Consider the following 52,239-nt stretch of genomic DNA (forward strand, 5'->3'; position numbering starts at 1 on the left):
GCGCAGAGCGCGCGGGAAGGACGGGGAAAGGGAAGGCGTGCGACGGTGACAGCGGGCATACGGCCCATTATCCCGGCGCGAAAAGATGCAGCCGCGCGTGGTACAGCAACAGGATCGTCTTCGCGTCCGCGATGCGGCCGTCGGCCACCATGGCCAGCGCCTCGTCGATGCCGAACTCGAGCACCTCGATGTCCTCGCCTTCCTCGGCCAGCCCGCCGCCCGCGCCCACGCGCATCGAGGGCTCGTACTCGGCGACGAAGAAGTGCAGCTTCTCGGTCACCGAGCCCGGGCTCATGAAGCATTCGAAGACCTTGTGCACCGCGCCCAGCCGGTAGCCGAGCTCCTCCTCGACCTCTGCGCGGATGCGTTCCTCGGGCGCCGCGTTGTCGAGCAGGCCGGCGGCGGCCTCGATCAGCAGGTCGTCCCAGCCGTTGACGAAGGCCGGGTAGCGGAACTGCCGCGTCAGCAGCACCGTGCGCCGCGCGCGGTTGTAGGCCAGCAGGGTGGCGCCGTTGCCGCGGTCGTAGGTCTCGCGGTGCATGCGCTGCCAGCTGCCGTCGCTGCGGCGCCAGTCGAAGGCCGTGGTCTTCAGCGTGTACCAGTTGTCGGACAGAAGGGTGACTTCGTGCACCCGGACGCGGTCTTGCAGGGTCATGGCGGCGAGCATAGGTGCGAATTCGTGCAATAACAAGAAAAATCGTGCAATCGCGTGAAGCCGCCGCTACCATCGGTCCATGCTCACCCGGCAGCGCAAGCAACACATCCTCTCGGTCCTGGCGCGCGACGGCCAGGTGGTCGCCAAGCCGCTCAGCGAGGCGCTGGGCCTGTCGGAAGACACGATCCGGCGCGACCTGCGCGAGCTCGCGGCCGAGGGCCGGCTGCAGCGGGTGCACGGCGGCGCGCTGCCGCTGGCGCCGGCCGAGGCCGACCTCGCGGGCCGCCAGCGCATCGCGCCCGGGGAGAAGGTGGCGATCGGCCGCGCCGCGGCGCGCATGGTGCGGCCGGGCCAGGTGGTGTTCGTCGATGGCGGCACCACCGCCGTGCAGCTCGCGCGCCACCTGCCACTGGACCTGCGCGCCACAGTCGTCACCCACAGCCCGCTGGTGGCGGCCGAACTGGCCGGCCATGACCGGCTCGAGCTGCTCTTGATCGGCGGGCGGCTGTTCCGGCATTCGATGGTGGCGGTGGGCGCGGCCGCCATGGACGCCATCTCGCGCGTGCATGCCGACCTCTTCTTCCTGGGCGTCACCGGCGTGCATGCCGAGGCCGGCCTGACCACCGGCGACAGCGAGGAGGCCGAGATCAAGCGCGCGTTGATGGCCGCGGCCGCCGAGACCGTGGTGCTGGCCTCGTCCGAGAAGCTGGGCGCGGCCTCGGCCTGGGTCGTGAACCCGGTGCGCGCGGCCGCGCGGCTGCTGGTGTCGCCCGAGGCGCCCGAGAAGGCGCTGGCGCCGCTGCGCCGGGCCGGGCTGGCGATCGTGCGCAGCGATGCCGCGGTCGGCTGACCCCGCCACGGGCCGCGATTCGCCCCTGCCGGGCGGGGTCCGCGGGGCCCCTCGATAATCCCGGGGATGCCCGCCGCGCCCCCGATGTCTCCCCCTGCCCGTCTCTCCCCCCGCACCGTCGGCATCGGCGCGGCCGTGATCACCGTGCTGGTGTGGACCGCCTTCATCGTCATCGCGCGCGCCTCGGCCGGCCGCTCGCTGTCCCCGTTCGACATCGCCTTCGCGCGCATCTGCGGCGCCAGCCTGGTGCTGGTGCCCTGGGGCGCATGGCTGGTGCTGCGCGCCCGCGCGGGCGGCGCGCAGGCGGCCGCCTCCTTCTTCGGCCTGTCGCCGCTGTCGCTGCGCGTCACGGCCATGGCCGGCGTGTTCGGCGGCGTCGCCTATGCCGTGTGCGCCTACTGCGGCTTCTTCTTCGCGCCGGCCAGCCATGCCTCGGTGCTGCTGCCCGGCAGCCTGCCGCTGTGGACCACGCTGCTGGCCGCGCTGGTGCTGCGCGACCGCATCACGCCGGCGCGCGCGCTCGGGCTGGCGCTGATCGTCGCGGGCGACCTGCTGGTGGGCGGGCGCAGCCTGCTGCATGCCTTCGAGGGTGGCGAGGTCTGGAAGGGCGACCTGCTGTTCATGAGCGCGGCCTTCTGCTGGGCCTGCTACAGCATCGTGGTGCGCCGCCACGGCCTCGACGCCGTGCGCGCCACCATCGCCATCACCGTGTTCGCGCTGCTGAGCTACGTGCCGGTCTACAGCCTGCTGGTGGCCGGCGGCTGGGTCGCGAGCCGCATCGGCAGCGCGCCCTGGGGCGAGCTGGCGTTCCAGATGCTGTTCCAGGGCATCGGCTCGGTCGTGGTGTCGGGCATCACCTTCACGAAGATGGTCCAGCACTTCGGCCCGGTGCGCACCACCATGATCACGGCGCTGGTGCCCGGCCTGTCGGCGCTGGGCGCGGTGCTGTGGCTCGACGAGCCGCTCTACTGGAACCTGGTCGCCGGCCTGCTGCTGGTGACCGCCGGCATCCTGTTCGGCGTGCAGAAGCCGGCGCCCGCGCGCGCCGCCGGCCTGGTGCCGGCCGTGGCCGCCGTGGCGGGAGGGCGTCGCGATGCCTGATGTGTTGGCCTTCGACACCAGCACCGAGCAGCTGTCGATCGCGGTGTGCCGCGGCGAGCGCGTGTGGACGCACGAGGGCGCGGGCGGCGCCCAGTCCTCGGCCACGCTGATCCCGCTGATCCAGCAGCTGCTGGCCGAGGCCGGCCTCGCGCTGGCGCAGCTCGATGCCATCGCCTTCGGCCGCGGCCCGGGTTCGTTCACCGGGCTGCGCACCGCCTGCGCGGTGGCGCAGGGCCTGGCGCTGGGCTCGGGCGTGCCGCTGCTGCCGGTCGACACCCTGCTGGCCGTGGCCGAGGAGGCGCGCCATGCCTTCGGCGCGCAGCGCACGGTGGCGCTGCTCGATGCGCGCATGGAGGAGATCTACGCCGCGCGCTACGACTTCGAGGCCCATGGCCCGCTCGGCGAGCCCGCCGCCGGCGCCGAGGGTCCGCTGCTGATGGCGCCCGAATCGCTCGCGGTGCCCGCCGGCTGGGCGCTGGCCGGCAATGCCTTCGCCGCCTACGGCGAACGCCTGCCGGCCGCGGCCGCGCGCCACGCGGTGCTGCCCACGGCCGCCGCCCTGCTGCGCCTGGCCCCCGCGCTGTTGGCGGCAGGCCGCACCGTGCCCGCCGCGCAGGCCTGGCCGCTCTACGTTCGCGATAAAGTGGCGCAAACCACAGAGGAGCGTGCCGCCATCAAGGCGGCCGCCGCCCACCACAACACACCGCCCGCGACCGCATGAGCGCCCTCCCGCAACCCGTGGAAGCCCGCCTCGAGCCGCTCACCATCGAGCGGCTCGACGCCGTCTGCGCCGTCGAGCAGACCGCCTACAGCCATCCCTGGACGCGCGCCAACTTCACCGACTCGATCGCCGTCGGCTACCACTGCCAGTGCCTGCTGGCGCCGGTCGCCGGCACCGGCATCGAGGCGGCGCGCTTCTCTCCGGTCACCAGCCTCGGCGAGATGCTGATCGGCTACTTCGTGGCCATGAAGGGCGTCGACGAGGTGCACCTGCTCAACATCACCGTGGCGCCGGCCTTCCAGCGCCAGGGCTGGGCACCGCTGATGCTCGAGGCGCTGACCGGCTGGTCGCGCGCCCAGGGCGCCCAGTGGCTGTGGCTCGAGGTGCGCCAGAGCAACCGGCGCGCGCTCGACATCTACCTGCGCCAGGGCTATCGCACGGTCGGCGTGCGCAAGGGCTACTACCCGGGCGCCGAGGGCGGCCGCGAGGATGCGATCGTCATGAGCATGCGCCTCAACGAAACCGGCAGTGCCTGGGGAGCCTTGCGATGAACGCCGCCGTGCAGACCCTGCGGCTCGATGCGCGCCAGCGCGCGATGCTCGACGAGATGGGCGTGAAGGTCTGGTGGCCGGTGCCCGAGGCGGTCGAGGTCCCGGTGGCCGTGGCGCCCGCGCCGGTGGTGGAGGACGAGGCCGAACCGGTCGACATGCCGCCGCCGGACGCCGGCCACGACACCCGTGACGACGCCGCGCCCGAACCCGAACCGGTCGCGCCGCGCGCCCCGGCCGCCGCGCGGGCGCCCGTGGCCGCGCCGCCGCCGCGCCCGGCGCCGGTTCCCGCCGGCCACGGCGCGGCCGTGCTGGTCGAGGCCCCGCGCCGCCTCTATGCCGACGCCGCCGAGGGCGTTGCGCCGCAGGGCGGCTGGCTGGTGCTGGCCGACATGCCGCCCGAGGTCGACGGCCGCCACGGCGAGCCTTTCGCGGGCGATGCCGGCCGGCTGCTCGACAACATGCTGCGCGCGCTCAAGCTGCACGAGGGCGGCGTGCCGGTGCACCTGATGCGCCTGCACCGCGGCGTGGCCTCGGGCCAGCCCGGCGGCCCGCGCCCGCTCGACGAAGCCTTCGCCGAACACGCCGCGGCGCTCGCGCCCCGACTGGTGCTGGCCATGGGCCCGCTGGCCGCGCAGGGCCTGATGCAGAGCGGCGAGCCGCTGGGCAAGCTGCGCGGGCGGGTCGGCCAGGCGGCGCAGCTGGCGGGCGTGCCAGTGGTCGCCACCTACCACCCGGCCTACCTGCTGCGCAATCCGGTCGACAAGGGCCGCGCCTGGGCCGACCTGTGCCTGGCGGCCGCGCAGCAGCAGCCCGAGGCGGGCTGAACCTGGGCGAGGCCGGGCCGGGGCCGTCGGGGGCCCCCTTTAAAATCGCCCCCATGACTTTCCTCGACAAGCTTGCCGCCGCGCAGCAAACAAACGGTTCGTTGCTCTGCGTGGGGCTCGATCCGGAGCCGGCGAAGTTCCCGGGGCAGTTCAAGGGCGACGCGCGCCGCATCTACGACTTCTGCGCCCGCATCGTCGACGCCACGGCCGACCTCGCCATCGCCTTCAAGCCGCAGATCGCCTACTTCGCGGCCCACCGCGCCGAGGACCAGCTCGAGCAGCTCATGGAGCACATGCGCCGCAACGCGCCCCAGGTGCCCACCATCCTCGACGCCAAGCGCGGCGACATCGGCTCCACCGCCGAGCAGTACGCCATCGAGGCCTTCGAGCGCTACGGCGCCGACGCGGTCACGCTCTCGCCCTTCATGGGCTTCGACTCGGTCGAGCCCTACCTGCGCCACCACGGCAAGGGTGCCTTCCTGCTGTGCCGTACCAGCAACCCCGGCGGTTCCGACCTGCAGGGCCAGCGGCTGGCGAGCGTCGAGGGCGAGCCCTTCCTCTACGAGCACGTGGCGCGGCTGGCGCAGGGCCCGTGGAACCTCAACGGCCAGCTCGGCCTCGTGGTCGGCGCCACCTACCCGGCCGAGATCGAGCGCGTGCGCGCGCTGGCACCGACGGTGCCGCTGCTGATCCCGGGCGTCGGCGCCCAGGGCGGCGACGCGGTCGCCACCGTGCGCGCCGGCTGGCGCGCCGACGCGCCGATCGTCGTGAACTCCTCGCGCGCGATCATCTATGCCTCGTCGGGCGACGATTTCGCCGAGGCCGCGCGCGCCGCGGCGCGGACCACGCGCGACACGCTCGAAGCCGCCAAGGCCTGACCCGGGCGGCCCGGGCTCAGGCCCGCCGCAGCCGCGTGAACAGCTCGAACTCCCAGTTGCGCATCCCCAGCAGCAGCGTGTAGCCCTCGCGGTCCTTGGGCGACAGCTTCTGGTCGGTCTGGTGCTGCTGCGCGAAGTCCTGCGCCACGCGCTGCAGCCGCTCGAGGAAGGCCGGCGCCAGCGAACGGCTGATCGAGCCGTGCACCAGCAGCAGGCCCTCGGCCGGGCCGTCGAAGCCGCCGCGGTAGTAGTCGAGCACCACGTTCTCGCGGAAGAACTCCATCACCGGCCCGTGCGGGCGCCAGCGGAAGGTCTTGGCGAGCTTCAGGCGATACCGGTTCAGCGGCCGCAGCTCGATGATCCCGATCCGGTCGAGCTGGGCCAGGAAGCCGATGCACTCGGCCTCGCTGATCCGGTAGGCCGTCACGATCTGCTCCAGCGTCCACTGGCTCAGCACGCTGATCGCCACCAGCAGCAGCTTCTTGTCCTTGACCACGGCCTTCTCCTGCTCGTGCGTCAGTTCCTTGAGCAGCGGCTGGGCGTCGGCCACGCGCCGCGCCAGCTCGGCGAAATCGATCTTCAGCGCGCGGCAGATGGCGTCCACGCGCGACAGCGGCATGTCGCTCTTGGCCAGCATCCGCTTGACGCTGGACTCGGCCATGTCGAGCGAACGCGCCAGGTCGGCGTAGGTCATGCGGGCGCTCTTGAGTTCGTTCTTGAGGGCTTGGACGAGATCGACGGTGGTGCTCATGAAGGTGGCAGGGTTCCGGTTGGGTATCGGTTGGAGATACCGATGGGTGTGAAATAGTGCCTCGTATCGATTCTCGATGCCTGGGGAGAGGCTGGCAACTAAATTCCGCCCGCCAACCGATCGGCCATCCCGCCATCACCCAACTTCGAGAACAGACATGCTCCTCCACTCCCTGACACGCCGCGAACGTGGCCTGGCCTTCTTCCTGGGCCTGCTGCTCCTGATCGGCATCGTCGGCCCGGTGCTGCCGGCCGCCGAGGTCGCGATCGCCCTGGTCTTCGCCGACACCCGTGCCTGGCACGGCCTGCCCAACGCCATGGACGTGCTGAGCAACCTGCCCTTCCTGCTCATGGGCTGCTGGGGCCTGTACTGGCTCAACCGCATCGACCGCGCGCACCACGAGGCGCTGTCCGGCTTCCCGCTCGCGCCGCCGGCCAGCGATCCGCCCGACAACACGCTCGATTGCGCCTGGCTGTTCTTCGCCGGCCTGATCGCCACCGCCGCCGGCTCGGCCTTCTACCACCTGGCACCCGACGCGCCGCGGCTGGCCGCCGACCGCGCCGGCATGGCGGTCGCCTTCGCCGGCCTGATCGGGATGGCGGTCTGCGAGCGCGTGAGCCAGCGCGCCGGCTGGCCGGCCGCCTGGTTCGTGCTCACCACCGGCCTGCTGTCGGCCGAGATCGCGCAGGAGACCGGCAACGTGCTGCCCTGGGCGCTGGTGCAGTTCGGCGGCATGGCGCTGGTGCTCACGCTGGCGCTGTCGCGGCCGATCTCAGGCGCCGTCGGCCTGCGCCTGGGCTGGGTGATCGCGGCCTACGTGCTGGCCAAGGTTTTCGAGCTCGCCGACCAGCCGATCTACGAGGCCACGCAGGGCGTGATCTCGGGCCACACGCTCAAGCACCTGTGCGCCGCCCTGGCCGCGCTGCCGGTGCTCACCGCGCTCCAGCGGCTCGACCGCGGCTGGCGCGCCGCGGCCCTGCGGCACAATCCCGGCGCGGCCGCCCTGACGGCCTGACGACAGCCCCCGGCCCCGCGAGCGTTCCCCGCCGGGGGCCGCGCGGAGCCGCCAAGAGGAGAAGCTTCCGAATGACAACGCCCGCCGCTGCCGCGCCCTCGTCCCCCGCCGACTCGCACGAAGCGAACGCGCACGCCAACCAGTTCGCGCTGCTCGGCCAGCGGCGTTTCGCGCCCTTCTTCTGGACCCAGTTCGCGGGCGCGGCGAACGACAACCTGTTCAAGTTCGCCTTCACCGTGATGGTGACCTACCAGCTGCAGCTGAGCTGGATGCAGCCCTCGATGGCGGGGCTGGTGATCGGCGCGCTGTTCATCCTGCCCTTCCTGCTGTTCTCGGCCACCGCGGGCCAGCTCACCGACAAGTTCGACAAGACGAAGATGATCCGCTTCGTCAAGAACCTCGAGATCGCGATCATGCTGATCGCGGCCTGGGGCTTCGTGCGCGCCGACGCGGTGATCCTGCTGGGCTGCGTGTTCCTCATGGGCCTGCACTCCACCCTGTTCGGCCCGGTCAAGTTCGCCTACCTGCCGCAGGTCCTCGACGCGCGCGAGCTCACGGGCGGCAACGGCATGGTCGAGATGGGCACCTTCGTCGCGATCCTGCTGGGCCAGGTGGCCGGCGGCCTGCTGGTGGCGGTGCCGCAGATCGGCCACCTGAGCGTGGCGATCGCCTGCGTGGCGGTGGCCCTGATCGGGCGCGCCGTGGCGCAGGCGATCCCGCCGGCGCCGGCCACCGACCCGGGCCTGGTCGTCAACTGGAACCCGGTCAGCGAGACCTGGCGCAACCTCAAGCTGGCGCACGAGAACATCGTGGTGTTCCGCTCGCTGCTGGGCATCTCGTGGATGTGGTTCTTCGGCGCCGTGTTCCTGAGCCAGTTCCCGAGCTTCGCCAAGGAGGTGCTGCACGGCAACGAGCAGGTCGCCTCGCTGCTGCTGGTGGTGTTCTCGATCGGCATCGGCGTCGGCTCGCTGCTGTGCGAGACGCTGAGCCGGCGCCAGGTCGAGATCGGGCTGGTGCCGCTGGGCGCCATCGGCATGAGCGTGTTCGCGATCGACCTGTACTTCGCCGCGCGCGGCCTGCCCGCGGTGCCCGAGATGGGGCTCGGCGCCTTCCTGCGCCAGAGCGCGCACTGGCGCGTGATGGCCGATCTGGCGCTGCTGTCGCTGTTCGCGGGCCTCTACAGCGTGCCGATGTACGCGCTGATCCAGCTGCGCAGCCAGCCCACGCACCGCGCGCGCATCATCGCGGCCAACAACATCCTCAACGCCCTCTTCATGATCGGCAGCTCGGTCATCGCCGGCGCGCTGCTGGGCGCGGGCTTCACCATCCCGCAGATCTTCCTGTTCACCGGCATCGCCAACGCGGTGGTGGCCTTCTACATCTTCATGCTGGTGCCCGAGTACCTGCTGCGCTTCGTGGCCTGGGTGCTGTCGCGCTTCGTCTACCGCTTCGACATCAAGGGCGACGAGCACATCCCCGTCGAGGGCCCGGCCGTGCTGGTGTGCAACCACGTGAGCTTCATCGACGCGGTGCTGCTGATGGCCGCGAGCCCGCGGCCGATCCGCTTCATCATGGACCACCGCATCTTCAAGGTGCCGGTGCTCGGCTGGCTGTTCAAGCTCGCCAAGGCGATCCCGATCGCGCCGCAGAAGGAGGACCCGGCGGCCTACGAGGCGGCCTTCGCCAAGGCGCTCGGCGTGCTGCGCGAGGGCGACCTGCTGGCGATCTTCCCCGAGGGCGCGATCACGCGCGACGGCGCGCTGCAGCCCTTCAAGGGCGGCGTGATGAAGATCGTGGACAGCGCGCGCGCCGAGGGCCTGGAGCCGCCCGTGATCCCGATGGCGCTGACCAACCTCTGGGGCTCGTTCTTCAGCCGCATCGAGCTGCGCGGCGGCGAACCGGTGGCGATGGTCAAGCCCTTCCGCCGCGGCTTCTTCAGCCGCGTGGGCCTCAACGTCGGCGCCCCGGTGGCGCCGGCCGAGGTGCGGCCCGAGCTGCTGCAGCAGCGCGTGGGCGGGCTGCTCAATCCCTGAGGCTGGGCTGCACGCACGGACCAGGCCGCCTTCGGGCGGCTTTTTCTTTGAGGGCGGGATCCCCCGAAAAGTATCCGTCAGAGATACCGCCGGAGCCGAAACGCTGAACCGGTCGAATCATTCGAGTCCCGCGGCGCGGGGGCGGACCATCATCCGCCCACCTTCACTACGCCGCGAGGCACTCATGCAAACTCATATAGCCAACACCATCACCAACGCCCCGGTCCAGCGCGACACGCGGGCCTGGCAGTTCCAGGTCTGGGCGTCCTTCGGGATCGCCGTCTTCCTTTGCGCGACCGGCCTGAGCTGGCTGCCGGGCGAGGCACTGGACCGGGCCTTCATGGTGATGGGCTATGTGTTCTGCCTGAGCACCGCCTTCGTGCTGTCGAAGTTCGTGCGCGACAACCAGCATGCCGCCGGCCGCGACCTGCCGATGTGGAAGCTGGTCGTCTGGGGCAGCTTCTTCGTCGCGATGCTGCTGACCGGCTGGGGCCTGCTGCGCATGGAGGTCAACGACACCTACAAGGCCTTCCTGGGCGTGAGCTGGCTGTTCCTGATCAGCTCGGCCTTCACGCTGGCCAAGACCCTGCGCGACCGCCACGAGGCCGACCTCGCCGAAGCCCGCCTGCAAGGCCGCCACGCCGCCCGCGTCGAAGCCGCCCAGACCCCGGCCGCCGCCGAATGACCGCCCGCACCCCCCACGCAAGGAGCCCGATCATGAACACCGCTTTCGCCCGCAAGTCCCTGGCCACCGTCCTCGTGGCCGCCTGCACCGCCTTCGCCGCGCTCGCGGCGCCCGTGGCCCGCGCCCAGAGCGATGCCTCCATCGCGCTGTCGATGCTGCCCGTGGCCTCGGTGCTGGTCGGCGCCTCCGCGGTCGGTGCCGCCGGCGCCTCGGCCGCCAAGGCCAGCGAAGTGCCGGCCGCGCTCTCGGTCGGCGGCTCGATCCTGACCGTGGTCGCCGTCGAGGCCTCGGCCGACGGCACGGTCTACGTGCTCGAACGCGCCGCCGACGGCGCGCGCGCCAGCATCAAGGTGGCGGGCCGCGTGGCGCAGGGCGCCTCGACCGCGGTCGGCACCGCCATCGTCGTCAGCGTGATCGGCACCGGCGTCGTGCTCTCGGCCGCGGGCGAGGTGCTGGCCTTCGTGCCCAACGCCATCGGCCGTGCGCTGCTGGCCAACGAGAGGCTGTCGTGAAACGCGCCGCCGTCGTCATGGCGCTGGCCCTGCTGACCGCGGCGGCCCTGCCGCTGCAGGCGCAGGCCGGCCGCTCGTGCGAGCAGGTCAAGCCCGGCGCCGCGCTGATCGCCAAGGGCATGGAGCTGGCCGAGCGCACCTCGCAGCAGCTCGATGCCAGCGGCGCGCGCGTCGTCGTGCTGGCGCGCGCCGGCCAGGACCTCAGCAAGTACGGCCTGCGCTACTCGCACTTCGGCCTCGCCTACAAGACCGACGCCGGCCCGTGGCGCGTGGTGCACAAGCTCAACCAGTGCGGCACCGCGGTGGCGGCCGTCTACCGCCAGGGGCTCGGCGAGTTTTTCCTCGACGACCTCTGGCGCTACGAGGCCGCCTGGGTCGTGCCCACGCCGCAGGTGCAGGCGCAGCTGCTGGCTGCGCTCAAGGAGCCGACGCCGCGCCTGGTGCGGCTGCATGCCGCGCCCTACAGCATCGTCAGCTACGCCTGGGGCCAGAAGTACCAGCAGTCGAACCAGTGGGCGCTCGAGACGCTGGCCGCCGCGATGGAGCCCGCCACCATCGTCAACCGCTCGCAGGCGCAGGCCTGGCTGCAGTTCAAGGGCTACGAGCCCACCACGCTGAAGCTCGGCCCGCTGACCCGCCTGGGCGGGCGCATCGGCTCGGCCAACATCGCCTTCGACGACCATCCCAACGACAAGCGCTTCTCGGACCGCATCGAGACCGTGACCGTCGATTCGGTGTTCGAATGGCTGCAGCGCGCGGGCCTGGGCGCGGCGCCGGTGACGTTCAAGCTGTGAGCGCCGCCGGCAAGACAAGGATGGAAGGAACGACGACATGAGCAAATCCCTGCGCCTCTCCGAAAAATGGTTCCGCCGCGGCCTCTGGCTGGTGGCGCTGGTGTTCGCGGGCTTCCTGATCGGGCTGGGCAGCACCATCGTGGGCGATCTGCCGCAGGTCGAGCGCGTGCGCACCATCGAGGACTTCATCGACCACCGCGCGGCCGATCCGCTGCGCGCCACCGTCAAGGCCTCGGAGGCGGCCGAGCTGCAGGCCTCGCGCGACCTCGACCAGATCCGGCTGCAGCTGCAGGCCGCGCAGCAGGCCGGCGCCAATGCACGCGAGACCTTCGGCAACTGGATCGCCACGCGCCGCGCCACCGCGCAGCCCGACCAGGACCCCGAGCTGATCGCGCGCACCAAGGCGCTCGATGCCATCAAGCAGAAGGAGGAGGCGGTGCAGCGCCAGGTCAACGCGCAGCAGCAGCGCATGCTCGACGCGCGCCAGGCCGAGCAGCGCGCGCGCACCACGCTGGCCGAGCTGGAGCGCGACGCGCAGGTCAAGCTCGACGCCGAGTACCGCCGCATCGAGCTGCGCGTGTTCGCCTACCGGCTCGCGCTCACGCTGCCGCTCCTGGTGGTCGCGGGCTGGCTGTTCGTGAAGAAGCGCAAGAGCACCTGGTGGCCCTTCGTCTGGGGTTTCATCCTGTTCGCGCTGTTCGCCTTCTTCGTCGAGCTCGTGCCCTACCTGCCGAGCTACGGCGGCTACGTGCGCTACGTGGTGGGCATCGTGCTCACGGTGCTGGTGGGGCGCTACGCGATCGTCGCGCTCAACAACTACCTCGCGCGCCAGAAGCTGGCCGAGCAGCAGCCCGACCAGGTGCGCCGCGAGGAGCTGAGCTACGACACCGCGCTGGCGCGGCTCGACAAGGGCGTGTGCCCCGGCTGCGAGCGGCCGGTGGACCTGAAGAACACGGCGATCGACTTCTGCCCGCACTGCGGCATCGGCCTGCACGACCACTGCGAGGTCTGCGAGACGCGCAAGAGTGCCTTCTCGCGCTTCTGCCATGCCTGCGGTGCCTCGGCCACATCGTCGGAGGCGGACGCGAAATCCTTCACGCCCCGGACCCCGCCGCAACCCGCGACCTGAGGAGGGCGGTCACGCGCTCGTGCTACAACCGCCCGCTGCGCCGCGTTCGCGGCCGCAGCCCCGGTCCGTTCCATGCCTCACCTCGAAGGAGTACGCGCAATGAGCATCTTCGGCAGCATCCTTTCCAAGATCTTCCCGTCCGCGCAGGCCGCGCAACCGCCGGCCGCAGCACCCGCTGCCCCCGCCGCGCCGGCCCCCGCGGGCGCACCGGCCGCCGCGGCACCGCCGCCGGCCATCACGGTGGTCGACGTCGAGGCCCTGCTCGACGGCATGCCGGGCGCGAAGCAGCTCAACTGGCGCACCTCCATCGTCGACCTGATGAAGCTGCTGGGCCTGGACAGCAGCCTCGACGCGCGCAAGCAGCTCGCGGCCGAACTGAGCTACGGTGCCGACACCAGCGACAGCGCCAAGATGAACATCTGGCTGCACCGCCAGGTCATGACCAAGCTGGCCGCCAACGGCGGCAAGGTGCCGGCGGAACTGCGCGACTGATCCGCGCTGTTTCCACCATGCAAACAGCCCGGCATTGCCGGGCTGTTTGCTTTGGAGGCGCGAAGAAGGCTTCAGGTCCAGCCCGCGTCCACCACGTAGTCCTGCGCCGTGCACATGCGCGAATCGTCGGCACCCAGGAACAGCGCCATCGCCGCGATGTCCTCGCCCATCACGCGGCCCGGCAGGCACTGGGCCGCGTCGATCTCCGCGCCCGACTCGGGCTTGACCCACAGCCGCAGCTGCCGCTCGGTCATCACCCAGCCCGGCACGATCGTGTTGACGCGGATGTTCTGCTTGCCCAGGTCGCGCGCCAGCGAGCGCGTGAGGCCGCGCACCGCCGCCTTGCAGGCCTGGTAGACCGGGTAGCCGCGGCCCTTCATCATCCAGCTGACCGAGCCGAAGTTGACGATCGAGCCGCCGCCCAGCGCGCGCATGTCGGGCGCCACCGCCTGCGCGGCGAAGAACTGGTGCTTGAGGTTCACGGCCACCAGCCGGTCGAAGTCCTCGTCGGTGACATCGGCCATCTCGTGGCGGCGGTCGTTGGCCGCGTTATTGAGCAGCACGCCCACCGGCCCGAAGTGCGAGCGCACCGCGTCGATGGTGGCGCCCAGCGCGGCCGTGTCGGTCACGTCGCAGGGCAGGAACAGCGCGGGATGCTCGCCGCGCAGCTGGCTCGCGAGCGCCTGGCCCGCGGCGGTGTCGAGGTCGCAGAAGCCGACCTTCGCGCCCTGTGCATGGAAGGCTCGCACCAGCGATTCGCCGATGCCGCTCGCACCGCCCGAGATGAAGACGGTGCGCTCGGCGAGCGAGGGATAGCGCGCGGTGTAGGGCGAGGGGGTGGATGCAGTGGTCATGAAAAAGGAAGACGACAGCGGTGAGGCGGGAAGGTTAGCGCGGATTGCCGGGCGCGCGCGGACAGCGCCAGTTTCGCGATAAGCACATGCGAACTCGGTCGTTGTGGCTGGCCGCGGCGCTGCCCAGAATGGCCCGACGCCGATGGGTGCGTGTGAGCCATGGAGTCCGCCGATGTCCGTCCTGCAAGAAGTGCTCGAAGCCAACGAGCGATATGCCGCCGGGTTCGGCGAGAAATCGAAGCTGGCGCTGCCGCCCGCGCGCCGCTTCGCGGTGCTCACCTGCATGGATGCGCGCCTCGACCCCGCGGGCTATGCGGGGCTTGCCGAGGGCGACGCGCACGTGATCCGCAATGCCGGCGGCCGCGCCACCGACGACGCCATCCGCTCGCTGGTCATCTCGTACAAGCTGCTGGGCACGCGCGAGTTCTTCGTGGTGCACCACAGCGACTGCGGCATGGAGCTGTTCACCGACGACGTCATCTCGGGCCTGCTCGAGCAGAGCCTCGAGACCGCGAGCGTCGATGCCACGGGCTGGCACGACACCGGCCGCGGCCCGGGCTCGTCGGCCGGGCGCTACATCAAGTGGCACACCTTCACGCACAACGCGCGCAGCGTGCAGGAGGACGTGGAGCGCATCCGCCAGCACCCGCTGGTGCCGAGGACGATCCCGATCTACGGCTACATCTACGACGTGCGCAGCGGCCGGCTGGTGGAGGTGCCCGAGGCCACCGCCGCGGGCAAGGCCGCCGGCTAGACCCCGCGCGCGCGCTCCGACTTGAAGCGCGCGCGGAATTCCGTGAACGTTCCCGCGTCGAGCGCCTCGCGGATCTCGCGCATCAGGTTCAGGTAGTAGTGCAGGTTGTGGATGGTCGTGAGCATCGGCCCGAGCATCTCGCCGCAGCGGTCGAGGTGATGCAGGTAGGCGCGGCTGAAGCCCTCGCGCCCGCCGTCGTTCCAGCTCACGCCCGAGCTGCCCGCGCAGGCGTGGCAGGTGCAGCTCGGATCGATCGGCTGCGGATCGCTCTTGTGGCGCGCGTTGCGCATCTTGAGGTCGCCGAAGCGCGTGAACAGCGTGCCGTTGCGCGCATTGCGCGTGGGCATCACGCAGTCGAACATGTCGACGCCGTCGGCCACGCCCTGCACCAGGTCCTCGGGCGTGCCCACGCCCATCAGGTAGCGCGGCTTGTTCGCGGGCAGCCGGTGCGGCGTGTGGCCCATGATGTGCAGCATCTCCTCCTTGGGCTCGCCCACGCTCACGCCGCCGATGGCGTAGCCGGGGAAGTCCAGCTCGACCAGCGCCGCCAGCGATTCCTCGCGCAGGTTCTCGAACATGCCGCCCTGCACGATGCCGAACAGCGCGTTCGGGTTCTGCAACCGCTCGAACTCGGCCTGGCAGCGTTTCGCCCAGCGCAGGCTCAGCTCCATCGAGATGCGCGCCTCGGCCTCGGTCGTGATGTGGCCCTTGGTGTCGTAGGGCGTGCACTCGTCGAACTGCATCACGATGTCGCTGTTGAGGATGGTCTGGATCTGCATCGAGACCTCGGGCGTGAGGAACAGCTTGTCGCCATTGACCGGCGAGGCGAACTTCACGCCCTCCTCGCTGATCTTGCGCATCGCGCCCAGCGACCAGACCTGGAAGCCGCCCGAGTCGGTGAGGATCGGCTTGTTCCACTTCTCGAACTGGTGCAGCCCGCCGAAGCTCTGCATCACGTCCAGGCCCGGACGCATCCACAGGTGGAAGGTGTTGCCCAGGATGATCTGCGCGCCCATCTCCTCGAGGCTGCGCGGCATCACGCCCTTGACGGTGCCGTAGGTGCCCACGGGCATGAAGATCGGCGTCTGCACCACGCCGTGGTTGAGCGTGAGCGTGGCGCGGCGCGCGTGGCTGTCGGGGTCGGTCTTGAGGAGTTCGAAGTTCAGCATGGGGGTCAGTCCTCTGTTCTCGGTTCGCGCGCGAGCAGCATCGCGTCGCCATAGCTGAAGAAGCGGTAGCCCTGCGCGATGGCGTGCGCATAGAGCGCCATCACGCGCTCGTAGCCCGCGAGGGCCGAGACCAGCATCATCAGCGTGCTCTTGGGCAGGTGGAAGTTGGTGACCAGCAGGTCGACGTGCGCGAAGGCGAAGCCCGGCGTGATGAAGATGCGGGTGTCGCCCGCGGCCTCGCCGCTCTTCGCCCACGACTCGAGCGTGCGCACGGTGGTCGTGCCTACGGCCACGATGCGGCCGCCGCGCGCCTTGCATTCGGCGATGGCGCGTTGCGTGGCCTCGGGCACCTCGTAGCGCTCGGCGTGCATGGTGTGCTCGGCGATGTTCTCGGTCTTCACCGGCTGGAAGGTGCCGGCGCCCACGTGCAGCGTGACGTTGGCGCGCTGCACGCCGCGCGCCTCGAGCGCGGCCAGCAGGCCCTCGTCGAAGTGCAGCGCGGCGGTGGGCGCGGCCACGGCGCCGGGCACGCGCGCGAACACGGTCTGGTAGCGGCGCTCGTCCTCGGCCGAGTCGTCGTGCGTGATGTAGGGCGGCAGCGGCACGTGGCCGCAGCGCTCCATCAGCAGGTAGGGGTTCTCGCCCGTGTCGCTCTCGAAGGCGAAGCGGAACAGGGCGCCGTCCTCCTCGGGCCAGCGGCCGAGCAGGGTGGCGCGGAAGCCGCCGTCCATCTGCAGCGTGGTGCCCACGGGCGGCTTCTTGCTGACCTTCATGTGGGCCACCACCTCCTGCCCCTGCAGCACGCGCTCGACCAGCAGCTCGAGCTTGCCGCCGGTCGGCTTCTCGCCGAACAGGCGCGCCTTGACGACGCGGGTGTCGTTGAAGACCAGCAGGTCGCCCTCGCGCAGCAGCGAGGGCAGGTCGCGGAAGATGCGGTCGGCCGGGGCGGGGCCGGTGCCGTCGAGCAGGCGGGAGGCGGTGCGTTCGGTGGCCGGGTGTTGCGCCACCAGCTCGGGCGGCAGGGCGAAATCGAAATCGGAAAGCGTGAAGGCGCGCATGATGCTTGAGGGCCGGACGGGCCCGTTCCAAGAGGGGGCCGCGAGGGGCCGTTCGGAGAGCGAGGCGGCGATTGTCCCATGGCGCGAAAACCGGCCGCCGCCGCGGGGTCGGGCCAGGGCCGGCGAGGCAGAATCGCCGCATGGTCGATACACATGCAGCGCGCGTCACGCAGGAGGCCGGGTCCGCGCCCGGGCCCTCCGAAGGCGAGCTCTTCAAGAAGATCCTCGGCGCCGCCTGGCAGGGCCTGCATGCCGACATCCGCCGCCGCTTCGACAAGAACCCCTCGCCCGGCAAGGCGCTGCACTACAGCGGCCGGCTCAGCGAGCTGCGCTGCTCGCGCTTCGGCCGGCTGCTGGGCCATCTCACGCAGCCGCTGATCCAGGGCGCGCTGATTCCCTACAGCGACGCCGACTTCCCGGTCGAGATCCAGGTCTACGCGAAGCCCGGCGACCCCGCGATCTACAAGCAGCGCATCTACCGGCTGCACGGGCGCCGGCCGATCCAGTTCACCAGCTTCATGCGCGAGAGCGAACGCGGCGAGGTGCTCGAGTACGTCGGCATGGGGCTGGGCATGAAGCTGGTGCTCAGCGTGGAGAACGGCAGCCTGCATTTCCGCAGCGACGGCTACTTCTGGCAGCTGTTCGGCTGGCGCCTCCCGCTGCCGGGCCTGCTCACGCCGGGCAAGACCTTCCTCTGGCACCACAACGAGACGCCCGAGCGCTTCAACATCCGCATCGAGATCCGCCACCCGCTGATGGGCACCACCTTCACCCAGGTCGGCGTGTTCGAGGAAGTGTCCGCCCCCGCATGATCGACACGCACCTGCTGGCGCTGCAGCTGATGGCGGCCCAGGGCGCGCTCGGCGCCTTCGACACGCTCTACCACCACGAGGGCACCGAGGCGCTGCCGCGGCGCGCCTCGGCCGGGCGCGAGCTCGCGATCCACGCCACGCGCTCGTCGATCTACTGCCTGCTGTTCATCGGCCTCTCGTCCTGGGCCTGGCATGGCGCCTGGGCCTGGGTGCTGCTCGCCGTGTTCGGCGTCGAGATCGTGCTCACGCTGTGGGACTTCGTGGTCGAGGACCGCAGCCGCCTGCTGCCGGCCACCGAGCGCGTCACGCACACGGTGCTGGCGATCAACGCGGGCGCCTTCATCGCGCTGCTGGCGCTGGCGGCCGTCGGCTGGGCTGCCGAGCCGACCGCGCTCGCCTGGCAGCCGCAGGGCTGGCTCGGCGCCTTCCTCGCGCTGTGCGGCGTGGGGGTGGGCGTGTCGGGGTTGCGCGATGCCTTCGCGGCGCGCGCGCTGCTGCGGCGCCGGCGCCAGGCGCGGGTGCGCGAGACCGAGGCGCCGGTGCGCTTCGGCGCGCGGCCGCGGCGCGTGCTGGTCACGGGCGGCACCGGCTTCATCGGCCAGATCCTCGTGCGCCACCTGCTGGCCGACGGCCATGCGGTCACGGTGTGGACGCGCGATGCGCGCGCGGCGGCCTGGAACTTCGGCGGCGCGGTGCGCTGCGTGCGGTCGCTGGCCGAGCTGCCCGCGGCCGAGGAGATCGAGGTGGTGGTCAACCTCGCGGGCGCGCGCATCCTCGGCGCGCGCTGGAGCGAGCGGCGCCAGCGCCAGCTGCTGGCCAGCCGCGAGGGCCTGACGCGGCAGCTGGTCGAATGGATGGCCGCGCGCCCGCGCAAGCCCTGGCTGCTGCTGTCGGGCTCGGCCATCGGCTACTACGGCGTGCAGCCGCAGGGCGATGCCACCGCGCTCGACGAGGAGGCGCCGCCGCAGGACATCTTCATGTCGCGCCTGTGCCAGCGCTGGGAGCAGGCGGCGCAGGCCGCGGTCGCGCTGGGCGTTCAGGTGGCCTGCATGCGCTTCGGCTTCGTGCTGGGCCACCAGGGCTCGCTGCCGCAGCTGCTGCTGCCGGTGCGGCTCGGTGTCGGCGGGCGGCTGGGCAGCGGGCGGCAGTGGCTGTCGTGGGTGCATGTGCACGACCTGGCGCGCGCGCTCGCGCATGCCTGGACCCGGATCGAACGCGAAGCTGGCACGCCGGCCGCGCAGGCCTTCAACGTGACTGCGCCGCAGGCGCTGAGCCAGCACGACTTCACGCGCGTCGCGGCCAGCGTGCTGCATCGCCCCTGCTGGATGCCCACGCCCGCGGCGCCCGTGAAGCTGCTGCTCGGCGAGCAGGCCGACCTGCTGCTCGAAGGCCAGCGCGTGGTGCCCGCGCGGCTGCTGCGTGGCGGCTTCGCGTTCACGTTCCCCGATGCGCGCAGCGCCTTGACGGACCTTTGCCGTCCGCGCTAGAAGACCTGTCCGTGCCCGCCAAGAAGAAAGCCTCCCCACCCGCCGCCGCGCCGAGCGCACCGGGCGCCGCCACGCCTGCACCCGCCGCGCCCGCCGCTCCCGCCGGGCCACCGGGCAGCGGCCTCAGCGTCGTGCAACGCGCGCTGCGCAAGCTCGGCCTGGTGCGCGACATCGACTTCGCGCTCTACCTGCCGATGCGCTACGAGGACGAGACCCGCGTGGTGCGCCTGGCCGACACGCGCGACGGCGACACCGCGCAGATCGAGGGCGTGGTGACCGAGGCCGAGGTGGCCTACCGGCCGCGGCGCCAGCTCATCGTCACCATCGACGACGGCGGCGAGACCTGCCAGCTGCGCTTCTTCAACTTCTATCCCTCGCAGCAGAAGCAGCTCGCGGTGGGCGCGCGGGTGCGCGTGCGCGGCGAGGTGCGCGGCGGCTTCGTCGGGCGGCAGATGATGCATCCCACGGTCAAGGCCGCGGGCACCGCGCTGCCCGAGGCGCTCACGCCGGTCTACCCGACCGTAGCCGGCCTCGCGCAGCCGGTGCTGCGGCGCGAGGTGCGCTCGGGCCTCGCGCGCGCGGTGCTCGACGAGACCATCCCGGTGCAGATCGGCCTGCGCGGCGCCTGGGACCTGCGCGCCTCGCTGAGCTTCCTGCACTACCCGACGCCCGACGTGGCGATGGCCACGCTCGAGGACCACGGCCATCCGGCCTGGCAGCGCATCAAGGCCGAGGAGCTGCTGGCGCAGCAGCTGTCGCAGATGCAGGCGCGCATGGAGCGCGCGGCGCAGCGCGCGCCGATGCTCGACATGGCGGCCGCGCCCGTCGGCGGCAAGGGCTCGCTGCACGACGCGCTGCTGGCCGTGCTGCCCTTTGGCCTGACCGGCGCGCAGGCGCGCGTGGGCGAGGAGATCGCGCGCGACCTCGGGCGCGAGCTGCCGATGCACCGGCTGCTGCAGGGCGACGTGGGCTCGGGCAAGACGGTGGTGGCCGCGCTCGCGGCGGCGCGCTGCATCGACGCGGGCTTCCAGTGCGCGCTGATGGCGCCGACCGAGATCCTCGCGGCCCAGCATTTCGGCAAGCTGGTCGGCTGGCTCGATCCGCTCTTGGCCGAGCGCGGCCTGCGCGTGGCTTGGCTCACCGGCAGCCAGAAGAAGAAGGAGCGCGACGCCATGGGCGCGGCGGTCGAGAGCGGCGAGGCCGCGCTGGTGATCGGCACCCATGCCGTGATCTCCGAGAAGGTGCGCTTCCACAACCTCGCGCTGGCCATCATCGACGAGCAGCACCGCTTCGGCGTGGCGCAGCGGCTGGCGCTGCGCGGCAAGGCGCGCGACGAGCTCGAGCCGCACCTGCTGATGATGAGCGCCACGCCGATCCCGCGCACGCTCGCGATGAGCTACTACGCCGACCTCGACGTCTCCACGCTCGACGAGCTGCCGCCGGGCCGCACGCCGATCGTCACGCGGCTGGTGGCCGAGCACCGGCGCGACGAGGTGATCGCGCGCATCCAGTCGCAGATCGAGCAGGGCCGGCAGGTCTACTGGGTCTGCCCGCTGATCGAGGAGAGCGAGGCGGTCGACCTGCGCAACGCCACCGCCACGCGCGACGAGCTGGCCGACCTGCTCGGGCCGCAGGTCAACGTCGGGCTGCTGCATTCGCGCATGCCCACGGCCGAGAAGCAGGCGGTGATGGCGGCCTTCACCGCCAACCAGATGCACGTGCTGGTGAGCACCACGGTGATCGAGGTCGGCGTGGACGTGCCCAATGCCTCGCTGATGGTGATCGAGCATGCCGAGCGTTTCGGCCTGTCGCAGCTGCACCAGCTGCGCGGGCGCGTGGGCCGCGGCGCGGCGGCCTCGGCCTGCGTGCTGCTCTATGCGCCCGGCGACAGCGGCCGCGTCGGCGAGGCGGCGCGCGCGCGGCTGCGCGCGATGGCCGAGACCAGCGACGGCTTCGAGATCGCGCGCCGCGACCTCGAGATCCGCGGGCCCGGCGAGTTCCTCGGCGCGCGCCAGTCGGGCGCGCCGCTGCTGCGCTTCGCCGACCTCACGACCGACACGCTGCTGCTCGACTGGGCACGCGAGCTCGCGCCGCGCATGCTCGAGCAGCATCCCGAGCTGGCGCGGCGGCACATCGACCGCTGGCTCGGCACCAAGGCCGAGTACCTGAAGGCTTGAAGCTGGAAAAGAGGGCGGGCGTCGATCAGCTCGGCCGCCGCGTCAACGCCAGCAGGCAGCCGAAGCCGATCATCATGCTGCCGCTCACGCGGTTGAACCAGCGCATCGCGCGGCTGCCGCCGGCCAGCCGGCGCATGCGCGCGCCGAGCAGCGCATAGAGCGCGATCGCCACCACCTCGAAGACCAGGAAGGTCAGGCCCAGCAGCAGGTAGCTCGAGGCATAGGCGCCCGGCACCACGAACTGCGGGAAGAAGGCGGTGAACACCAGGATCGCCTTCGGGTTGCCCGCGGCGACGGTGAACTCCTGCCGCACCAGCACGCGCATCGGCGGCGGGCCCGCGAGCTCGCGCGCCTGCCGCGCCAGTTCGGGCGCGGGCGCGCGCAGCAGCCGGATGCCGATCCACACGAGGTAGGCGGCGCCGATCCACTTGACGATGTCGAAGGCCAGTTCGGACGCGACCAGCACCGCGCCCATGCCCAGGCCGGCGATCGCGATCATCAGCGCGAAGGCCACCAGGCGGCCGGCCGCGGCGGTCACGGCCTGCGCGATGCCGTAGCGCGCGCCGTTGCTCACCGAGAGCAGGTTGTTGGGGCCGAACGCCATGTTGATGGCGAAGCAGGCCGGCAGGAACAGCAGGTAGGCGGACAGGGTCATGGCGTCTGCGGTGGGGGCGGGGGAGGCGACCATTATCCGCAGCGCCGCGGACCCCCGGCTTCAGCCGAGCGCCTGGCGCCGGAAATCGCTCGGGCTCAGGCCCGTGTGGGCGCGGAACACGCGGCTGAAATGCGAGAGGTTCACGAAGCCGGCCGCGAGCGCGATGGCGGTCACGGGCTCGGCCGCGCGCGCCGGGTCGCGCAGCGCGCGGATGCTGGCGGCCAGCCGCTGCTGCTGGATGTAGCCCGCGAGCGTGTCCTCGCCATCGGCGAAGGCGCCGTGCAGCAGCCGCTTGCTGCAGCGCAGCGCCTGCGCGATGCCCTCAACCGACAGGGCCGGGTCGTGCAGGTTCTGCGCCACGTGGTGGCGGATGCGGTCGGCCAGCGCCTCGCGCTGGGTCTGCTGCGTGTGCTGGCCGGCCAGTTCCATCAGCGACAGCCGCACCAGCTGGATCAGCAGCTCGCCCGCGCCGCGCGCGGCCGCCTCGCTCATCGAGGGCAGCTCCTGGTAGGTGCTGCGCATGGTCTCGAGCGCCACGCGCGAGATGCCGCTGGTGCCGCCGACGCGCCGCGCCACCAGCTGCGCGAGCGGCAGCGAGGGCAGGGCCAGCTGTTCCTTGGGCAGCATCACGATCAGGTGGTCGCTGCGCTCGGGGTTGGCCACCGTGTAGTCGAGCGTGGTGTCGTAGAGCGTCCAGCCGCCCGAGCGCACCGCCGCCGCGCGGCCCTTCTGCACCACCTCGGCCGAGCCCTGCCAGGGCGCCACGATCTTCAGGTAGGCCGCGTCGCTCAGGCGCGCCATCCGCGCGGTGCGCAGCACCCGGTGGCGGTTGGCCTCCAGGCGCGTGAGGATCACGTCGCCCGCGCGCGAGGCCGCCAGGTGGCCGTCGAACGGCACCTCGTCGCCGTAGAGGTCGGAGCCCAGGCCGCCGAAGTGGCGGTACACCCACTCGCACCACGCCGGGCCGCGCTCGCGCGGCGGCACTTCGTCGGTCGACAGCAGTTGCGATGCGGTCATGGCGCGGCGGGAGGCATTGGGGGTGGCTGGGGCGCCCATTGTGGGCCGCGCGGGCGCCGCCTCGCCTTGCGGGTTAACCACTAGCCGGCTGCACGCTGGGACAAGCGCTTTGTGCACCGCCGGCACAGCGTTCGCGCGGTGCCGTTCCTACGATGCCGGCAGGGCCCGCACCGGGCGCCGCACGACCCGAACATCGAAGGAGACCGCCGTGTTCCACACCCCTCGCCGCCGCTGGATCCAGGGCGCCGCCGCGCTCGGCGCCGCCGCCATGGTGCCGCGCCTGTTCGCCCAGCAGGGCGCGCCGGTGCGCATCGGCTATGCCATCGCCCGCACCGGTCCCTGGGCCGCGGGCGCGCAGGTGAGCCAGGAGCCCAACTACCTGCTGTGGGCCGAGCAGGTCAACGCGGCCGGCGGCCTCGCGCTGAAGGGCGGCGGCGCCAGGCGTCCGATCGAGCTGATCGGCTACGACGACCGCAGCGAGACAGAGACCTGCGTGCGCACCTTCGAGAAGCTCATGGGCAGCGACAAGGTCGACTTGGTGCTGCCGCCCTGGGGCTCGGGCGCCAACTTCGCGGTCGCGCCGCTGGCCAACCGCCTCGGCTATCCGCTGCTCGCGCCCACCGCGCTGTCGCGCAAGCTCATCGACATGCGGCTGCCGTACTTCTTCTCGCTGCTGCAGCAGCCCGACAAGATGATGGGCGCGCTGGTCGACCTGCTGGTGGCCCAGGGCGCGAAGACCGTGGCCATCGTCTACATGGACGACCTGTTCGGCCTCGAGAACTTCGCGGCGCTCAACAACGCGCTCAAGAAGACGCAGATCCAGGTGGTGGAGCGCAAGAGCTATCCGCTCGGCGTGAAGGACCTGGCGCCGGTGCTGCGCGGCATCAAGGACCTGAACCCCGACGCCTTCATCGGCATCACCTATCCGCCCGACACCATCCTCGCGAGCCGCCAGGCGCGCGAGGTGGGCTTCAACCCGAAGTTCTTCTATGCCTCGGTCGGCACCGCCTTCCAGCTCTACAAGAACGTGATGGCCGCCAACACCGAGGGCGTGATCGGCATGGGCTCGTGGAACGGCAAGACCAGCCCCGGCGCCAAGGCCTACTTCGACGCCCACACGAAGAAGTTCGGCAAGGAGCCCGACCGCTGGGCCAGCGGCCATGCCTGGGCCGGCCTCGAGATCCTGCAGCAGGCGGTGGCCAGCGTGGGGCTGGACCGCAAGGCGCTGCGCGAGCACATCGCGAAGACCGAGTTCGGGACCATCCTCGGGCCGATCCGCTTCGAGGGCAGCGAGAACGCCTCGGTGCCCGGCACCGTGGCGCAATGGCAGGGCGGCGAGTTCGAGGTCGTGTGGCCGAAGGACCGCGCCACCGCGCAGCTGGCGCCCAAACCGGCCTGGAAGTAGCCGCATGTCCTTCGGAGGATGGGCCGAGCTGCTGGCCGGCGGACTGATCTCGGGCGGCATCTACGCGCTGGTGGCCATCGGCCTGAACCTGCAGTACGGGCTGATGCGCATCATGAACATTTCGCACGGCGAGTTCCTGATGCTCGGCGCCTTCCTGACCTGGTGGGCCCACACCGCGCTGGGCATCTCGCCGCTGCTGTTCGTGCCGGTGGCCTTCGCGCTGCTGATGGCGCTGGGCATGGCGGTGCACTGGCTGTGCTTTCGCCAGGTGGCGGCGCGCGCGCCCAGCGTCGAGGTGTTCGAGGCGCGCAGCCTGATGGTGGGCTTCGGCCTGATGTTCCTGGTGCAGAACACCGCGCTGCTGGTGTGGGGCGGCGACCTGCGCGGCTACGACTACCTGGCCGAGCCGGTGCAGCTCGGCGCGATGCGCTTCACGGCCAACAAGCTGGTGCTGTTCGGCGTGGCGCTCGCGCTGAGCCTGGTGCTGGTGGCGCTGCTCAAGCGCACCCTGCTGGGCAAGGCGGTGCGCGCGCTGATGCAGTCGCCCACCGGCGCGCAATTGGTGGGCATCAACACCCGGCGGCTGCATCCGCTGATGTTCGGCATCGGCCTGGGCCTCTCGGGCGTGGCCGGCGCGCTGCTGTCGATGACCTACGAGATCTCGCCCTCGATGGGCGAGCCCTACACCGTGACCGCGCTGATCGTCATCACGCTCGGCGGCTTCGGCAGCATCGCCGGCAGCCTGGTCGGCGGCCTGCTGCTCGGCGTGGTCGAGGCGCTGGGCATGTACTTCACCAGCCCCTCGCTCAAGATGCTGCTGTCGTACGCCGTGCTCATCGGCGTGCTGATCTGGCGGCCCAACGGATTGTTCTCGCGATGAGTTCCCTGTCCTCTTCTTCCGCGCGGCCTTGGCTGCTGCTCGGCGCGGCCGCCGCGCTCGCCGCCTGCGTGCCCTGGGTCGCCAGCGAGTTCCTGAGCTCGGTGGCGCTGGGCTGCCTGATGTACATCGCGCTGGCCACGAGCTGGTCGCTGTTCTGCGGCGCCACGCGCTACCTGTCGCTCGCCACCTCGGCCTTCTTCGGCCTCGGCGCCTATGCCAGCGCCGTGCTGCTCGACGTGCTGCCCTGGCCGCTGGTGATCCTCGGCGGCGCCGCCATCGCGAGCGCGGTCGCGCTGCTGATGGGCGCGGCCGTGCTGCACCTGCGCGGCACCTACTTCGCGGTGCTGACCTTCGGCATGACCGAGCTGATCCGGCATGCGCTGACCTTCGTCGAGAAGCAGGTCTCGGGCACGGTGGGCCGGGTGCTGACCGAGGTGCCGTCCAACGAGACGGTCTACCTCACGGTGCTCGCGATCGCCGTGCTGGCGATCGCCACCGCGATGGCCGTGAAGCGCAGCCGCTTCGGCCTCGCGCTCGCGGGCATCGGCGCCGACGAGCAGCGTGCCCAGACCCTGGGCGTGGACACGCGACGCGTGAAGATCGCCGGCTTCGCGCTCACCGCGGCCTTCGCGGGCGCGGTCGGTGCTGCGATGGCGGTGCGCTGGACCTACATCGAACCGGCCGCCGTCTTCAGCCCCTTCATCGGCTTCCAGACCGTGCTGATCGCGATGATCGGCGGCGCCGCCAGCATCGGCGGGCCGGTGCTCGCGGCCGTGGTGTTCAGCGTGCTGTCCGAGACCCTGCGGCTGCAGTTGCCCTACGGCTACATGATGGTGCTCGGGCTGCTGCTGATCCTGTGCGTGATGTACCTGCCCGAGGGGCTGGCGTCGCTGTGGCGGCGCAAGGCGAAGGGAGCGCGCCATGTCTGAGGCCGCGCGACCCCTGCTGCTCGAGGCGCGCGAGGTCAGCGTGCGCTTCGGCAGCCTCACCGCCGTCGACGCGGTCAGCGTCGCGCTGCATGCCGGCGAGCTGGTCGGCATCATCGGCCCCAACGGCGCGGGCAAGACCACCTTCTTCAACGCCATCTCGGGCGTGGTGATGCCCACCGGCGGGCAGCTGCTGGTGGAGGGCGGCATCGACCTCACGCGCCGCGGCCCGCACCGCTTCGCCGCGCACGGCATCGCGCGCACCTTCCAGACACCGCGCGTGATGGCCGGCATGAGCCTCGAAGACAACGTGCGCTTCGGCATGCAGTTCGCGGGCCGCCACCGCGCGCCGCTGCCGGGCCTCGCGAGCGTGGGGGAGATCCTCGACATGCTGGGCCTGGGCGCGCTCGCCGGGCGCTTCGCGGCCGAGGTCACGCCCTCGCAGCAGCGGCTGCTCGAGATCGGCATGGCGCTCGGCACGCGGCCGCGCGTGCTGCTGCTCGACGAGGTCGCGGCCGGGCTCACCGAGGCCGAGGTCGAGGCCATGGCGCAGCGCATCCGCCGGCTGCGCGACGCGCACGGCCTCACCGTGGTGTGGATCGAGCATGCGGTGACCACCCTGCTCAAGTACGTCGAGCGCGTGCTGGTGCTGCACCAGGGCCGCAAGATCGCCGACGGCACGCCCGCCGAGGTGGTGCGCAACGCGGGGGTGATCGAGGCCTACCTGGGCGACGAGATGGAGGCCACGGCATGAGCATTGCATCGAATGAAGGCAGCCGCCTCGCCGTGCGCGGCCTGCGCGCCGGCTACCACGGCTTCGAGGTGGTGCAGGGGCTCGATCTCGAGGCCCAGCCCGGCGTGACCGTGGTGCTGGGCCCCAACGGCGCCGGCAAGACCACGCTGCTGAAGGCGCTGGCCGGCCTGCTGCCGCGCCGCGGCGAGGCGCTGCTCGACGGCGTGGCGCTGCCCGCGGGCGATGCCACCGCCTGCGTGCGCCGCGGCATGGCGCTGGTGGCCGAGGGCCGCCAGCTGTTCGCGCAGATGACCGTGACCGAGAACCTCGAGCTCGGCGGCTGGCTGGTGCCCGCCGCGCTGCGCGCCGAGCGGCTGGCGCGCGCCTTCGACGACTTCCCGCGGCTGCGCGAACGCGCGAAGCAGCTGGCCGGCACCATGAGCGGCGGCGAGCAGCAGATGGTGGCGGTGGCGCGCGCCATGATGAGCGGGCCGCGCCTCTTGATGCTCGACGAGCCCTCGCTGGGCCTCGCGCCGCGCATGGTCGACGAGCTGCTGGCCATCGTGCGCCGCATCGCCGACCAGGGCGTGACCGTGCTGATGGTCGAGCAGAACGTGCGCAAGGCGCTGCAGGCCGCCGACCGCGGCTACGTGCTCGAGCGCGGCCGCATCGTGGCCGCGGGCGAGGCCCGCGCGCTGCTCGATTCCGACGCGGTGCGCCAGGCCTACCTCGGCGTCGCCTGAACCTTCTTTCTTCCAGCCAAGGACTTCCTCATGACCGACATCCTCATGCGCATCGGCGGCGAACGCCGTCCGGCCGAAGGCGGCGCCGTCTTCGAGCGCCGCAACCCGCTCGATGGCGCCGTCGCCACGCGCGCCCCCGCCGCCACCGCGCGCGATGCCGTCGCCGCGGTCGAGGCCGCGCAACGAGCGTTTGGCGCCTGGTCGCAGACCGGCCCCGGCGAACGCCGCGCGCTGCTGTTGAAGGCCGCGCAGGCGATCGAGGCGCGCCACGACGACTTCGTGCAGGCGATGGCGCGCGAGACCGGCGCCTCGGCGCTGTGGGCCGGCTTCAACGTGCACCTCGCGGCCGGGCTGCTGACCGAGGCGGCCGCGCTCACCACCCAGATCGGCGGCGAGGTGATTCCCTCCGACGTGCCCGGCAGCCTCGCGCTGGGCGTGCGCCAGGCGGCCGGCGTGGTGCTCGGCATCGCGCCGTGGAACGCGCCCGTGATCCTCGGCGTGCGCGCGCTCGCCACGCCGCTGGCCTGCGGCAACACCGTGGTGTTCAAGGGCTCGGAGCTGTGCCCGCAGACCCATGCGCTGATCGTCGATGCGCTGCACGACGCCGGCCTGCCGCCGGGCACGGTGAACTTCGTGACCAACGCGCCGGCCGACGCGGCCGAGGTGGTCGAGGCGATCGTCGCGCACCCGGCGGTGCGGCGCGTCAACTTCACCGGCTCCACGCGCGTGGGCCGGCTGATCGCGCAGACCTGCGCGCGCCACCTCAAGCCCGCCGTGCTCGAACTCGGCGGCAAGGCGCCCTTCGTGGTGCTCGACGATGCCGACATCGACGCCGCGGTCGATGCCGCCGTGTTCGGCGCCTTCGCCAACTCGGGCCAGATCTGCATGTCGACCGAGCGCATCGTGCTCGACGAGCGCATCGCCGACGAGTTCGTTTCCAAATTCGCGGCGCGCGCCAGGAGCCTCCCGCTGGGCGACCCGCGCGAGGGCCCGGTGGTGCTGGGCTCGGTGGTCGACATGGCGACCGTGGAGCGCTGCAACGCGCTGATCGACGACGCGCTGGCCCAGGGCGCGGTGCTGGTCTGCGGCGGCCGCGCCGGGAACACGCTGATGCCGGCTACCGTACTCGACCGCGTGACGCCCGCGATGCGCGTCTACGGCGAGGAGACCTTCGGTCCGCTCAAGGCCATCGTGCGCGTGGCCGATACCGAGGCCGCGATCGCCACCGCCAACGACAACGCCTTCGGCCTCTCGTCGGCCGTGTTCGGCCGCGACATCGCGCGCGCCTGGAACGTGGCACGCCGCATCGAGGCCGGCATCTGCCACGTCAACGGCCCCACGGTGCACGACGAGGCGCAGATGCCCTTCGGCGGCGTGAAGGCCTCGGGCTACGGCCGCTTCGGCGGCAAGGCCGGCGTGGAGGCCTTCACCGAGCTGCGCTGGCTCACGGTGCAGACCACGCCGCGGCACTACCCGTTCTGAGCCACCGCACCGGCTTCAGCCGAAGGTGAAGACATAGGCCTGCGCGCCGGGGTCGAGGAACTCGATCTCGAACAGCCGCTCGCGCGCGCCCTGCTGCTGGCGCACCAGCTGGTAGAGCCGCTGCGCGTCGACCGTGCCCAGGCCTTGCGCATCGGTGTCGAAGCCGTGGTCGGCCAGCGGCGGCTGGCCGTCGATGCGCACGCGGAAGCGCACCGGCTTGCCGTCGGCCGCGGGGCCGAGCACCAGGTGCAGGTCGCGCGCCTGGAAGCGATAGGCGATGCGTCCGCCCGGGCGCGCGAGCACCGCGCGCTCGGCATCGACCGCCCAGTCGCCCGCCAGCGCCCACTGGTTGATGCGCAGCGCGGCCGGCGCCTGGTAGGCATGGGTGCGGCCCGCGACCAGCCCGCCCGGCGAGGCGAAGCCCTCGGCGCGTTCCTGGCCGATGTAGGTCTCGCCCGAGCGCACGGGCTCGGTGCCGGGCGCGGCCTGCGTGCCCAGTCCCTGCGGCGCGACCAGCCCGGCGACCACGTGCGGCTGCCCGGCCTCGGCCAGCAGCTGCTGGATCACCTGCTCCGACTTCGCGTACTGGCCTTCGCCGAACAGCTGGTGGCGGATGCGCCCCTGCGCGTCGACGAAATAGAAGGCCGGCCAGGCCTGGTTGCCGAAGGCGCGCCAGATCGCGTAGTTGCTGTCGACCGCGACCGGGAAGCCGATCCCGAGGTCCTTCACCGCGCGGCGCACGTTGGCCGGGCGCTTCTCGAAGGCGAACTCGGGCGTGTGCACGCCCACCACCACGAGGCCGGCGTCCCTGTACTTCTCGGCCCAGGCGCGCAGGTAGGGCAGGGTGCGCAGGCAGTTGATGCAGGAGTAGGTCCAGAAGTCGACCAGCACCACCTTGCCGCGCAGCGCCTCGGGCGTGAGCGGCGGCGAGTTGATCCATTCGGTGGCGCCGGCCAGCGCGGGGAACGGGCCCTGGTCGCGCAGGGGGCGCGGCGTGAAGGCGGGGGCGGGCGCTTCGGCGCTGGTCAGCATCAGGCCGCCGCGGTCCTGGCGCGCGGACTGCGGCACGGCGGGCTTCGGCGGGCCGAGGCGATCGAGCAGCGCCTGTTCGAGCGCGTTGGTGCCGCCGCCCGAGAGCTGGCTCAGCAGGCCGGTGTCCAGCCCCAGCGCGATCGCGCCCACGCCCGCGAGCACCGCGGCGCCGGCCGCGCGGCGCAGCCATTCGCCGGTGCGCAGCGAGACCTTCATGCGCGCGAACATCCGGTGGCCGAACAGCAGCGCGGCCGCCAGCGAGGTGCAGGCGCCGGCCGCGTAGGCCAGCAGCAGCAGCGAGGTGCCGGCGCTGGCGCCGTTGAGCGCGGCGCCGGTCAGGATCAGGCCCAGGATCGGCCCCGCGCAGGGCGCCCACAGCAGGCCCGTGCCCACGCCCAGCAGCAGCGGCGTGAACGCCGAGCCGCCGGTGGGCGCGTCGGCCAGCCGCAAGCCGAGCGCCACCAGCGGCCGGCTCAGCCGGTCGGCCAGCGCGGGCAGCAGCAGCGTGAGGCCGAACAGCGCGAGCAGCGCGATCGCCGCGTAGCGCCCCCACTCGTTGAGCGCCACCACCCAGCCGCCGCCCACGGCCGCGAGGGTGGCGACGGCCGCGAAGGCCAGCGCCATGCCCGCGAGCATCGGCAGGCCGTGCGAGCGGAACGGGCGGTCGGCGCGCGCGAACACGAAGGGCAGCACCGGCAGGATGCAGGGGCTCAGGATGGTGAGCACCCCTCCGAGGTAGGCAGCGATGAGAACGAGCATGGTGGCGCTCCTGGTTGGGTCGTGGATGAATCGATGGGAAGGGGCGTGCGCATCCCGCGCGGCCTCGCGTCGCGGGGCCGCCGTCGGATGTCGCCGTGGTGGGTTGTGTGCGCTCAGTCGCCCGGCGCGGGGCGCGTGCCCAGCAGCAGGCTGGCCTCGAGCCCGCCCTCGGGCCGGTTGGCCAGCCGCAGCTGCGCGCCCATCGCGGTCGCGAGCTGCTGCGCGATCGCGAGGCCCAGGCCGGTGCCGCCGGTGTCGCGGTTGCGCGAGCTCTCGACGCGGTAGAAGGGCTTGAGCACCGCGTCGAGTTCGTCGGCCGGGATGCCCGGGCCGTTGTCGACCACCGCGATGCGCAGCTGGCCGCCCGCGGCCTCGGGCTGCACGCGCACGCTGACCTCGGTGCCGAACTTGAGCGCGTTGTCGATCAGGTTGGCGAGGATGCGGCGCAGCGCGTTGGGCCGGGTCACGATCGGCGCGCCGGCGCGGCCCTCGAGCCGCACCGGCTGGCCCGCGTCCTCGTAGTCGGCCAGCATGCTCTGCACCAGCGCATCGGCATCCACGCGCAGCGGTGGCTCGGTCGCGCCGTGCAGCGTGCGCGCATAGGTCACGCCCTCGCGCACCAGCGACTTCATCGCGTCGAGGTCCTGGCGGAACTTGTCGCGGTCGGGTGTGGCGTCCATCAGCTCGGTGCGCAGCCGCATGCGCGTGATCGGCGTCTGCAGGTCGTGCGAGATCGCGGCCAGGATCTCGACGCGCTCCGACATGTAGCCCGAGATGCGCTGCTGCATCGCATTGAAGGCGCGCGCGGCATGGGCCACCTCGCTCGGGCCGTGCTCGTCGAGCGGCCGGCCCTTGAGGTCGGGCCCGAGCTCGTCGGCCGCGCTCGCGAGCTGCGCCAGCGGCCGCGTGACCAGCCGCACCGCGGCCCAGGCGCACAGCGCCAGCACCAGCAGCTGGATCGCCATGCCCCACATCAGCCAGGGCGACATCGGCATGTCGACCCGGCGCGCATGCACGATCAGCGCCGAGCCGTCGTGCAGCCGCACCTGGATCTCCAGGCCGCCGATAGGGTTGCCCACCTCGCCGATCTTCACGATTTCGAACGGGCGCATGGCCTCCATGATGGCCTCGCCGAACTGGCGCAGCGAGGCCGAGGCCGGCGCGTTGCCACCGGCCTCGCCGCCGAGCGTGAAGTGGTAGTTGCGCCGCTCCAGCCGCGCCAGCCAGTCCGCGCGCTCGCCGGCCGGCAGGCGGTCGAGCAGTGCCACCGAGCTCGCGATGTCGCGCTCGATGCCGATCATCATCAGCTCGCGCATCGCGAGGCCGCGCTCGTAGTTGATCGCGCCGAAGGTCAGGGCCTGCGCGATGGCGAGGCCGATCACGATGATCAGCGTGACGCGCGCGAACAGCGAGCGCGGGACCAGCCGGCGCAGCCCGCGGCGGACGGGGGCGGCCTGGCTGGCGGCGGGGCTGGCGGGGGTGGACATGGACGCCTTTATAGACGGGTGGACGAAGGCGCCGGCATCGGCCGGCGCGCCGCGGCTCAGACCAGGCGCAGCGTCACGTCGATGTTGCCGCGCGTGGCCTTCGAGTACGGGCAGGTCTGGTGCGCCGCATCGACCAGGCCCTGGGCCACCTCGCGGTCCAGGCCCGGGATGCTCACGTCGAGCCGGGCCTGCAGGAAGTAGCCGCCCGTGCCGCTGCCGAGGTCGACCTCGGCGTTCACGCTCAGGTCGGCCGGCAGCGCGATCTTCTGTTTGGCGGCCGCCAGGCCCATCGCGCCGATGAAGCAGGCCGACCAGCCGGCCGCGAACAGCTGCTCGGGGTTGGTGCCCTGGCCGGCGGAGCCGGGCGAGGACAGCTGGATGTCGAGCCGGCCGTCGCTGCTGCGCGCGCTGCCGTCGCGGCCGCCGGAGGTGGTGTGGGTCTTGCCGGTGTAGAGGACCTTGTCGATCTGGCTCATGGTGGTTCCTTGGATGGATGAAGAAGGGGTTGTTCGTCGAACGGAACGGATTCTTGGGCCGCGACCACCCCCGCGGCGCGCCTTGCGTATGCCTGTGTATCCGCGCGAAAAACGCACACAGTACGTTTCACGTCCCCGGGCGCGGCCAGCCGCCAGTGCAACGGCATGTGGCGCCTCGCCGCGCCGGATACTTGGGCATACAAAAGCCGCTCTCGCGCGCCGGCCGGCGGCTACATTGCGCTGCACGACAACCCAGAGACCGCGCCATGAACACCAGGCCCTCCGACCACATCCTCATCGTCGACGACGACCGGGAGATCCGCGAACTGCTGAGCACCTACCTGGTGAAGAACGGCCTGCGCGTGGTGGCGGTGCCGACCGGGCGCCACATGCGCGCGGCGCTCGAGGACTCGGGGCCCTTCGACCTGATCATCCTCGACCTGATGCTGCCGGGCGAGGACGGCCTGACCCTGTGCCGCGACCTGCGCACCGGCAAGTACAAGGCCACGCCGATCCTGATGCTGACCGCGCGCAGCGAGGAGGCCGACCGCATCCTGGGCCTGGAGATGGGCGCCGACGACTACCTGGCCAAGCCCTTCTCGGCGCGCGAACTGCTCGCGCGCATCCGCTCGGTGATGCGCCGCACCCGCATGCTGCCGCCCAACATGGGTTCGGCCGAGGCCGCGCGCAAGCTGGTGTTCGGCGAATGGCAGGTCGACACCGTGGAGCGCCACCTGCTCGACGAGAGCGGCACCATGGTCGCGCTCAGCGGCGCCGAGTACCGGCTGCTGCGCGTGTTCCTCGACCATCCGCAGAAGGTGCTGAGCCGCGACCAGCTGCTGAGCCTGACCCAGGGCCGCGAGGCCGAGCTGTTCGAGCGCTCGATCGACCTGCTGGTGAGCCGGCTGCGCCAGCGCCTGCGCGACGATGCGCGCGAGCCGCGCTACCTGAAGACGGTGCGCAGCGAAGGCTATGTGCTGGCCGCGGCGGTCGAGGCGCGGGACTAGGCGCCTTTTCGTTTCGAAGGACCCGTCGCCGAGCGGGTCGAGATGCATTGGCAGTTCGTCGGCTGGCGGACTTCGTGCGCGAAGCCGCCCGCGAGGAACAGCAGGGCGAACCAGAGCTTCTTCATCTCAGGAAGCCGGCGCGGGTTCGGCCAGCAGCGCCTGGATCTTCTTCTCGGTCGTGCCGTAGCTGCCCTCGCCGAAGTGCGAGTAGACGATGCGGCCCTGCTTGTCGATCAGGTAGACGGCCGGCCAGTACTGGTTGCGGAAGGCCTTCCAGGTGCCGTAGCCGTTGTCCTGCGCCACCGCGTGGCGGATCTGCAGGCGCTGGATCGCGTCCTTCACGTTCTGCGTCGACTTCTCGTAGGCGAACTCGGGCGTGTGCACGCCGACCACGACCAGCCCCTGGTCCTTGTACTTCGCGTCCCAGTCCTTGACGTAGGGCAGGTGGTTCAGGCAGTTGATGCAGGTGTAGGTCCAGAAGTCGACCAGCACCACCTTGCCGCGCAGCGCCGCCATGTCCAGCGGCGGCGAGTTGAGCCAGGTGTCGATGTGGGTGAAGGCCGGCGCGGGCGCGGCCTGCGCGGCGGGGATGTCGCCGCCGCCGGGCGGCGCGGCGAGGGTGACGAAAGCCACCGAGGCGGCGATGGCGGCGGCGATGGCGAGCGGTGCGGCGGGGATGCGCATGGCGGTTCCTTCGGGTGAGAAAGAGGCGGTGGAAGAATCGATGCGGCGATTCTTCGATGCCCGCCACCGCTGCCGCGCGTGCTGCGTATGCCTGTGTATCCGTGGGGCGCAAGCCGCACAGTACGTTGCACGCTGCTAGCTGTTGAGCGTGAACCCCGTCTGCTTCACCACCGCCTGCCAGCGCGCGATCTCGTCGTTCAGGTGCTTCGCGAAGGCCTGGCTGCCGCGCGGCATCGGGTCGATGAAGGCATCGGCCAGCCTGGCCTTGACCTCGGGCAGGTCGAGCACCTTGGCAAGCGCGGCGTTCAGGCGCTGCTGCACGTCGGCGGGCGTCTTCGCGGGCACCATGAGGCCGTACCAGACGCTGCCGACGATGCCGGGCGCGCTCTCGGCGAAGGTCTGCACCTGCGGCAGCTTGGGATCGCGCGCCGTGCTCGCGATGGCGAGCACCTTGAGCCGCTTGGCCTCGATGTGCGGCATGCAGGCCGGCACCGAGTTGATCACCATCGGCACCTGGCCGCCGATGGCATCGGTCAGCGCGAGCGCGCCGCCCTTGTAGGGCACGTGCACCAGCTCCATCCCGGTCTTGAGCTTGAGCAGCTCGTAGAGCAGGTGCGGCGCCGAGCCCTGGCCCGGCGTGCCAACGCCGTACTGGCGCACCTGCTCGCGCGGCAGCGCCAGCAGCTCCTTGAGCGAGTTGGCGGGGAACGACGGATGCGCCACCAGCAGTTGCGGCGAGGAGCCGATCAGCGTGAGCGGCGCGAAGTCCTTGGTCGAATCGAAGGGCAGCCGCGGCTGCACCGCCGCGTTGGTGGCGTGCGCGGCATCGGCGATCAGCAGCGTGTAGCCGTCGGCCGCGCTCTTGGCCACGGCATCGGTGCCGATCATGGCGGAGGCGCCGGCCTTGTTGTCGACGATGACGTTCCAGCCGCTGGACTCGGTCAGCTTCTGCGCCACCAGGCGCCCGACCACGTCGGAGCCGCCACCGGGCGCATAGGGCACGACCAAGCGGATCGGGCGGCTCGGGTAGTCATTGGCGAAGGCGGGGCGGCTGAGCGACAGGGCCGCGGCCGAGAGGGAGGTGGCGACGAAGTCGCGGCGGGACAGGGTGGGCATGGTGGATCTCCTGGAAGGGGGCGGCTCAGCGGAGCAGGGCGTCGGCGGCGCGGCGGAAGCCGACGATGGCGGCGTCGACGCCGGCGGTGTCGATGTGGCGGTGCGTCACGAGGCGCAGCCGATGGCTGCCCCAGGCGCGCACCAGCACGCCGTGCTCGCGCAGCGCGCGGGTCCATGCCGCGCTGTTGGGGCCGTTTGCGGGCAGGTCGGCGAGCACGATGTTGGTGACGGGCGTGTTGGTGCGCAGCGCGCCGGGCCGGACGGCGCCCAGGCCCTCGGCCAACCGGCGCGCCTGGCGGTGGTCGTCGGCGAGCCGGCCCGCCATGGTCTCGATGGCCTCGAGCCCGGCCGCCGCGACCACGCCGACCTGGCGCTGCGTGCCGCCGAGCATCTTGCGCAGCCGGCGCGCGCGTTCGATCGTCGCGGCGGTGCCGACCAGCACCGCGCCGGCCGGCGCGCTCAGGCCCTTCGAGAGGCAGACGGACACGCTGTCGGCGAAGCCCGCGATGGCGGCGGGCGCCACCTCGAGCGCGACCGCCGCGTTGAACAGCCGCGCGCCGTCGAGGTGCACGCGCGCGCCCGCGCCCCGCGCGGCCTCCATCACCGCGCGCATGTGCGCGAGCGGCGGCACGGCGCCGCCCGCGTTCGCGTGCGAGGTCTCCATGCCGACGAGTTCGGTGCGCAGGCCGCCGGGGCGGCGCAGCGTGCGTTCCAGCTCGTCGAGGTCCATCGCACCGGCCGTGCCCGCGATGCCGAGGTAGGCCAGGCCCGCGAGCGTGGCGCCGCCGCGCTCGGTCAGGAACATGTGGGCCGTGGCCTCGAGCAGCACCTGGCCCTGGCGCTCGGTCTGCGCGAGCACGGCCAGCAGGTTGCCCATGGTGGCCGTGGGCACGTAGAGGCCGGCCTCCTTGTCGAGCGTGCGCGCCACCAGCGCCTCGAGTGCGCGCGCGGTCGGGTCGCCATCGAGGCCGTCGTCGCCCAGCGGCGCGCTGCGCATGCGTTCGTACATTGCGGGCGTGGGCCGCGTGACGGTGTCGCTGCGCAGGTCCACGCCGGGAGGATCGGAGGGTGCGGTCGCGTCGGTTCCAGTCATGGCGGCGAGTATTCGCGCGCCGCCCGGATACGCAAAATTCCTTGTAGAGGGTGCGTCATACAATTTTGATATGACGACCCGCCGCATGACGCTCAAGCACATCGAGGCCTTCCGCATCGTCATGCAGACGGGCTCGATGACCGAGGCCGCGCGCCGGCTCCACACCTCGCAGCCCCAGGTCAGCCGGCTGGTGTCGCAGCTCGAGGCCATCGTCGGCTTCCTGCTGTTCGAGCGCCGCGGCACGCGCCTCCTGCCCTCGCTCGACGGCAAGCGTTTCTTCCAGGACGTGGAGAAGGCCTTCGTCGGGCTCGAGGGCCTGGAGGGCGCGGCCTCGAACATCCGCTCCTTCGGCGGCGACCGGCTCGCGGTGGCCGCCATGCCGCGGATCGCGGGCGGGCTGCTGAGCAAGGCCGTCGCGCAGTTCAAGGCCGAGCATCCCGAGACCCTGCTCACCATCCACTCGGGCGCGGCCGCCACCGTCAACACCTGGGTCAGCTCGGGCCTGTGCGAGCTCGGGCTGGCCATCCTCTACGGCGACGACGTGCCGGGCATGCAGGTCCAGACCCTGCTGACCATGGACTGCGTGGCCGTGCTGCCGATCGGGCACCGGCTCGCGAAGCGCAAGCAGGTCGCGGCGGCCGACCTCGAGGGCGAGGCCTTCGTCTCGTTCCCGCTGGGCAGCGCGCCGCGCGAACGCATCGACCGCGTGCTGGCGGCCGCGGGCGCCCGCACGCGCACGGTGCTGGAGTCGGACCTCGGTGCCTCGGTCTGCGCGCTGGTCGCCGCGGGCCTGGGCGTCAGCGTGCTCAATCCGCTGGCGGCGCTCGAGGAGCGGCGCAACCTCGAGCTCGCGGTGCGCGCCTTCGTGCCCGCGATCCCGGTGCGGCTCGCGCTGCTGCTGCCGCCCGATGCGCCGGATTCGCGGCTGGTGAGCGCCTTCGCGGACCAGGTGCGCGCGGTGATCGCGTCGGACCTCGAGGTGATCCGGCCGTACCGGCGCTGAGGCCGCCGGCTACACCAGCTCGGCGTTGGCCGAGATGCGCTGGATCGCCTGCGGCGGCTGCCCGAAGGCACGCAGGAACGCCTGCCGCATGCGCTCGCGGTCGCCGAACCCGGTTTCGCGCGCGATCACCTCGATCGGGTGGCGGCTGGTTTCCATCATCAGGCGCGCGGCCTCCACGCGCAGCCGCTCGATCGCCTTGGCTGGTGGCTGGCCGGTTTCCTCGCGGAACACGCGGCTGAACTGGCGCGGGCTCAGGTGCGCCGCGTTGGCCAGCACCTCCACCGAGAGGTCGGCGGCGAGGTTCTCCCTGGCGTAGGCCAGGGCCGTCTGCACGCGATCGGACTTGGCGTCGAGCTCGAGCAGGGTCGAGAACTGCGACTGGCCGCCGCCGCGGCGCTGGTAGATGACCAGCTTGCGCGCGATCGTCAGCGCCAGCTGGCGCCCGAGGTCCTTCTCGATCACCGCGAGCGCGAGGTCGAGGCCCGCGCTCATGCCGGCCGAGGTCCAGACCGGCCCGTCGATGACGAAGATCCGGTCTTCCTCCATCTGCACGCGCGGATAGCGCTCCCTGAAGGCGCGCGCATGCAGCCAGTGGGTGGTCGCCTTGCGGCCGTCGAGCAGCCCTGCCTCGGCCAGCACGAAGGCGCCGGTGCAGATCGAGGCCATGCGTCGCGAGCGCGCGGCCGAGGCCCGGACCCGCTCGATCAGGCTGCGCGGCGGCAGGCGGCATTCGTTGTCGCCCGCCACGATCAGGGTGTCGAACACGCGTTCGCCCCAGGCCTCGGTCTGCACCGCGAAGCCCTGCGACGAGGCCACCGCACCGCCGGGTTCGGACACCACGGCGAAGTCATAGGCGGCCAAGCCGTGCATCAGGTTGGCGTATTCGAAGGCCGTGGCCACGGCCAGGGCCAGGGACTGGAAGCCGGGGTAGACGAGCAATCCGACGCTGTGCATTTCGCGCTCCTCGAGTGACCTGAAAACTTGCATGTCGTGCAAGCGCGCCATTCTGCGGCGGTTTGCGAGGTGCCGCCGGGCCGTGTCCTAAAACCTTGCATCTACGACATTGAGGAAATTCGAGGTCATTTCTACGATGACCCACAGGCGCCGGCAGCCCGTCGGCCCGCTCTCTTCCAAGGTGAATTTCATGACCTCTTCCACGACCTCCCCAGGCACTGCGCTCATCACGGGCGCTTCCACCGGCATCGGCGCCATCTACGCCGACCGCCTGGCCCGGCGCGGCCACGACCTGATCCTGGTGGCCCGCAACGGCGAGCGGCTGCGCGCGCTGGCCGACGAACTGCACGCCGCCACCGGCCGCCGGATCACGACCCTCGTCGCCGACCTGACCGACGCGGCGGCGCGCTCGCGCGTCGAAGAGGTGCTGCGCACCGACGAGTCCCTCACGATGCTGGTCAACAACGCCGGCATCGGCTCGGTCGCGTCCATCCTCGCGGACGATGCCGACACCATGGAACACATGATCGCGCTCAACGTCACGGCGCTCACGCGCCTGAGCTATGCCGTGGCGCCCGCGTTCGTGCGGCGCAAGGCCGGCACGATCGTCAACATCGCCTCGGTGGTCGGCGTCGCGGTCGAGATGCTCAACGGCGTCTACAGCGCATCGAAGTCCTATGTGATCGGTTTCGGCCACACGCTGCAGCGCGACCTGGGCGACAAGGGCGTGCGCATCCAGACCGTGATGCCGGGCGCCACGGCCACCGAGTTCTGGGACGTCGCGGGCTATGCGCCGCAGAAGGAATCGGCCAGCACCATGTCGGCCGCGGACCTGGTGGACGCCGCGCTGGCGGGCCTCGACGCGGGCGAGCGCGTGACCATCCCGGGCCTGCACGAGGGCGAGCGGTGGACGCAGTGGGAAGCCGATCGCCGCGCGCTGGCGCCGAAGTTCGCCAACGCCGTCCCGGCCGCGCGCTATGGTCTGGCGCGCTGAGTCCTCTTTCCCTCTTTTCAGGAGCCCCGCATGCCGTACCTTCAACTGGACGTCAACGACCACTACCCGAGCGAGCTCAAGCAGCGCCTGGCCGAGCGCATGAGCCGCACCTACGCCGAGATGATGTCGGTGGACATCCGCCGCATCAGCGTCGCGGTGCGCGAGCTCGGCGAGGGCGGGCTCTGGCGCATTCCCGACCCGGAGGGCCCGCCGGTGCCGGTGTCGCTGATGATGCTGGACATCCGCCAGGGCCGCCCGCCCGAGCTGCGCATGGCGCTCGCCAAGGCGCTGTGCGCCCACTGCATCGAGCTGCTGGGCCTGCGCGAGGACCGGCTCAACGTCGAGTTCACGCAGCACACGGGCGACGAGATGTACCACCCCACGCTCGGCGGCTACAGCCCGGACTGGACGCCGGGCGAGTCCTGACGCACGCCGCTCCGGCGGCGCCCGACCCCTGACCGCGAGCGGTCACGGTGCCTTGCGCATAATTGACGCAAGCTATGACCCTCACCGAACTCAAATACATCGTTGCCGTGGCCAGGGAGCGCCACTTCGGCAAGGCGGCCGAAGCCTGCTACGTGTCCCAGCCCACGCTCTCGGTGGCCATCAAGAAGCTCGAGGACGAACTCGAAGTCAAGCTCTTCGAGCGCAGCGCCGGCGAAGTCACGGTCACGCCGCTCGGCGAGCAGATCGTGCAGCAGGCCCAGAGCGTGCTCGACCAGGCGGCCAGCATCAAGGAGATCGCCAAGCGCGGCAAGGATCCGCTGGCCGGGCCGCTGAACCTCGGCGTGATCTACACCATCGGGCCCTACCTGCTGCCCGACCTCGTGCGCCAGGTGATCTCGCGCACGCCGCAGATGCCGCTGGTGCTGCAGGAGAACTTCACCGTCAAGCTGCTCGAGATGCTGCGCGCCGGCGAGATCGACTGCGCGATCATGGCCGAGCCCTTTCCCGACACCGGCCTCGCGATGGCTCCGCTGTACGACGAGCCCTTCGTGGCGGCGCTGCCGGTCAAGCACAAGTTCGCCGACCGCGAGTCGATCACCTCGGAAGAGCTGCAGAGCGAGACCATGCTGCTGCTGGGCACGGGCCACTGCTTTCGCGACCACGTGCTCGAGGTCTGCCCCGAGTTCGCGCGCTTCTCGAGCAATGCCGAGGGGATCCGCAAGAGCTTCGAGGGCTCGTCGCTCGAGACCATCAAGCACATGGTGGCCTCGGGCATGGGCGTGACGCTGGTGCCGCGGCTGTCGGTGCCGGCCGAGGCGCTCAAGCCCAGGGGCAAGGGCCGCAAGGAATCGGAGCAGATGGTGCGCTACCTGCCGGTGCGCGATGCGCAGGACCGCGATCCGCCCACGCGCCGCGTGGTGCTCGCATGGCGGCGCACCTTCACGCGCTACGAGGCGATCGCGGCGCTGCGCAACGCGATCTATGCCTGCGAACTGCCGGGCGTGAAGCGGCTCTCCTGAGCCAGGGCGGGCGAATTCGCGACCTCGGCCTACGCCGTTGCAAGCCTGGAATATCGAACGCTGAGATAGAGTGACGCTGTTGCGAAGCCGCGCGCCGGCTTCGAGAATTCCGGTGTCACTCCCAACTTGAAGAAAGACCTTTTGCCATGGCCAAAGCTCCCAAGAAAACCAAGCCCTCTCCCGCTTCCTCCGCCGGCAAGGTGCCCAAGAAGGGCGGCGCGGTGGTCGCGCAGGAGTCCGGCAGCCGCAATGCGCCGATCATCAACATCGGCATCGAGCGCCAGGACCGCGCGGCCATCGCCGAAGGCCTGAGCCGCGTGCTCGCCGACACCTACACGCTCTACCTCACCACCCACAACTTCCACTGGAACGTGACGGGCCCGCACTTCAACTCGCTGCATGCGATGTTCATGGCGCAGTACACCGAGCTGTGGAACTCGACCGACGTGATCGCCGAGCGCATCCGCGCGCTGGGCCACTACGCGCCGGGTTCGTACGCCGAGTTCAGCAAGATCGCCACCGTGCCCGACGTGCCGCAGGACCCGCCCAAGGCGATGGAGATGGTGCGCATCCTCGTGAAGGGCCACGAGACGGTGTCGCGCATCGCGCGCGAATTCATCCCCGTGGCCGAGGAAGCCGGCGACGATCCGACGGCCGACATGCTGACCGCGCGCTGCACGGTGCACGACCAGACCGCCTGGATGCTGCGTTCGCTGCTCGAGGATTGACCACCCATCCCGCCCCTCACGGCCTCACGCCCGCGCCACGCCGCGGGCGTTTTGCCGTGTACCTCGACCTGATCCGCTGGAACCGTCCCGCGGGCTGGCTGCTGCTGCTGTGGCCCAGCCTCGGCGCGCTCTGGTTCGCGGCCGACGGCTGGCCGGGCTGGCACCTGATCGCGGTGTTCGTGCTCGGCACGATCCTGATGCGCAGCGCGGGCTGCTGCGTCAACGACGTGGCCGACCGCGACTTCGACCGCCACGTGAAGCGCACCGCGCAGCGGCCCGTGACCAGCGGCGAGATCTCGGTGCGCGAGGCGCTGCTGTTCGGCGCGGTGCTCGCGCTGGTGGCCTTCGGCCTGGTGCTCACGACCAACCGGGTCACGGTGTACTGGTCGTTCGCCGCGCTCGCGGTCACGCTGGTCTATCCCTATGCGAAGCGCTTCGTGTCGATCCCGCAGGCGGTGCTCGGCATCGCGTTCAGCTTCGGCATTCCGATGGCCTTCGCGGCCGTGCAGGCGACCGTGCCTGCCTTCGCGTGGTGGCTGCTGGCGGGCAACCTGTTCTGGGTGCTGGCCTATGACACCGAGTACGCGATGGTCGACCGCGACGACGACCTCAAGATCGGCATGAAGACCTCGGCCATCACCTTCGGCCGCTACGACGTGGCGGCGGTGATGGCGAGCTATGCGGTCTTCCTCGTCGTGTGGACCTGGGCCGGCGCGAGCCGCGGGCTCGGCGCCGTGTTCTACCTCGCGATCGCGATCGCGGCGGGGCAGGCGGCCTGGCACTGGCGGCTGATCCGCGATCGCACGCGCGAAGGCTGCTTCCAGGCCTTCCGGCTCAACCACTGGCTGGGCTTCGCGGTCTTCGCCGGCGTGGTGGCCGGCTACGGCTTGCGCTGATCCACGACCCGGCCCGGAGACGAAACCGCATGCAGCCCACGCCCGACGCCCAGGCCACGCTGGCGCAGCTGCGCGGCCGGATCGGCCGGGAGGCCCATTCGGAGTGGCATCGCATCACGCAGGACATGGTGGCGCGCTATGCCGAGCTCTCGGGCGACGGCGAGGGCGAATGGATCCATCTCGATCCGGAGCGCGCCGCGCGCGAGGCCGGCTACGGCGGCGCCATCGTGCAGGGCTTCTTCCAGGTCTCGCACCTGATCAAGCTTAGCGGCGAGGCGATGCGCAGCCTGCTGCCCTTCGACACCAACCATGCGCTGAACTACGGCTTCGACCGCCTGCGTTTCGTGCGGCCGATGCCGGTGGGCGCGCGCTTCCGGGCGCGCGTGCGCATCGCGGAGGTCACGCCCAAGCCCGGCGACAGCTTCCTGCTGAAGGAGGCGCTGCAGCTCGAGCTGGAGGACGGCACCGTCACGCTGGCGGCCGACTGGCTGTTCTTCCTCGGCCCGCGCGCGCTGGCGGGCACCTTCGACGCGCCGCCGGCCTGAGGGCCCTCAGCCGCGGCCGAATTCCTCGCCGAGCTCGGCCGCGCGCTTCTGCGCCGCGCGGATCGCGGTCTTGAACTGCCCCTTGACGTCGGCCTGCTGCAGTGCGCTGATCGCCGCATAGGTGGTGCCGCCCTTGGAGGTCACGCGCTCGCGCAGCACCGCGGGCGGCTCGTGCGCGCTGTCGGCCAGCGCCGAGGCGCCGGTGAAGGTGCCGATCGCCAGGCGCTGCGCCTGGTCGGGCGTGAGGCCCATCTCGATGCCGGCCTCGGTCATGGCCTCGATGAAATAGAACACGTAGGCCGGGCCCGAGCCCGACATCGCGGTCACCGCGTCGAGCGCGGGTTCTTCGTCGACCCAGATCAGCTCGCCGGTGGGCGTCAGCAGCTGGCCGACCAGCGCGCGGTCGGCGCCGTCGGCACCGGCGCGCGCGAACAGGCCCGTCATGCCCTGGCCGACCAGCGCCGGCGTGTTCGGCATGGCCCGCACCACGCGCTCGGTGGCCAGCCAGCGGGCGATGCTGTCGGACGGAATGCCCGCGGCCACGCTCAGGTGCAGGGCGTTTTCGGCGAAGGGGCGCACCGGGCGCGTGGCCTCGGCGAAGGTCTGGGGCTTGACCGCCCAGACCACCACCGCGCAGCGCGACAGCGCCGCGCCGGCCTCCGGCTGGGCCGCGATGCCGAAGGTGTTGGTCAGCCTGGCGCGCGCCTCCTCGAAGGGCTCGACCACCTCGAAGGAGGTGGCCGGCGTGCCTTGCTGGATCAGCCCGCCGATGATGGCGCTGGCCATGTTGCCGCCGCCGATGAAGGCGATGGGTGGCAGCGGCGCGGGGGCGTTGCGGGGCAGGAAGGTGGCGGCGATGGTCATGGTCGGTCGAGGAATTCGAAGGCGGCGAACTGCGTGATCTGCAGCGGGTTGAAATTGTCGTCGCTGACGATCATCAGCGTCCGCCCGCCACCGGGCAGCGGCGGGCCCCAGCACATGCCCTCGCTGTTGTCGAGGCGCGAGAGACCGTTGCCGGCCCCGAGCCGGGAGAAATCGGCGACCAGGGTCTTGGCGACCGGCCGGTGGTTGCCAGGGGCCAGCGCCTCCAGGCCCAGCACGTCGCTGCCGCCGCGGGTGTCTATTTCATAGAGGCGCAGCGAATTCCCGGTGCCGGCGGCGTAGGCACGCTCGAGCACCAGCATGCGGTGCGCGTCGATCATCAGCACCTCGCTCACGCCGTTGTCGGCATAGGTGCCCGGCAGCAGCGGACGCAGGGGAATCGCGTCGGGCACATAGGCGATCTGGCCGGTCGCCCGGCCGCTGGCCAGGTCGATGCGCGTGAAGCGGCAGGGGCCGCCGGCGGCGTCGACCGTGGGCACGGGGCCGTCCTGGATCAGCGCGTTCTCCATCGCCAGCCAGGCCGTGCGGCCATCGGGCGTCAGCGCGAGGCCCTCGAAGGCGAGGTTGTCGCGCGCGCCGCGGCGCTGGGCCGGGTCGGGCTGGAACATGGCGGGCAGCGCGAATTCGCGCAGGAAGCGGCCGTCGCGCGCCGATTCGTAGAGCGCGGGGCCGAAGCCGCGCGCGAGGTCGCCCTCGCTGCTCCACAGCAGGGTGCCGGTGTCGGGGCGCAGGCGCAGCGATTCGGGGTCGGGCACCGGCAGGCCGGCGATGGCCTGGCGGCGCGAAGGCCAGGGGCCGCCACCCGGGCGTTGCAGTTCGACGACACCGGTGGCTTCGGGCGCGGCGCTCCAGGGCGCCGGCCAGCGCGCCATATAGAAGCGCACGGGCGCCAGGTCCGACCGGTCGTCGCTCAGGAGCAGGTACTCACCTGCGCGGGCGTCGAAGTCGATGCCCGAGAGCCCGCCCGCCGGCGTGCCGCCGATGGAGAGCCGGTGCGGCCAGCGCGCTTCCGCGAGGCGGCGCAGCCGGACGGGCGCCGGGGCATCGGGCGCGGCCGCCGGGGCGCCGCAGCCGGCGACGCCCAGCGCCAGGGCGCCGGCGGCCCCCGCGAGGCCGCCCAGCACGAGGCGGCGGGTGGTCGAGAACGAGGGGGTGGGGGCAGGAGGGCGCACGGGGCCAGAGTCTAGTGTCTTGGCGGGCGGCGCAAAGAAGGCAGTTGACATCGAAGCAGGCGGGTGCCACAATCGCGGGCTTCGCTTCAAAAAGGCGAAGATTTCAGCCCAAACGGGAAGCGCTTCGAGTGGTTCGAGGCGCGGACGGCGGGCCCAAGACTGACCGATGCGAGACACGCGAATCCCTCCGGGCCGCGCATTGGTACAAGTTGGGAATATCAAGAAATGATCCAAACTGAATCCCGGCTCGAAGTGGCCGACAACACAGGCGCGAAGTCCGTCCTGTGTATCAAGGTGCTCGGTGGCTCCAAGCGGCGTTATGCCAGCGTGGGCGACGTCATCAAGGTCAGCATCAAGGAAGCCGCTCCGCGTGGTCGCGTCAAGAAGGGCGAGATCTACAGCGCAGTGGTCGTGCGCACCGCCAAGGGCATCCGTCGCAGCGACGGTTCGCTCGTCAAGTTCGACGGCAATGCCGCCGTGCTGCTCAACGCCAAGCTGGAGCCGATCGGCACCCGCATCTTCGGACCGGTGACGCGCGAACTGCGCACCGAGAAGTTCATGAAGATCGTGTCGCTGGCACCCGAAGTTCTCTAAGGACAACAACGCCATGAACAAGATTCGCAAAGGCGACCAGGTCATCGTGTTGGCCGGCCGCGACAAGGGCAAGCGCGGCGTCGTGACGCTGCGCAAGGACGACTCGCACGTGCTCGTCGAAGGCATCAACCTCGTCAAGAAGCACACCAAGCCGAACCCGCTCAAGGGCACGACCGGTGGCATCGTCGAGAAGGCCATGCCGATTCACCAATCCAACGTGGCGATCTTCAATGCCGCGACCGGCAAGGCCGATCGCGTGGGCATCAAGGTGAGCCAGGATGCCGAAGGCAAGCGCGTCGCAGTGCGTGTCTTCAAGTCCAGCGGCGAAGAAATCAAGATCGCCTAAGAGGTACTCAGATGGCACGTCTCCAACAACACTATCGCGAAAAGATCGCCAAGGACCTGACCGAGAAGTTCGGTTATGTCTCGCCGATGCAGGTCCCGCGCCTCACCAAGATCACGCTCAACATGGGCGTGGGTGAAGCTGTCGCCGACAAGAAGGTCCTCGACAACGCCGTTGCCGACCTGACCAAGATCGCCGGCCAGAAGCCCGTGGTCACCAAGTCGAAGAAGGCCATCGCCGGTTTCAAGATCCGCGAGAACCAACCCATCGGCTGCATGGTCACGCTGCGCGGCGTCCAGATGTACGAATTCCTGGACCGCTTCGTGACGGTGGCTCTGCCCCGCGTTCGCGACTTCCGCGGTATCTCGGGTCGTGCCTTCGACGGTCGCGGCAACTACAACATCGGTGTGAAAGAGCAGATCATTTTCCCCGAGATCGAGTACGACAAGGTCGACGCCCTGCGTGGTCTGAACATCAGCATCACGACGACGGCCAAGACCGATGAAGAAGCCAAGGCGCTGCTCGCCGGCTTCCGTTTCCCGTTCAAGAACTGAGGTGATTTGTGGCTAAAGCATCTTTGATCCAGCGCGAACTCAAGCGCGACAAGCTGGTTGCCAAGTTCGCCGCCAAGCACGCCGAACTGAAGGCCGCCTCGAACGACCTCAAGAAGACCGAAGAAGAGCGCGCAGCCGCCCGCCTGGCACTGCAAAAGCTCCCGCGCAACGCGAACCCCACGCGTCAACGCAACCGTTGCGAAATCACCGGTCGTCCGCGCGGCACCTTCCGTCAATTCGGTCTGGCCCGCGCCAAGATCCGCGAACTGGCCTTCAACGGTGACATCCCCGGTGTCATCAAGGCCAGCTGGTAAGCCAGGCAGGAGCAAACAACATGAGCATGAGTGATCCCATTGCCGACCTGCTGACGCGTATCCGCAACGCGCAGATGGTGGCGAAGCCCACTGTGTCGGTCCCGTCTTCCAAGGTGAAGATCGCGATCGCGCAGGTCCTGAAGGACGAGGGCTACATCGACGGCTTCCAGGTCAAGACCGAAGCCGGCAAGAGCGAACTCGAAATTTCGCTGAAGTACTACGCTGGTCGCCCGGTCATCGAGCGCATCGAGCGCGTGAGCCGCCCCGGCCTGCGCGTCTACAAGTCCAGCACTGCCATTCCGCAAGTCCAGAACGGCCTCGGCGTTGCGATCGTCACGACCCCCCAGGGCGTGATGACCGACCGCAAGGCACGCGCCTCCGGTGTCGGTGGCGAAGTGCTGTGCTACGTCGCCTGACCGAGACATCGAGGAGAACACTGAAATGTCCCGAGTAGGAAAATCGCCGGTCGCCATCCCCCAAGGCGTGGATGTGTCGATCAAGGAAGACCAGATCAGCGTCAAGGGCACGGGCGGTTCGCTCAGCCTCGCGCGCAACGCACTGGTCAACGTCGTCAGCAAGGACGGCAAGCTGAGCTTCGAGCCGGCCAACGATTCGCGTGAAGCCAACGCGATGAGCGGCACGATTCGTCAGCTCGTGAACAACATGGTGGTCGGCGTGACCAAGGGCTTCGAGAAGAAGCTCAACCTGGTTGGCGTGGGCTACAAGGCCGCCGCCCAGGGTTCCAAGTTGAACCTGCAAGTCGGTTACTCGCACCCGGTCAACATCGACATGCCGCAAGGCATCACGGTGGCCACCGCGACCCCGACCGAAATCGTGATCAAGGGTGCCGACCGCCAGCGCGTCGGCCAAGTGGCCGCTGAGATCCGTGCCGTTCGTCCGCCCGAGCCCTACAAGGGCAAGGGTATCCGTTATGCGGACGAGAAGATCGTGATCAAAGAGACCAAGAAGAAGTAAGGGGCAGCAAAATGATGTTGACCAAAAAAGCACAGCGTCTCCGCCGTTCGCGCCAGACCCGCATCCGCATCGCGACGCAGGGTGTGGCTCGCCTCACGGTGAACCGTACCAACCTGCACATCTACGCGACCGTCATCTCCGGCGACGGCTCGAAGGTGCTGGCCACGGCCTCCACCGCCGAAGCCGAAGTGCGCACCGCGCTCGGCGGCTCGGGCAAGGGTGGCAACACCGCTGCAGCCACCGCCATCGGCAAGCGCATCGCCGAAAAAGCGAAGGCCGCCGGCGTCGAGAAGGTTGCCTTCGACCGCGCAGGTTTTGCGTACCACGGCCGCGTCAAGGCGCTGGCCGATGCCGCCCGCGAAGCCGGCCTGCAGTTCTAACCGGACACGAGATTCAAAATGGCAAAGATTCAGGCAAGAACGCAGAACGAAGGCCCCGAGGACGGTCTGCGCGAGAAGATGATCGCGATCAACCGCGTCACCAAGGTGGTGAAGGGTGGTCGTATCCTCGGTTTCGCAGCACTCACCGTGGTCGGTGACGGCGATGGCCGCGTCGGCATGGGCAAGGGCAAGTCGAAGGAAGTGCCCGCTGCCGTGCAGAAGGCGATGGAAGAAGCCCGTCGCAATCTGTTCAAGGCTCCGATCAAGAACGGCACGCTGCACCACCAGGTGCAGGGCCACCACGGCGCCTCCACGGTCGTGATGTACCCGGCCCCCAAGGGTACCGGCATCATCGCCGGCGGCCCGATGCGCGCCGTGTTCGAAGTCTTGGGCATCACCGACATCGTGGCCAAGAGCCATGGTTCGTCGAATCCCTACAACATGGTTCGCGCCACGCTCGACGGGTTGAAGAATTCGACGACCGCGTCCGCAGTGGCTGCCAAGCGCGGCCTGACCGTCGAAGAAATCTTCGCCTGAGCGCGAGCTCTTGCAAGGCTGAAGGAAGCATTCAAATGACGACGCAACAACAAACCCTGAAGGTGCAATTGGTCAAGAGCCCGATCGGCACCAAGGAATCGCACCGTGCCACCGTTCGTGGCCTGGGCCTGCGCAAGCTCAACAGCGTGAGCGAACTGCAGGACACCCCCGCGGTGCGCGGCATGATCAACAAGATCAGTTATCTGGTCAAAGTTCTGTAAGAGAGACTGATATGGAACTCAATGGCATCAAGCCGGCGGATGGCGCCAAGCACGCCAAGCGCCGCGTTGGCCGCGGTATCGGCTCCGGCATCGGCAAGACCGCGGGTCGCGGTCACAAGGGCCAGAAGTCGCGCGCAGGCGGTTTCCACAAGGTCGGCTTCGAAGGCGGTCAAATGCCGCTGCAGCGTCGCCTGCCGAAGCGTGGCTTCAAGTCGCAGACGCTCAAGTTCAACGCCGAAGTCACGCTGGCTGCTCTCGAGCAGCTCGGCCTGGCCGAAGTCGATGTGCTCGCCCTGAAGCAAGCCGGCCTCGTGGGCCAGCTCGCCAAGGTGGTGAAGATCATCAAGACCGGCGAACTCACCAAGGCCGTCAAGCTGACGGGCGTCGGTGCCACCGCTGGTGCCAAGGCCGCGATCGAAGCGGCCGGCGGCAGCGTCGCCTGATCGACAGACCTTCGGACTGAAAGAAGCTCCTCGTGGCAACTAACGCGGCAACGATCGCAAAGACGGGCAAGTTCGGTGACCTGCGTCGCCGGCTGGTCTTCTTGCTGCTCGCGCTCGTGGTCTACCGGATCGGCGCGCACATTCCCGTGCCCGGCATCAACCCCGACCAGCTCGCGGCGTTGTTCCAGGGGCAGCAGGGCGGCATCCTGAGCCTGTTCAACATGTTCTCGGGTGGCGCGCTGTCGCGTTTCACGGTGTTTGCGCTGGGGATCATGCCGTACATCTCGGCGTCGATCATCATGCAGCTGATGACCTACGTGCTTCCGAGCTTCGAGCAATTGAAGAAGGAAGGCGAGGCCGGTCGCCGCAAGATCACGCAGTACACCCGTTACGGTGCACTGGGTCTGGCGCTGTTCCAGTCGTTCAGCATCGCAGTGGCGCTCGAGTCGTCGGCTGGCCTGGTGATCTCGCCCGGCTTCGGCTTCCGGATCACCGCCATGGTGAGCCTGACGGCAGGTTCGATGTTCCTGATGTGGCTCGGCGAGCAGATCACCGAACGCGGCCTGGGCAACGGCATCTCGATCCTGATCTTCGCGGGTATCGCCGCCGGCCTGCCGAACGCCATCGGCGGTCTGCTGGAGCTGGTTCGTACCGGCGCCATGAACGTGATCATCGCGCTGTTCATCGTCGCGGTGGTGGTGCTGGTCACCTACTTCGTGGTGTTCGTCGAACGCGGCCAACGCAAGATCCTCGTGAACTATGCGCGGCGCCAGGTCGGCAACAAGGTGTATGGCGGTCAGTCGTCGCACCTGCCGCTGAAGCTGAACATGGCCGGTGTGATTCCGCCGATCTTCGCGTCCTCGATCATTCTGCTGCCGGCGACGGTGGTGGGCTGGTTCAGCACCGGCGAAGGCGGGTTCCGCTGGATCAAGGATGTGGCCAGCGCGCTGCGCCCGGGCGAGCCGATCTACGTGCTGCTGTATGCCGCCGCGATCGTGTTCTTCTGCTTCTTCTATACGGCCCTCGTGTTCAACAGCCGCGAGACCGCCGACAACCTGAAGAAGAGCGGTGCGTTCATTCCGGGCATCCGCCCGGGTGATCAGACGGCGCGCTACATCGACAAGATTCTGGTTCGCCTGACGTTGGCCGGCGCGGTGTACATCACCTTCGTCTGCCTGCTGCCCGAGTTCCTGATCCTGAAATACAACGTTCCGTTCTATTTCGGCGGTACCTCCCTGTTGATCATCGTGGTCGTCACGATGGACTTCATGGCCCAGGTCCAAAACTACATGATGTCCCAGCAGTACGAGTCGCTGCTGAAGAAGGCCAATTTCAAGACTTCGTAAGGCACAGGGCACTGGCCCGCCGGGTTGAACAGAGTTTTAGGAGAATGAAATGAGAGTTTCGGCTTCGGTCAAAACCATCTGCCGTAATTGCAAGATCATCCGCCGCAAGGGTGTGGTGCGCGTGATCTGTACCGACCCGCGCCACAAGCAGCGCCAGGGTTGATCAAAGAGTATTAGAGGACGCACATGGCACGTATTGCTGGCATCAACATTCCGCCGCACAAGCACGCTGAGATCGGCCTGACCGCCATCTTCGGTATCGGTCGCACCCGCGCCCGTCAAATCTGCGAAGCGAGCGGCATCGAATATTCGAAGAAGATCAAGGATCTGACGGACGCCGATCTCGAAAAGATCCGCGACCAGATCGCCTTGTTCACGATCGAAGGCGACCTGCGCCGCGAGACGACGATGAACATCAAGCGCTTGATGGACATCGGCTGCTACCGCGGCTTCCGTCATCGTCGCGGCCTGCCGATGCGCGGCCAGCGCACGCGCACCAATGCCCGCACCCGCAAGGGTCCGCGCAAGGCTGCGCAGTCCCTGAAGAAGTAAGGATTGAAACAGCATGGCTAAAGCTCCTGCCAACAACGCCGCACAGCGCGTTCGCAAGAAGGTTCGCAAGAACGTTGCGGACGGCATCGCTCACGTGCACGCCTCGTTCAACAACACCATCATCACGATCACCGATCGCCAGGGCAACGCCCTGTCGTGGGCTTCGTCGGGTGGCCAGGGCTTCAAGGGCTCGCGCAAGTCGACCCCGTTCGCCGCGCAGGTCGCTTCCGAAGTGGCCGGCCGTGCTGCTGTCGAACAAGGCATCAAGAACCTCGACGTCGAGATCAAGGGCCCCGGCCCCGGTCGCGAATCGTCGGTGCGCGCACTGGCTGCGCTCGGCATCCGGATCAATTCCATTGCCGACGTGACGCCCGTTCCGCACAACGGCTGCCGTCCCCAGAAGCGTCGTCGCATCTGAGCGTCAGTCCCCTCAGGCGCAGCCGTTTCAAAGCGGCTGCGCATTTGTTTTTTAACTAAGCCCACCGCCATCGGCACTCTGTTGTCGATGGCTCCCGCAGGCGACTGCGGCAGCAAACAAAGGAA

63 protein-coding genes (1 of these 63 cut by a window edge) are annotated in these 52,239 nt (G+C 70.4%); 45 read left to right on the forward strand and 18 right to left on the reverse strand.

Annotated elements, in window-relative coordinates:
* Together dacB and AC07RV_RS16555 are read right to left on the reverse strand one after the other, a co-directional pair.
* Positions 1-59: the beginning of a D-alanyl-D-alanine carboxypeptidase/D-alanyl-D-alanine endopeptidase gene (gene dacB, locus AC07RV_RS16550; RefSeq protein WP_296775068.1), read on the reverse strand. The gene continues 1,390 nt to the left of window position 1, outside the view; the window shows 59 of its 1,449 coding nt (coding positions 1-59); it begins with the start codon at positions 57-59; its stop codon lies beyond the left edge, outside the window.
* 8 nt (positions 60-67) lie between these two features.
* The gene (locus AC07RV_RS16555; RefSeq protein WP_057594397.1) at positions 68-655 is read right to left on the reverse strand and encodes an NUDIX hydrolase; all 588 of its coding nucleotides are present in this window, start codon (positions 653-655) and stop codon (positions 68-70) included.
* Between the two features lie 79 nt (positions 656-734).
* Between AC07RV_RS16555 and AC07RV_RS16560 the strand changes: the two genes are divergently transcribed.
* From AC07RV_RS16560 to pyrF, 6 genes are all read left to right on the forward strand, one after another.
* Positions 735-1,505 (forward strand): DeoR/GlpR family DNA-binding transcription regulator, encoded by a 771-nt coding sequence (locus AC07RV_RS16560; RefSeq protein ID WP_296775075.1) that lies wholly within the window; start codon positions 735-737, stop codon positions 1,503-1,505.
* Between the two features lie 66 nt (positions 1,506-1,571).
* A complete protein-coding gene (locus AC07RV_RS16565) occupies positions 1,572-2,606 on the forward strand; it encodes a DMT family transporter (RefSeq protein ID WP_444814454.1) in 1,035 nt (344 codons plus the stop codon).
* A complete protein-coding gene (tsaB, locus tag AC07RV_RS16570; protein WP_296775082.1) occupies positions 2,599-3,327 on the forward strand; it encodes a tRNA (adenosine(37)-N6)-threonylcarbamoyltransferase complex dimerization subunit type 1 TsaB in 729 nt (242 codons plus the stop codon). Before AC07RV_RS16565 ends, tsaB begins: the two co-directional genes overlap by 8 nt.
* Positions 3,324-3,878, forward strand: a complete 555-nt coding sequence (gene rimI, locus AC07RV_RS16575; RefSeq protein ID WP_093351228.1) for a ribosomal protein S18-alanine N-acetyltransferase — start codon at positions 3,324-3,326, stop codon at positions 3,876-3,878. Before tsaB ends, rimI begins: the two co-directional genes overlap by 4 nt.
* Positions 3,875-4,702, forward strand: coding sequence for a uracil-DNA glycosylase family protein (locus AC07RV_RS16580; protein WP_093351226.1), 828 nt, complete (start codon positions 3,875-3,877; stop codon positions 4,700-4,702). The genes rimI and AC07RV_RS16580 overlap by 4 nt, the downstream gene beginning before the upstream one ends.
* Before the next feature lie 53 nt (positions 4,703-4,755).
* Positions 4,756-5,580, forward strand: a complete 825-nt coding sequence (pyrF, locus tag AC07RV_RS16585; RefSeq protein ID WP_296788672.1) for an orotidine-5'-phosphate decarboxylase — start codon at positions 4,756-4,758, stop codon at positions 5,578-5,580.
* Between the two features lie 16 nt (positions 5,581-5,596).
* On the opposite strand, the gene AC07RV_RS16590 is transcribed toward pyrF, so the two are convergent.
* The gene (locus AC07RV_RS16590; protein WP_057596203.1) at positions 5,597-6,331 is read right to left on the reverse strand and encodes a helix-turn-helix domain-containing protein; all 735 of its coding nucleotides are present in this window, start codon (positions 6,329-6,331) and stop codon (positions 5,597-5,599) included.
* A 157-nt stretch (positions 6,332-6,488) separates the two neighbouring features.
* Here AC07RV_RS16590 and AC07RV_RS16595 point away from each other — a divergent pair, with 157 nt between their 5' ends.
* The 7 genes from AC07RV_RS16595 (at position 6,489) to AC07RV_RS16625 (ending at position 12,991) form a co-directional block, all read left to right on the forward strand.
* Entirely contained in the window at positions 6,489-7,346 is an 858-nt protein-coding gene (locus AC07RV_RS16595; RefSeq protein ID WP_296788675.1) for a hypothetical protein, read from the forward strand.
* A gap of 71 nt (positions 7,347-7,417) precedes the next feature.
* Positions 7,418-9,379, forward strand: a complete 1,962-nt coding sequence (locus tag AC07RV_RS16600; protein ID WP_296788677.1) for an MFS transporter — start codon at positions 7,418-7,420, stop codon at positions 9,377-9,379.
* Positions 9,380-9,563: 184 nt separating this feature from the next.
* Positions 9,564-10,064 (forward strand): YiaA/YiaB family inner membrane protein, encoded by a 501-nt coding sequence (locus AC07RV_RS16605; protein ID WP_093351215.1) that lies wholly within the window; start codon positions 9,564-9,566, stop codon positions 10,062-10,064.
* A 32-nt stretch (positions 10,065-10,096) separates the two neighbouring features.
* Positions 10,097-10,576, forward strand: a complete 480-nt coding sequence (locus tag AC07RV_RS16610; RefSeq protein ID WP_296788681.1) for a hypothetical protein — start codon at positions 10,097-10,099, stop codon at positions 10,574-10,576.
* Positions 10,577-10,593: 17 nt separating this feature from the next.
* On the forward strand, positions 10,594-11,370 hold the full coding sequence (locus AC07RV_RS16615; RefSeq protein ID WP_296788779.1) for a DUF2145 domain-containing protein: 777 nt from the start codon (positions 10,594-10,596) through the stop codon (positions 11,368-11,370).
* Between the two features lie 37 nt (positions 11,371-11,407).
* The gene (locus AC07RV_RS16620; RefSeq protein ID WP_296788683.1) at positions 11,408-12,499 is read left to right on the forward strand and encodes a serine endopeptidase; all 1,092 of its coding nucleotides are present in this window, start codon (positions 11,408-11,410) and stop codon (positions 12,497-12,499) included.
* A gap of 99 nt (positions 12,500-12,598) precedes the next feature.
* The gene (locus AC07RV_RS16625) at positions 12,599-12,991 is read left to right on the forward strand and encodes a DUF3597 domain-containing protein (RefSeq protein ID WP_093351205.1); all 393 of its coding nucleotides are present in this window, start codon (positions 12,599-12,601) and stop codon (positions 12,989-12,991) included.
* 71 nt (positions 12,992-13,062) lie between these two features.
* On the opposite strand, the gene AC07RV_RS16630 is transcribed toward AC07RV_RS16625, so the two are convergent.
* Positions 13,063-13,845 (reverse strand): SDR family NAD(P)-dependent oxidoreductase, encoded by a 783-nt coding sequence (locus AC07RV_RS16630; protein WP_296788686.1) that lies wholly within the window; start codon positions 13,843-13,845, stop codon positions 13,063-13,065.
* 172 nt (positions 13,846-14,017) lie between these two features.
* Between AC07RV_RS16630 and AC07RV_RS16635 the strand changes: the two genes are divergently transcribed.
* A complete protein-coding gene (locus AC07RV_RS16635) occupies positions 14,018-14,599 on the forward strand; it encodes a beta-class carbonic anhydrase (RefSeq protein ID WP_296788690.1) in 582 nt (193 codons plus the stop codon).
* On the opposite strand, the gene tgt is transcribed toward AC07RV_RS16635, so the two are convergent.
* Together tgt and queA are read right to left on the reverse strand one after the other, a co-directional pair.
* Positions 14,596-15,768 carry a tRNA guanosine(34) transglycosylase Tgt gene (gene tgt, locus AC07RV_RS16640; protein WP_296788693.1) on the reverse strand — a complete coding sequence of 391 codons (1,173 nt, stop codon included), beginning with the start codon at positions 15,766-15,768 and terminating at the stop codon, positions 14,596-14,598. The genes AC07RV_RS16635 and tgt overlap by 4 nt on opposite strands.
* A 5-nt stretch (positions 15,769-15,773) precedes the next feature.
* The gene (queA, locus tag AC07RV_RS16645; protein WP_296788697.1) at positions 15,774-16,826 is read right to left on the reverse strand and encodes a tRNA preQ1(34) S-adenosylmethionine ribosyltransferase-isomerase QueA; all 1,053 of its coding nucleotides are present in this window, start codon (positions 16,824-16,826) and stop codon (positions 15,774-15,776) included.
* A gap of 140 nt (positions 16,827-16,966) precedes the next feature.
* Between queA and AC07RV_RS16650 the strand changes: the two genes are divergently transcribed.
* Genes AC07RV_RS16650 through recG form a run of 3 tightly spaced genes read left to right on the forward strand, consistent with a single transcriptional unit; the run spans position 16,967 to position 21,302 of the window.
* The gene (locus AC07RV_RS16650; RefSeq protein WP_296788700.1) at positions 16,967-17,638 is read left to right on the forward strand and encodes a DUF4166 domain-containing protein; all 672 of its coding nucleotides are present in this window, start codon (positions 16,967-16,969) and stop codon (positions 17,636-17,638) included.
* The gene (locus tag AC07RV_RS16655; protein WP_296788703.1) at positions 17,635-19,125 is read left to right on the forward strand and encodes a TIGR01777 family oxidoreductase; all 1,491 of its coding nucleotides are present in this window, start codon (positions 17,635-17,637) and stop codon (positions 19,123-19,125) included. The genes AC07RV_RS16650 and AC07RV_RS16655 overlap by 4 nt, the downstream gene beginning before the upstream one ends.
* A gap of 11 nt (positions 19,126-19,136) precedes the next feature.
* Positions 19,137-21,302 (forward strand): ATP-dependent DNA helicase RecG, encoded by a 2,166-nt coding sequence (gene recG / locus AC07RV_RS16660; RefSeq protein ID WP_296788706.1) that lies wholly within the window; start codon positions 19,137-19,139, stop codon positions 21,300-21,302.
* 25 nt (positions 21,303-21,327) lie between these two features.
* Here the strand turns inward: recG and AC07RV_RS16665 are convergent, their stop codons facing one another.
* A complete protein-coding gene (locus tag AC07RV_RS16665; protein ID WP_296788709.1) occupies positions 21,328-21,957 on the reverse strand; it encodes a LysE family translocator in 630 nt (209 codons plus the stop codon).
* A gap of 60 nt (positions 21,958-22,017) precedes the next feature.
* Positions 22,018-22,974 (reverse strand): AraC-like ligand-binding domain-containing protein, encoded by a 957-nt coding sequence (locus AC07RV_RS16670; RefSeq protein ID WP_296788712.1) that lies wholly within the window; start codon positions 22,972-22,974, stop codon positions 22,018-22,020.
* A gap of 268 nt (positions 22,975-23,242) precedes the next feature.
* On the opposite strand from AC07RV_RS16670, the gene AC07RV_RS16675 reads away from it, so the two are divergent.
* The 6 genes from AC07RV_RS16675 to AC07RV_RS16700 are packed head-to-tail and all read left to right on the forward strand — an operon-like array spanning position 23,243 to position 29,143.
* Positions 23,243-24,379, forward strand: coding sequence for an amino acid ABC transporter substrate-binding protein (locus AC07RV_RS16675; protein WP_296788782.1), 1,137 nt, complete (start codon positions 23,243-23,245; stop codon positions 24,377-24,379).
* Positions 24,380-24,383: 4 nt separating this feature from the next.
* A complete protein-coding gene (locus tag AC07RV_RS16680) occupies positions 24,384-25,259 on the forward strand; it encodes a branched-chain amino acid ABC transporter permease (protein WP_296788715.1) in 876 nt (291 codons plus the stop codon).
* On the forward strand, positions 25,256-26,188 hold the full coding sequence (locus AC07RV_RS16685) for a branched-chain amino acid ABC transporter permease (protein WP_208509741.1): 933 nt from the start codon (positions 25,256-25,258) through the stop codon (positions 26,186-26,188). Before AC07RV_RS16680 ends, AC07RV_RS16685 begins: the two co-directional genes overlap by 4 nt.
* Positions 26,181-26,939, forward strand: coding sequence for an ABC transporter ATP-binding protein (locus tag AC07RV_RS16690; protein ID WP_296788719.1), 759 nt, complete (start codon positions 26,181-26,183; stop codon positions 26,937-26,939). The genes AC07RV_RS16685 and AC07RV_RS16690 overlap by 8 nt, the downstream gene beginning before the upstream one ends.
* Positions 26,936-27,661, forward strand: a complete 726-nt coding sequence (locus AC07RV_RS16695) for an ABC transporter ATP-binding protein (protein WP_296788722.1) — start codon at positions 26,936-26,938, stop codon at positions 27,659-27,661. The genes AC07RV_RS16690 and AC07RV_RS16695 overlap by 4 nt, the downstream gene beginning before the upstream one ends.
* Positions 27,662-27,691: 30 nt before the next feature.
* Positions 27,692-29,143: an aldehyde dehydrogenase gene (locus AC07RV_RS16700; RefSeq protein ID WP_296788724.1), complete on the forward strand. Its 1,452-nt coding sequence runs from the start codon at positions 27,692-27,694 to the stop codon at positions 29,141-29,143.
* Positions 29,144-29,158: 15 nt separating this feature from the next.
* Here the strand turns inward: AC07RV_RS16700 and AC07RV_RS16705 are convergent, their stop codons facing one another.
* The 3 genes from AC07RV_RS16705 to AC07RV_RS16715 all read right to left on the reverse strand — a co-directional run bounded on the left by AC07RV_RS16705 (position 29,159) and on the right by AC07RV_RS16715 (position 32,897).
* Entirely contained in the window at positions 29,159-30,934 is a 1,776-nt protein-coding gene (locus AC07RV_RS16705) for a cytochrome c biogenesis protein DipZ (RefSeq protein WP_296788727.1), read from the reverse strand.
* A gap of 113 nt (positions 30,935-31,047) precedes the next feature.
* Positions 31,048-32,421 (reverse strand): ATP-binding protein, encoded by a 1,374-nt coding sequence (locus AC07RV_RS16710; protein ID WP_296788730.1) that lies wholly within the window; start codon positions 32,419-32,421, stop codon positions 31,048-31,050.
* A 56-nt stretch (positions 32,422-32,477) separates the two neighbouring features.
* Positions 32,478-32,897 carry an organic hydroperoxide resistance protein gene (locus AC07RV_RS16715; RefSeq protein ID WP_261212908.1) on the reverse strand — a complete coding sequence of 140 codons (420 nt, stop codon included), beginning with the start codon at positions 32,895-32,897 and terminating at the stop codon, positions 32,478-32,480.
* 266 nt (positions 32,898-33,163) lie between these two features.
* Between AC07RV_RS16715 and AC07RV_RS16720 the strand changes: the two genes are divergently transcribed.
* On the forward strand, positions 33,164-33,904 hold the full coding sequence (locus tag AC07RV_RS16720) for a response regulator (protein ID WP_057597879.1): 741 nt from the start codon (positions 33,164-33,166) through the stop codon (positions 33,902-33,904).
* Here the strand turns inward: AC07RV_RS16720 and AC07RV_RS16725 are convergent.
* The 4 genes from AC07RV_RS16725 to AC07RV_RS16740 all read right to left on the reverse strand — a co-directional run bounded on the left by AC07RV_RS16725 (position 33,901) and on the right by AC07RV_RS16740 (position 36,797).
* A complete protein-coding gene (locus AC07RV_RS16725) occupies positions 33,901-34,029 on the reverse strand; it encodes a hypothetical protein (RefSeq protein WP_261212911.1) in 129 nt (42 codons plus the stop codon). The two genes, AC07RV_RS16720 and AC07RV_RS16725, sit on opposite strands and share 4 nt — an antisense overlap.
* A 1-nt stretch (position 34,030) precedes the next feature.
* Positions 34,031-34,588: a thioredoxin family protein gene (locus AC07RV_RS16730; RefSeq protein WP_093351164.1), complete on the reverse strand. Its 558-nt coding sequence runs from the start codon at positions 34,586-34,588 to the stop codon at positions 34,031-34,033.
* A 135-nt stretch (positions 34,589-34,723) separates the two neighbouring features.
* Positions 34,724-35,704, reverse strand: coding sequence for a tripartite tricarboxylate transporter substrate binding protein (locus tag AC07RV_RS16735; protein WP_296788738.1), 981 nt, complete (start codon positions 35,702-35,704; stop codon positions 34,724-34,726).
* A gap of 25 nt (positions 35,705-35,729) precedes the next feature.
* The gene (locus AC07RV_RS16740; RefSeq protein ID WP_296788741.1) at positions 35,730-36,797 is read right to left on the reverse strand and encodes a GntG family PLP-dependent aldolase; all 1,068 of its coding nucleotides are present in this window, start codon (positions 36,795-36,797) and stop codon (positions 35,730-35,732) included.
* Between the two features lie 70 nt (positions 36,798-36,867).
* Between AC07RV_RS16740 and AC07RV_RS16745 the strand changes: the two genes are divergently transcribed.
* A complete protein-coding gene (locus AC07RV_RS16745; protein WP_261212917.1) occupies positions 36,868-37,800 on the forward strand; it encodes a LysR substrate-binding domain-containing protein in 933 nt (310 codons plus the stop codon).
* Positions 37,801-37,809: 9 nt separating this feature from the next.
* Here AC07RV_RS16745 and AC07RV_RS16750 read toward each other — a convergent pair whose 3' ends face one another.
* Positions 37,810-38,754: a GlxA family transcriptional regulator gene (locus AC07RV_RS16750; protein WP_296788746.1), complete on the reverse strand. Its 945-nt coding sequence runs from the start codon at positions 38,752-38,754 to the stop codon at positions 37,810-37,812.
* A 190-nt stretch (positions 38,755-38,944) separates the two neighbouring features.
* On the opposite strand from AC07RV_RS16750, the gene AC07RV_RS16755 reads away from it, so the two are divergent.
* The 6 genes from AC07RV_RS16755 (at position 38,945) to AC07RV_RS16780 (ending at position 43,383) form a co-directional block, all read left to right on the forward strand.
* Complete coding sequence (locus tag AC07RV_RS16755) at positions 38,945-39,748, forward strand: SDR family NAD(P)-dependent oxidoreductase (RefSeq protein WP_296788748.1); 804 nt, start codon at positions 38,945-38,947, stop codon at positions 39,746-39,748.
* A 30-nt stretch (positions 39,749-39,778) separates the two neighbouring features.
* Positions 39,779-40,174 carry a tautomerase family protein gene (locus AC07RV_RS16760; RefSeq protein WP_057593136.1) on the forward strand — a complete coding sequence of 132 codons (396 nt, stop codon included), beginning with the start codon at positions 39,779-39,781 and terminating at the stop codon, positions 40,172-40,174.
* 74 nt (positions 40,175-40,248) lie between these two features.
* On the forward strand, positions 40,249-41,214 hold the full coding sequence (locus AC07RV_RS16765) for a LysR substrate-binding domain-containing protein (protein ID WP_057593137.1): 966 nt from the start codon (positions 40,249-40,251) through the stop codon (positions 41,212-41,214).
* A gap of 146 nt (positions 41,215-41,360) precedes the next feature.
* Positions 41,361-41,942, forward strand: coding sequence for a Dps family protein (locus tag AC07RV_RS16770; RefSeq protein ID WP_057593138.1), 582 nt, complete (start codon positions 41,361-41,363; stop codon positions 41,940-41,942).
* On the forward strand, positions 41,939-42,838 hold the full coding sequence (ubiA, locus tag AC07RV_RS16775; RefSeq protein ID WP_296788754.1) for a 4-hydroxybenzoate octaprenyltransferase: 900 nt from the start codon (positions 41,939-41,941) through the stop codon (positions 42,836-42,838). Before AC07RV_RS16770 ends, ubiA begins: the two co-directional genes overlap by 4 nt.
* A gap of 29 nt (positions 42,839-42,867) precedes the next feature.
* Complete coding sequence (locus tag AC07RV_RS16780; protein ID WP_296788757.1) at positions 42,868-43,383, forward strand: MaoC/PaaZ C-terminal domain-containing protein; 516 nt, start codon at positions 42,868-42,870, stop codon at positions 43,381-43,383.
* A 6-nt stretch (positions 43,384-43,389) separates the two neighbouring features.
* Here AC07RV_RS16780 and proC read toward each other — a convergent pair whose 3' ends face one another.
* Together proC and AC07RV_RS16790 are read right to left on the reverse strand one after the other, a co-directional pair.
* Positions 43,390-44,247: a pyrroline-5-carboxylate reductase gene (gene proC, locus AC07RV_RS16785; RefSeq protein ID WP_296788760.1), complete on the reverse strand. Its 858-nt coding sequence runs from the start codon at positions 44,245-44,247 to the stop codon at positions 43,390-43,392.
* Positions 44,244-45,437, reverse strand: a complete 1,194-nt coding sequence (locus tag AC07RV_RS16790; protein ID WP_296788763.1) for an esterase-like activity of phytase family protein — start codon at positions 45,435-45,437, stop codon at positions 44,244-44,246. Before AC07RV_RS16790 ends, proC begins: the two co-directional genes overlap by 4 nt.
* 225 nt (positions 45,438-45,662) lie before the next feature.
* Between AC07RV_RS16790 and rplN the strand changes: the two genes are divergently transcribed.
* The 14 genes from rplN to rpsK are packed head-to-tail and all read left to right on the forward strand — an operon-like array spanning position 45,663 to position 52,114.
* On the forward strand, positions 45,663-46,031 hold the full coding sequence (gene rplN, locus AC07RV_RS16795; RefSeq protein ID WP_093351140.1) for a 50S ribosomal protein L14: 369 nt from the start codon (positions 45,663-45,665) through the stop codon (positions 46,029-46,031).
* Between the two features lie 13 nt (positions 46,032-46,044).
* A complete protein-coding gene (gene rplX / locus AC07RV_RS16800) occupies positions 46,045-46,377 on the forward strand; it encodes a 50S ribosomal protein L24 (RefSeq protein WP_057593144.1) in 333 nt (110 codons plus the stop codon).
* An 11-nt stretch (positions 46,378-46,388) separates the two neighbouring features.
* Complete coding sequence (rplE, locus tag AC07RV_RS16805) at positions 46,389-46,928, forward strand: 50S ribosomal protein L5 (protein ID WP_093351137.1); 540 nt, start codon at positions 46,389-46,391, stop codon at positions 46,926-46,928.
* Positions 46,929-46,936: 8 nt separating this feature from the next.
* On the forward strand, positions 46,937-47,242 hold the full coding sequence (rpsN, locus tag AC07RV_RS16810; RefSeq protein WP_057593146.1) for a 30S ribosomal protein S14: 306 nt from the start codon (positions 46,937-46,939) through the stop codon (positions 47,240-47,242).
* Between the two features lie 20 nt (positions 47,243-47,262).
* Positions 47,263-47,658: a 30S ribosomal protein S8 gene (rpsH, locus tag AC07RV_RS16815; protein WP_093351135.1), complete on the forward strand. Its 396-nt coding sequence runs from the start codon at positions 47,263-47,265 to the stop codon at positions 47,656-47,658.
* 25 nt (positions 47,659-47,683) lie between these two features.
* Positions 47,684-48,217, forward strand: coding sequence for a 50S ribosomal protein L6 (gene rplF, locus AC07RV_RS16820; RefSeq protein ID WP_093351132.1), 534 nt, complete (start codon positions 47,684-47,686; stop codon positions 48,215-48,217).
* Between the two features lie 14 nt (positions 48,218-48,231).
* The gene (gene rplR / locus AC07RV_RS16825; RefSeq protein WP_057593190.1) at positions 48,232-48,597 is read left to right on the forward strand and encodes a 50S ribosomal protein L18; all 366 of its coding nucleotides are present in this window, start codon (positions 48,232-48,234) and stop codon (positions 48,595-48,597) included.
* Between the two features lie 18 nt (positions 48,598-48,615).
* Positions 48,616-49,134, forward strand: coding sequence for a 30S ribosomal protein S5 (gene rpsE, locus AC07RV_RS16830; RefSeq protein ID WP_093351130.1), 519 nt, complete (start codon positions 48,616-48,618; stop codon positions 49,132-49,134).
* Between the two features lie 35 nt (positions 49,135-49,169).
* Entirely contained in the window at positions 49,170-49,355 is a 186-nt protein-coding gene (gene rpmD / locus AC07RV_RS16835; RefSeq protein WP_009124818.1) for a 50S ribosomal protein L30, read from the forward strand.
* A gap of 11 nt (positions 49,356-49,366) precedes the next feature.
* Positions 49,367-49,798, forward strand: a complete 432-nt coding sequence (gene rplO, locus AC07RV_RS16840) for a 50S ribosomal protein L15 (protein ID WP_093351127.1) — start codon at positions 49,367-49,369, stop codon at positions 49,796-49,798.
* A gap of 32 nt (positions 49,799-49,830) precedes the next feature.
* Entirely contained in the window at positions 49,831-51,144 is a 1,314-nt protein-coding gene (gene secY / locus AC07RV_RS16845; protein WP_057593152.1) for a preprotein translocase subunit SecY, read from the forward strand.
* Between the two features lie 49 nt (positions 51,145-51,193).
* Positions 51,194-51,307: a 50S ribosomal protein L36 gene (rpmJ, locus tag AC07RV_RS16850; protein ID WP_038201958.1), complete on the forward strand. Its 114-nt coding sequence runs from the start codon at positions 51,194-51,196 to the stop codon at positions 51,305-51,307.
* Between the two features lie 23 nt (positions 51,308-51,330).
* Entirely contained in the window at positions 51,331-51,696 is a 366-nt protein-coding gene (gene rpsM, locus AC07RV_RS16855; RefSeq protein WP_013544105.1) for a 30S ribosomal protein S13, read from the forward strand.
* A gap of 13 nt (positions 51,697-51,709) precedes the next feature.
* Positions 51,710-52,114 (forward strand): 30S ribosomal protein S11, encoded by a 405-nt coding sequence (gene rpsK / locus AC07RV_RS16860; protein WP_009124825.1) that lies wholly within the window; start codon positions 51,710-51,712, stop codon positions 52,112-52,114.
* The last annotated feature ends 125 nt before the right edge of the window (positions 52,115-52,239 follow it).

The organism is Variovorax sp. GW821-FHT09B01 (assembly GCF_059418345.1).

Excerpts from the sequence above, each read along its gene's own strand:
- tsaB (WP_296775082.1), top strand. The coding sequence starts at position 2,599 with ATGCCTGATGTGTTGGCCTTCGACACCAGCACCGAGCAGCTGTCGATC.
- rplF (WP_093351132.1), top strand. The coding sequence starts at position 47,684 with ATGTCCCGAGTAGGAAAATCGCCGGTCGCCATCCCCCAAGGCGTGGAT.
- rpsE (WP_093351130.1), top strand. The coding sequence starts at position 48,616 with ATGGCAAAGATTCAGGCAAGAACGCAGAACGAAGGCCCCGAGGACGGT.
- tgt (WP_296788693.1), bottom strand. The coding sequence starts at position 15,768 with ATGCTGAACTTCGAACTCCTCAAGACCGACCCCGACAGCCACGCGCGC.
- AC07RV_RS16755 (WP_296788748.1), top strand. The coding sequence starts at position 38,945 with ATGACCTCTTCCACGACCTCCCCAGGCACTGCGCTCATCACGGGCGCT.
- AC07RV_RS16565 (WP_444814454.1), top strand. The coding sequence starts at position 1,572 with ATGCCCGCCGCGCCCCCGATGTCTCCCCCTGCCCGTCTCTCCCCCCGC.
- AC07RV_RS16770 (WP_057593138.1), top strand. The coding sequence starts at position 41,361 with ATGGCCAAAGCTCCCAAGAAAACCAAGCCCTCTCCCGCTTCCTCCGCC.
- AC07RV_RS16685 (WP_208509741.1), top strand. The coding sequence starts at position 25,256 with ATGAGTTCCCTGTCCTCTTCTTCCGCGCGGCCTTGGCTGCTGCTCGGC.
- rpsM (WP_013544105.1), top strand. The coding sequence starts at position 51,331 with ATGGCACGTATTGCTGGCATCAACATTCCGCCGCACAAGCACGCTGAG.
- AC07RV_RS16750 (WP_296788746.1), bottom strand. The coding sequence starts at position 38,754 with ATGCACAGCGTCGGATTGCTCGTCTACCCCGGCTTCCAGTCCCTGGCC.
- AC07RV_RS16590 (WP_057596203.1), bottom strand. The coding sequence starts at position 6,331 with ATGAGCACCACCGTCGATCTCGTCCAAGCCCTCAAGAACGAACTCAAG.
- AC07RV_RS16605 (WP_093351215.1), top strand. The coding sequence starts at position 9,564 with ATGCAAACTCATATAGCCAACACCATCACCAACGCCCCGGTCCAGCGC.
- AC07RV_RS16600 (WP_296788677.1), top strand. The coding sequence starts at position 7,418 with ATGACAACGCCCGCCGCTGCCGCGCCCTCGTCCCCCGCCGACTCGCAC.
- AC07RV_RS16700 (WP_296788724.1), top strand. The coding sequence starts at position 27,692 with ATGACCGACATCCTCATGCGCATCGGCGGCGAACGCCGTCCGGCCGAA.
- rplO (WP_093351127.1), top strand. The coding sequence starts at position 49,367 with ATGGAACTCAATGGCATCAAGCCGGCGGATGGCGCCAAGCACGCCAAG.
- AC07RV_RS16675 (WP_296788782.1), top strand. The coding sequence starts at position 23,243 with ATGGTGCCGCGCCTGTTCGCCCAGCAGGGCGCGCCGGTGCGCATCGGC.
- AC07RV_RS16715 (WP_261212908.1), bottom strand. The coding sequence starts at position 32,897 with ATGAGCCAGATCGACAAGGTCCTCTACACCGGCAAGACCCACACCACC.
- AC07RV_RS16735 (WP_296788738.1), bottom strand. The coding sequence starts at position 35,704 with ATGCCCACCCTGTCCCGCCGCGACTTCGTCGCCACCTCCCTCTCGGCC.
- AC07RV_RS16730 (WP_093351164.1), bottom strand. The coding sequence starts at position 34,588 with ATGCGCATCCCCGCCGCACCGCTCGCCATCGCCGCCGCCATCGCCGCC.
- AC07RV_RS16765 (WP_057593137.1), top strand. The coding sequence starts at position 40,249 with ATGACCCTCACCGAACTCAAATACATCGTTGCCGTGGCCAGGGAGCGC.
- AC07RV_RS16625 (WP_093351205.1), top strand. The coding sequence starts at position 12,599 with ATGAGCATCTTCGGCAGCATCCTTTCCAAGATCTTCCCGTCCGCGCAG.
- proC (WP_296788760.1), bottom strand. The coding sequence starts at position 44,247 with ATGACCATCGCCGCCACCTTCCTGCCCCGCAACGCCCCCGCGCCGCTG.
- AC07RV_RS16595 (WP_296788675.1), top strand. The coding sequence starts at position 6,489 with ATGCTCCTCCACTCCCTGACACGCCGCGAACGTGGCCTGGCCTTCTTC.
- queA (WP_296788697.1), bottom strand. The coding sequence starts at position 16,826 with ATGCGCGCCTTCACGCTTTCCGATTTCGATTTCGCCCTGCCGCCCGAG.
- AC07RV_RS16560 (WP_296775075.1), top strand. The coding sequence starts at position 735 with ATGCTCACCCGGCAGCGCAAGCAACACATCCTCTCGGTCCTGGCGCGC.
- AC07RV_RS16720 (WP_057597879.1), top strand. The coding sequence starts at position 33,164 with ATGAACACCAGGCCCTCCGACCACATCCTCATCGTCGACGACGACCGG.
- AC07RV_RS16635 (WP_296788690.1), top strand. The coding sequence starts at position 14,018 with ATGTCCGTCCTGCAAGAAGTGCTCGAAGCCAACGAGCGATATGCCGCC.
- AC07RV_RS16695 (WP_296788722.1), top strand. The coding sequence starts at position 26,936 with ATGAGCATTGCATCGAATGAAGGCAGCCGCCTCGCCGTGCGCGGCCTG.
- rpsK (WP_009124825.1), top strand. The coding sequence starts at position 51,710 with ATGGCTAAAGCTCCTGCCAACAACGCCGCACAGCGCGTTCGCAAGAAG.
- AC07RV_RS16690 (WP_296788719.1), top strand. The coding sequence starts at position 26,181 with ATGTCTGAGGCCGCGCGACCCCTGCTGCTCGAGGCGCGCGAGGTCAGC.
- rpsH (WP_093351135.1), top strand. The coding sequence starts at position 47,263 with ATGAGCATGAGTGATCCCATTGCCGACCTGCTGACGCGTATCCGCAAC.
- AC07RV_RS16650 (WP_296788700.1), top strand. The coding sequence starts at position 16,967 with ATGGTCGATACACATGCAGCGCGCGTCACGCAGGAGGCCGGGTCCGCG.
- rplX (WP_057593144.1), top strand. The coding sequence starts at position 46,045 with ATGAACAAGATTCGCAAAGGCGACCAGGTCATCGTGTTGGCCGGCCGC.
- AC07RV_RS16610 (WP_296788681.1), top strand. The coding sequence starts at position 10,097 with ATGAACACCGCTTTCGCCCGCAAGTCCCTGGCCACCGTCCTCGTGGCC.
- AC07RV_RS16665 (WP_296788709.1), bottom strand. The coding sequence starts at position 21,957 with ATGACCCTGTCCGCCTACCTGCTGTTCCTGCCGGCCTGCTTCGCCATC.
- AC07RV_RS16760 (WP_057593136.1), top strand. The coding sequence starts at position 39,779 with ATGCCGTACCTTCAACTGGACGTCAACGACCACTACCCGAGCGAGCTC.
- rimI (WP_093351228.1), top strand. The coding sequence starts at position 3,324 with ATGAGCGCCCTCCCGCAACCCGTGGAAGCCCGCCTCGAGCCGCTCACC.
- rplN (WP_093351140.1), top strand. The coding sequence starts at position 45,663 with ATGATCCAAACTGAATCCCGGCTCGAAGTGGCCGACAACACAGGCGCG.
- AC07RV_RS16630 (WP_296788686.1), bottom strand. The coding sequence starts at position 13,845 with ATGACCACTGCATCCACCCCCTCGCCCTACACCGCGCGCTATCCCTCG.
- AC07RV_RS16725 (WP_261212911.1), bottom strand. The coding sequence starts at position 34,029 with ATGAAGAAGCTCTGGTTCGCCCTGCTGTTCCTCGCGGGCGGCTTCGCG.
- AC07RV_RS16705 (WP_296788727.1), bottom strand. The coding sequence starts at position 30,934 with ATGCTCGTTCTCATCGCTGCCTACCTCGGAGGGGTGCTCACCATCCTG.
- rplR (WP_057593190.1), top strand. The coding sequence starts at position 48,232 with ATGTTGACCAAAAAAGCACAGCGTCTCCGCCGTTCGCGCCAGACCCGC.
- AC07RV_RS16780 (WP_296788757.1), top strand. The coding sequence starts at position 42,868 with ATGCAGCCCACGCCCGACGCCCAGGCCACGCTGGCGCAGCTGCGCGGC.
- AC07RV_RS16615 (WP_296788779.1), top strand. The coding sequence starts at position 10,594 with ATGGCGCTGGCCCTGCTGACCGCGGCGGCCCTGCCGCTGCAGGCGCAG.
- AC07RV_RS16710 (WP_296788730.1), bottom strand. The coding sequence starts at position 32,421 with ATGTCCACCCCCGCCAGCCCCGCCGCCAGCCAGGCCGCCCCCGTCCGC.
- rpmD (WP_009124818.1), top strand. The coding sequence starts at position 49,170 with ATGACGACGCAACAACAAACCCTGAAGGTGCAATTGGTCAAGAGCCCG.
- AC07RV_RS16740 (WP_296788741.1), bottom strand. The coding sequence starts at position 36,797 with ATGACTGGAACCGACGCGACCGCACCCTCCGATCCTCCCGGCGTGGAC.
- AC07RV_RS16580 (WP_093351226.1), top strand. The coding sequence starts at position 3,875 with ATGAACGCCGCCGTGCAGACCCTGCGGCTCGATGCGCGCCAGCGCGCG.
- rpmJ (WP_038201958.1), top strand. The coding sequence starts at position 51,194 with ATGAGAGTTTCGGCTTCGGTCAAAACCATCTGCCGTAATTGCAAGATC.
- AC07RV_RS16555 (WP_057594397.1), bottom strand. The coding sequence starts at position 655 with ATGACCCTGCAAGACCGCGTCCGGGTGCACGAAGTCACCCTTCTGTCC.
- AC07RV_RS16745 (WP_261212917.1), top strand. The coding sequence starts at position 36,868 with ATGACGACCCGCCGCATGACGCTCAAGCACATCGAGGCCTTCCGCATC.
- AC07RV_RS16620 (WP_296788683.1), top strand. The coding sequence starts at position 11,408 with ATGAGCAAATCCCTGCGCCTCTCCGAAAAATGGTTCCGCCGCGGCCTC.
- AC07RV_RS16670 (WP_296788712.1), bottom strand. The coding sequence starts at position 22,974 with ATGACCGCATCGCAACTGCTGTCGACCGACGAAGTGCCGCCGCGCGAG.
- AC07RV_RS16680 (WP_296788715.1), top strand. The coding sequence starts at position 24,384 with ATGTCCTTCGGAGGATGGGCCGAGCTGCTGGCCGGCGGACTGATCTCG.
- rplE (WP_093351137.1), top strand. The coding sequence starts at position 46,389 with ATGGCACGTCTCCAACAACACTATCGCGAAAAGATCGCCAAGGACCTG.
- AC07RV_RS16655 (WP_296788703.1), top strand. The coding sequence starts at position 17,635 with ATGATCGACACGCACCTGCTGGCGCTGCAGCTGATGGCGGCCCAGGGC.
- pyrF (WP_296788672.1), top strand. The coding sequence starts at position 4,756 with ATGACTTTCCTCGACAAGCTTGCCGCCGCGCAGCAAACAAACGGTTCG.